The organism is Bacillus sp. EE-W1 (assembly GCF_009760835.1).
In the GTDB taxonomy this organism is placed as follows: domain Bacteria; phylum Bacillota; class Bacilli; order Bacillales; family Bacillaceae_G; genus Bacillus_A; species Bacillus_A wiedmannii.
Window position 1 is genome coordinate 1 of sequence record NZ_WIPE01000076.1, and the last position, 45254, is coordinate 45254.

The 45254-nt window shown below is 36.0% G+C and carries 52 protein-coding genes; 11 read left to right on the forward strand and 41 right to left on the reverse strand.

All coding sequences use genetic code 11. The features are described 5' to 3' along the window. Positions 1-137: 137 nt before the first annotated feature. The 10 genes from GFJ36_RS23145 to GFJ36_RS23190 form a co-directional block, all read right to left on the reverse strand. The gene (locus GFJ36_RS23145) at positions 138-641 is read right to left on the reverse strand and encodes a metallophosphoesterase (protein WP_000645521.1); all 504 of its coding nucleotides are present in this window, start codon (positions 639-641) and stop codon (positions 138-140) included. Positions 642-654: 13 nt separating this feature from the next. Further along, positions 655-1263, reverse strand: coding sequence for an XTP/dITP diphosphatase (locus tag GFJ36_RS23150; protein ID WP_141542736.1), 609 nt, complete (start codon positions 1261-1263; stop codon positions 655-657). Between the two features lie 11 nt (positions 1264-1274). Next, complete coding sequence (rph, locus tag GFJ36_RS23155; protein ID WP_001261765.1) at positions 1275-2012, reverse strand: ribonuclease PH; 738 nt, start codon at positions 2010-2012, stop codon at positions 1275-1277. Between the two features lie 128 nt (positions 2013-2140). Continuing rightward, positions 2141-3190, reverse strand: coding sequence for a spore germination protein GerM (gerM, locus tag GFJ36_RS23160; RefSeq protein WP_097889232.1), 1050 nt, complete (start codon positions 3188-3190; stop codon positions 2141-2143). A 131-nt stretch (positions 3191-3321) separates the two neighbouring features. Then, a complete protein-coding gene (gene racE, locus GFJ36_RS23165; protein ID WP_000774000.1) occupies positions 3322-4131 on the reverse strand; it encodes a glutamate racemase in 810 nt (269 codons plus the stop codon). 290 nt (positions 4132-4421) lie between these two features. Continuing rightward, positions 4422-5084, reverse strand: a complete 663-nt coding sequence (locus GFJ36_RS23170) for a type 1 glutamine amidotransferase domain-containing protein (RefSeq protein ID WP_097889231.1) — start codon at positions 5082-5084, stop codon at positions 4422-4424. A gap of 156 nt (positions 5085-5240) precedes the next feature. Continuing rightward, a complete protein-coding gene (locus GFJ36_RS23175; RefSeq protein WP_097889262.1) occupies positions 5241-5507 on the reverse strand; it encodes a hypothetical protein in 267 nt (88 codons plus the stop codon). A gap of 207 nt (positions 5508-5714) precedes the next feature. Next, a complete protein-coding gene (gene gerE / locus GFJ36_RS23180; RefSeq protein ID WP_000659484.1) occupies positions 5715-5939 on the reverse strand; it encodes a spore germination transcription factor GerE in 225 nt (74 codons plus the stop codon). A gap of 165 nt (positions 5940-6104) precedes the next feature. Then, positions 6105-7400, reverse strand: coding sequence for a purine/pyrimidine permease (locus GFJ36_RS23185; protein WP_097889230.1), 1296 nt, complete (start codon positions 7398-7400; stop codon positions 6105-6107). Between the two features lie 98 nt (positions 7401-7498). Continuing rightward, complete coding sequence (locus GFJ36_RS23190; protein ID WP_097889229.1) at positions 7499-8740, reverse strand: amidohydrolase family protein; 1242 nt, start codon at positions 8738-8740, stop codon at positions 7499-7501. Between the two features lie 333 nt (positions 8741-9073). Between GFJ36_RS23190 and GFJ36_RS23195 the strand changes: the two genes are divergently transcribed. Continuing rightward, entirely contained in the window at positions 9074-9259 is a 186-nt protein-coding gene (locus GFJ36_RS23195) for a PspC domain-containing protein (protein WP_000044335.1), read from the forward strand. Positions 9260-9324: 65 nt separating this feature from the next. Here GFJ36_RS23195 and GFJ36_RS23200 read toward each other — a convergent pair whose 3' ends face one another. Continuing rightward, positions 9325-9897: a helix-turn-helix domain-containing protein gene (locus tag GFJ36_RS23200; protein WP_000658052.1), complete on the reverse strand. Its 573-nt coding sequence runs from the start codon at positions 9895-9897 to the stop codon at positions 9325-9327. 100 nt (positions 9898-9997) lie between these two features. Here GFJ36_RS23200 and GFJ36_RS23205 point away from each other — a divergent pair, with 100 nt between their 5' ends. Then, on the forward strand, positions 9998-10963 hold the full coding sequence (locus GFJ36_RS23205) for a DMT family transporter (protein ID WP_097889228.1): 966 nt from the start codon (positions 9998-10000) through the stop codon (positions 10961-10963). A 142-nt stretch (positions 10964-11105) separates the two neighbouring features. After that, complete coding sequence (locus tag GFJ36_RS23210; protein WP_000913204.1) at positions 11106-11771, forward strand: MIP/aquaporin family protein; 666 nt, start codon at positions 11106-11108, stop codon at positions 11769-11771. Positions 11772-11831: 60 nt separating this feature from the next. Here the strand turns inward: GFJ36_RS23210 and GFJ36_RS23215 are convergent, their stop codons facing one another. From GFJ36_RS23215 to GFJ36_RS23225, 3 genes are all read right to left on the reverse strand, one after another. Beyond that, the gene (locus GFJ36_RS23215) at positions 11832-12263 is read right to left on the reverse strand and encodes an Rrf2 family transcriptional regulator (protein WP_000512998.1); all 432 of its coding nucleotides are present in this window, start codon (positions 12261-12263) and stop codon (positions 11832-11834) included. A gap of 118 nt (positions 12264-12381) precedes the next feature. After that, positions 12382-13605, reverse strand: a complete 1224-nt coding sequence (locus GFJ36_RS23220; RefSeq protein WP_001224961.1) for an ABC transporter permease — start codon at positions 13603-13605, stop codon at positions 12382-12384. A 2-nt stretch (positions 13606-13607) separates the two neighbouring features. After that, positions 13608-14492, reverse strand: coding sequence for an ABC transporter ATP-binding protein (locus tag GFJ36_RS23225; protein ID WP_141542735.1), 885 nt, complete (start codon positions 14490-14492; stop codon positions 13608-13610). 341 nt (positions 14493-14833) lie between these two features. Between GFJ36_RS23225 and GFJ36_RS23230 the strand changes: the two genes are divergently transcribed. Then, positions 14834-15661 (forward strand): 5'-nucleotidase, lipoprotein e(P4) family, encoded by an 828-nt coding sequence (locus tag GFJ36_RS23230; protein ID WP_000782761.1) that lies wholly within the window; start codon positions 14834-14836, stop codon positions 15659-15661. A 24-nt stretch (positions 15662-15685) separates the two neighbouring features. On the opposite strand, the gene motB is transcribed toward GFJ36_RS23230, so the two are convergent. After that, positions 15686-16474 (reverse strand): flagellar motor protein MotB, encoded by a 789-nt coding sequence (gene motB, locus GFJ36_RS23235; protein WP_001256743.1) that lies wholly within the window; start codon positions 16472-16474, stop codon positions 15686-15688. Further along, positions 16464-17258, reverse strand: a complete 795-nt coding sequence (gene motA / locus GFJ36_RS23240) for a flagellar motor stator protein MotA (protein ID WP_060488187.1) — start codon at positions 17256-17258, stop codon at positions 16464-16466. Before motA ends, motB begins: the two co-directional genes overlap by 11 nt. Positions 17259-17523: 265 nt before the next feature. Between motA and GFJ36_RS23245 the strand changes: the two genes are divergently transcribed. After that, complete coding sequence (locus GFJ36_RS23245) at positions 17524-18303, forward strand: M15 family metallopeptidase (protein WP_048541274.1); 780 nt, start codon at positions 17524-17526, stop codon at positions 18301-18303. A 36-nt stretch (positions 18304-18339) separates the two neighbouring features. Here the strand turns inward: GFJ36_RS23245 and GFJ36_RS23250 are convergent, their stop codons facing one another. The 4 genes from GFJ36_RS23250 to sdhC form a co-directional block, all read right to left on the reverse strand. Beyond that, entirely contained in the window at positions 18340-18786 is a 447-nt protein-coding gene (locus GFJ36_RS23250) for an acyl-CoA thioesterase (protein ID WP_000822749.1), read from the reverse strand. A gap of 93 nt (positions 18787-18879) precedes the next feature. Further along, the gene (gene sdhB / locus GFJ36_RS23255; protein ID WP_001291827.1) at positions 18880-19641 is read right to left on the reverse strand and encodes a succinate dehydrogenase iron-sulfur subunit; all 762 of its coding nucleotides are present in this window, start codon (positions 19639-19641) and stop codon (positions 18880-18882) included. Then, a complete protein-coding gene (sdhA, locus tag GFJ36_RS23260) occupies positions 19634-21427 on the reverse strand; it encodes a succinate dehydrogenase flavoprotein subunit (RefSeq protein WP_000676749.1) in 1794 nt (597 codons plus the stop codon). Before sdhA ends, sdhB begins: the two co-directional genes overlap by 8 nt. Positions 21428-21440: 13 nt before the next feature. Then, a complete protein-coding gene (gene sdhC / locus GFJ36_RS23265) occupies positions 21441-22067 on the reverse strand; it encodes a succinate dehydrogenase cytochrome B558 (protein ID WP_000678354.1) in 627 nt (208 codons plus the stop codon). A 299-nt stretch (positions 22068-22366) separates the two neighbouring features. On the opposite strand from sdhC, the gene GFJ36_RS23270 reads away from it, so the two are divergent. Then, the gene (locus GFJ36_RS23270; RefSeq protein ID WP_000042225.1) at positions 22367-22816 is read left to right on the forward strand and encodes a YslB family protein; all 450 of its coding nucleotides are present in this window, start codon (positions 22367-22369) and stop codon (positions 22814-22816) included. 115 nt (positions 22817-22931) lie between these two features. On the opposite strand, the gene uvrC is transcribed toward GFJ36_RS23270, so the two are convergent. The 8 genes from uvrC to GFJ36_RS23310 form a co-directional block, all read right to left on the reverse strand. After that, the gene (gene uvrC / locus GFJ36_RS23275; RefSeq protein ID WP_088064523.1) at positions 22932-24716 is read right to left on the reverse strand and encodes an excinuclease ABC subunit C; all 1785 of its coding nucleotides are present in this window, start codon (positions 24714-24716) and stop codon (positions 22932-22934) included. Positions 24717-24863: 147 nt separating this feature from the next. Next, on the reverse strand, positions 24864-25178 hold the full coding sequence (trxA, locus tag GFJ36_RS23280; RefSeq protein WP_001018943.1) for a thioredoxin: 315 nt from the start codon (positions 25176-25178) through the stop codon (positions 24864-24866). Between the two features lie 210 nt (positions 25179-25388). After that, positions 25389-26366, reverse strand: a complete 978-nt coding sequence (gene etfA / locus GFJ36_RS23285; RefSeq protein ID WP_000101967.1) for an electron transfer flavoprotein subunit alpha — start codon at positions 26364-26366, stop codon at positions 25389-25391. Between the two features lie 36 nt (positions 26367-26402). Continuing rightward, positions 26403-27176 carry an electron transfer flavoprotein subunit beta gene (gene etfB / locus GFJ36_RS23290; protein ID WP_001029035.1) on the reverse strand — a complete coding sequence of 258 codons (774 nt, stop codon included), beginning with the start codon at positions 27174-27176 and terminating at the stop codon, positions 26403-26405. Between the two features lie 78 nt (positions 27177-27254). Further along, the gene (locus GFJ36_RS23295) at positions 27255-28031 is read right to left on the reverse strand and encodes an enoyl-CoA hydratase (protein WP_000911294.1); all 777 of its coding nucleotides are present in this window, start codon (positions 28029-28031) and stop codon (positions 27255-27257) included. Positions 28032-28042: 11 nt separating this feature from the next. Beyond that, positions 28043-28630 (reverse strand): TetR/AcrR family transcriptional regulator, encoded by a 588-nt coding sequence (locus tag GFJ36_RS23300; RefSeq protein ID WP_088064524.1) that lies wholly within the window; start codon positions 28628-28630, stop codon positions 28043-28045. A gap of 106 nt (positions 28631-28736) precedes the next feature. After that, on the reverse strand, positions 28737-30422 hold the full coding sequence (locus GFJ36_RS23305; protein WP_142314805.1) for a long-chain-fatty-acid--CoA ligase: 1686 nt from the start codon (positions 30420-30422) through the stop codon (positions 28737-28739). Between the two features lie 188 nt (positions 30423-30610). Beyond that, entirely contained in the window at positions 30611-31324 is a 714-nt protein-coding gene (locus tag GFJ36_RS23310; RefSeq protein ID WP_157349743.1) for a BclA C-terminal domain-containing protein, read from the reverse strand. A gap of 532 nt (positions 31325-31856) precedes the next feature. Between GFJ36_RS23310 and GFJ36_RS23315 the strand changes: the two genes are divergently transcribed. Together GFJ36_RS23315 and GFJ36_RS23320 are read left to right on the forward strand one after the other, a co-directional pair. Continuing rightward, entirely contained in the window at positions 31857-32360 is a 504-nt protein-coding gene (locus GFJ36_RS23315; protein WP_088064526.1) for a DinB family protein, read from the forward strand. 137 nt (positions 32361-32497) lie between these two features. Then, positions 32498-32830 (forward strand): YfjL-like protein, encoded by a 333-nt coding sequence (locus tag GFJ36_RS23320; RefSeq protein ID WP_097889223.1) that lies wholly within the window; start codon positions 32498-32500, stop codon positions 32828-32830. A gap of 61 nt (positions 32831-32891) precedes the next feature. Here the strand turns inward: GFJ36_RS23320 and GFJ36_RS23325 are convergent, their stop codons facing one another. The 7 genes from GFJ36_RS23325 to GFJ36_RS23350 all read right to left on the reverse strand — a co-directional run bounded on the left by GFJ36_RS23325 (position 32892) and on the right by GFJ36_RS23350 (position 38086). Then, on the reverse strand, positions 32892-33584 hold the full coding sequence (locus tag GFJ36_RS23325) for an ABC transporter permease (RefSeq protein ID WP_088064527.1): 693 nt from the start codon (positions 33582-33584) through the stop codon (positions 32892-32894). 24 nt (positions 33585-33608) lie between these two features. Beyond that, positions 33609-34481, reverse strand: coding sequence for a DUF4097 family beta strand repeat-containing protein (locus GFJ36_RS23330; RefSeq protein ID WP_141542732.1), 873 nt, complete (start codon positions 34479-34481; stop codon positions 33609-33611). 34 nt (positions 34482-34515) lie between these two features. Then, positions 34516-35220 (reverse strand): ABC transporter permease, encoded by a 705-nt coding sequence (locus tag GFJ36_RS23335; protein ID WP_097889222.1) that lies wholly within the window; start codon positions 35218-35220, stop codon positions 34516-34518. Between the two features lie 34 nt (positions 35221-35254). Next, complete coding sequence (locus tag GFJ36_RS29225; RefSeq protein ID WP_176546134.1) at positions 35255-35416, reverse strand: hypothetical protein; 162 nt, start codon at positions 35414-35416, stop codon at positions 35255-35257. Next, positions 35409-36332: an ABC transporter ATP-binding protein gene (locus GFJ36_RS23340; protein ID WP_088064530.1), complete on the reverse strand. Its 924-nt coding sequence runs from the start codon at positions 36330-36332 to the stop codon at positions 35409-35411. Before GFJ36_RS23340 ends, GFJ36_RS29225 begins: the two co-directional genes overlap by 8 nt. Before the next feature lie 124 nt (positions 36333-36456). Continuing rightward, on the reverse strand, positions 36457-37392 hold the full coding sequence (locus tag GFJ36_RS23345) for a sensor histidine kinase (RefSeq protein ID WP_097889221.1): 936 nt from the start codon (positions 37390-37392) through the stop codon (positions 36457-36459). 1 nt (position 37393) lies between these two features. Then, on the reverse strand, positions 37394-38086 hold the full coding sequence (locus tag GFJ36_RS23350) for a response regulator transcription factor (RefSeq protein ID WP_088610296.1): 693 nt from the start codon (positions 38084-38086) through the stop codon (positions 37394-37396). A gap of 169 nt (positions 38087-38255) precedes the next feature. Between GFJ36_RS23350 and GFJ36_RS29230 the strand changes: the two genes are divergently transcribed. Both GFJ36_RS29230 and GFJ36_RS23355 read left to right on the forward strand, forming a co-directional pair. Then, positions 38256-38429 (forward strand): hypothetical protein, encoded by a 174-nt coding sequence (locus GFJ36_RS29230; RefSeq protein ID WP_048544295.1) that lies wholly within the window; start codon positions 38256-38258, stop codon positions 38427-38429. Further along, entirely contained in the window at positions 38430-38624 is a 195-nt protein-coding gene (locus GFJ36_RS23355) for a YwbE family protein (RefSeq protein WP_001014310.1), read from the forward strand. A 39-nt stretch (positions 38625-38663) separates the two neighbouring features. On the opposite strand, the gene GFJ36_RS23360 is transcribed toward GFJ36_RS23355, so the two are convergent. After that, positions 38664-39863, reverse strand: a complete 1200-nt coding sequence (locus GFJ36_RS23360) for a class I SAM-dependent rRNA methyltransferase (RefSeq protein ID WP_157349744.1) — start codon at positions 39861-39863, stop codon at positions 38664-38666. A 295-nt stretch (positions 39864-40158) separates the two neighbouring features. Here GFJ36_RS23360 and isdG point away from each other — a divergent pair, with 295 nt between their 5' ends. Next, a complete protein-coding gene (gene isdG, locus GFJ36_RS23365) occupies positions 40159-40482 on the forward strand; it encodes a heme oxygenase (protein WP_000587825.1) in 324 nt (107 codons plus the stop codon). A gap of 68 nt (positions 40483-40550) precedes the next feature. Here isdG and srtB read toward each other — a convergent pair whose 3' ends face one another. From srtB to GFJ36_RS23390, 5 genes are all read right to left on the reverse strand, one after another. Next, positions 40551-41312 carry a class B sortase gene (gene srtB / locus GFJ36_RS23370; protein WP_088064532.1) on the reverse strand — a complete coding sequence of 254 codons (762 nt, stop codon included), beginning with the start codon at positions 41310-41312 and terminating at the stop codon, positions 40551-40553. Between the two features lie 31 nt (positions 41313-41343). Beyond that, complete coding sequence (locus GFJ36_RS23375; protein ID WP_157349745.1) at positions 41344-42114, reverse strand: ABC transporter ATP-binding protein; 771 nt, start codon at positions 42112-42114, stop codon at positions 41344-41346. Continuing rightward, on the reverse strand, positions 42104-43087 hold the full coding sequence (locus GFJ36_RS23380; protein ID WP_087985361.1) for a FecCD family ABC transporter permease: 984 nt from the start codon (positions 43085-43087) through the stop codon (positions 42104-42106). Before GFJ36_RS23380 ends, GFJ36_RS23375 begins: the two co-directional genes overlap by 11 nt. A gap of 27 nt (positions 43088-43114) precedes the next feature. Next, positions 43115-43990: a heme ABC transporter substrate-binding protein IsdE gene (gene isdE, locus GFJ36_RS23385; protein WP_088064533.1), complete on the reverse strand. Its 876-nt coding sequence runs from the start codon at positions 43988-43990 to the stop codon at positions 43115-43117. A gap of 75 nt (positions 43991-44065) precedes the next feature. After that, positions 44066-45254, reverse strand: a 1189-nt coding sequence (locus GFJ36_RS23390; protein WP_157349746.1) for an NEAT domain-containing protein, incomplete at its 5' end; no start/stop codon positions are given.

Here is a 45254-nt window from a genome sequence, read left to right on the forward strand (position 1 = left end):
TCTTGTTTTACCACTAAACTACACCCGCATATGTTATTTTATTTTTCTTCGTTAGCGCTGTTGCCCTATCGACAATATTTATTATATGTATAACCATACATAAAGTCAACACCTTTTTTAAAAGAGGATAATTTTTCTTATCCTCTTTTAAAAACTGCTTGTTCAACTAGTTGTCCGTCTAATGTTTCAAAACGAACTTCCATTTGATTTTCATCCATTTCTAATAAAGCAAATGTCTTTTCTACACGCTGACGTGGCAATAAAATACTGCCTGGATTAATAAATAAAACGCCATCGATTAATTCTGCACCTAATACGTGAGAGTGTCCGAAGCATGCAACTTGCGCCCCTACCTCTTCCGCATGGTACGCTAATGTTTGTAATGTCATTTTCACGTTATGACGATGTCCGTGCACAACTACGAAACGAATGCCATCTACATCAGTTACAATTTCATCTTGAAAGTTAGCATAATCACAGTTCCCTTTTACAACATGGAAACCTTGCAGCTCTTCATGAGCAGGCGTTAGCTCTGAATCACCGCAATGAATCATGACATCTACTTTTCCTTCATAGTTCTCTTTCAACTGCTGTAATTCCTTCACGGAGCTATGACTATCGCTTACGATTAAAGCTTTCATCAATCTCTCTCCCTTATTCTCCTAAAAACCATTCAGGGATTTTTTCTTCTAGTTTACGAAGAGCACGTCCACGGTGGCTAATGGCATTTTTCTCATCTGAACTTAGTTCCGCCATCGCTCTTTTATATTCTTCCACATAAAAAATCGGATCATATCCAAAGCCGTTTTCCCCGCGGCGCTGCTCTAAAATATACCCTTCGCACGTCCCGTTTACAATGACAGGCTTTTTATCCCCTTCAGGGAAAGCCACTGCTAATGCACAGTAGAAACGAGCTTTACGCTTTTCAAACGCTATTTCATTTAATTCTTGTAACACTTTATCAATATTCGCTTGATCATCTTTCGGCTCTCCAGCAAAACGAGCTGAATACACGCCTGGTTTTCCATTTAAAGCATCTACAATAAGACCTGAATCATCCGCGATTACGATCGCATTCAGCTGTCTACTCAGACTATCCGCTTTTAAGATCGCATTTTCTTCAAATGTTTCACCAGTTTCTTCGACTTCTTCAATATGAGGAAAATCGTGCAATGATTTTACTTCTAAATCAAATCGCTCAAATAACTCAGCAAATTCACGTACTTTCCCTATATTTTTTGTCGCTATAACAACTTGTTTCATACTTTCCACCTCTACTCTATATGAGATACGATGTCACCTAACGCTTCTTTTTGCATGTCGATTAGTTGGAAGATACCTTGTTCCGCAGCATCAAGTAATTCATTTAACTGCGCTCTGCTAAACGTCGCCTCTTCTCCAGTTCCTTGCACTTCAACAAACTGACCTTTTCCAGTCATAATTACGTTCATATCAACGTCTGCTTTAGAATCTTCTGCGTAGTTTAAATCTAAAACAACACCTTGCTCTTCAACAATTCCTACTGACGTTGCTGCTAAATAATCTTTTACTGGAATTTTAGATACTTTTTCTGCTTGTAATAACTTCTCAAACGCTAATACCATTGCTACATATGCACCTGTAATAGAAGCAGTTCTCGTTCCACCATCCGCTTGAATAACATCACAATCAATCCAAACCGTTCTCTCACCAAGTGCTTCTAAGTCAACTACCGCACGTAATGCTCGTCCAATTAAGCGCTGGATTTCCATTGTACGTCCTGTTACTTTCCCTTTACTTGATTCCCTAATTGTACGTTGTTCTGTTGCACGTGGAATCATCGCATATTCAGCTGTTACCCAGCCCTTTCCTTCTCCACGCATAAACGGTGGGACACGCTCTTCAATTGTCGCTGAGCAAATTACCTTTGTATCCCCAACCTCAATTAATACTGATCCCTCTGGATGTTTTAAATAATTCGTATGAATATGTATATGGCGTAATTCTGTTTTCTCTCTACCATCTACTCGCATAAAAATAACCTCCTCATAACTACTTGTTAGTATAGCCAAATTTAAATGTATGATATGTATACAATAAAAGAAGAGGAACCCAAAAAGCAATTCCCCTTTCTTACTTAAGTATATCAAATTATTGAAGATTAAAAACTACCTGTATTCACGTTTTCTGGACGATCGACAGGTTTTATTAACTTTCCGCCCTTTTCATCTATAAGATTCGCTTTACCATTTACTTCAATAGAAACACTTTTCACGCCTTTCTTTTCTGTTAAAGATAAAACTAACGACTTCAATACGTAATTTGAAACCATATTTTTATCTGGGTTTATAAATATATTATCATTAAAGTTTAATGTAAGATTTCCATCTTGTAACTTCGGATTCGTAATCAACTTAACTCCTGGATTAAAATCATTCAGAAGCGATTGATGAATCGGTCCTTTTACAAGTTCATCTACAATTGCTGCATAATCATTTTCTTTTCCTTCTACAACGCGGCGTGTTACTGGTACGTAGTATTGCTGCTTATTATTATTTTGTGCCATAAAATAAAGTGTAACCGGTTTTGTATTTGTTACATCCGCTACTTGTTCATCATCGAAGTTGATACCATTAGCACGGCTCACCCCTTCACCAATCGGTGTACCACCAACAGGCATCTTTGCCAATTTCTCACCATTTATTTGGAACTGCACTTGTTTTATTTCTTTAAATTGCGTCAACGTCCAGGCTATTGACTCAACCATCTGACGCTCTTCCTCTTTTGCATAGTTTTTCATTTCTTTAGAGAAATCAATGACTGCCGTCCCATCTTTTTTCAAATCTAGTGTCATCGATGTATTCGCTGGAATGACTGCACGGAACCCATTCGGTAATAAATTCGTTACCGGTCCATCTTTCACAAGGTACTCTAACGTTTGCTGAATGACCTCATTCGCTTTCGGAGTAGGTATAGCTAACGTTTGCGGTACAACATAGCCATTTTTATCAACAAGGTATAGTTCTCTATTCACCGTTTGTCCTTGCTTATCTTTCTTAGCTACTTCTTTCTTTCCACCCTCTGTATACGTAACTTGTTTTGGCGGATCAATTTGTTCCGTTGCTTTCTCCTGATTTATAAAGCCACACCCTGTTAGTAAAACAGCGCTCACAGTAGCACCAACAACCCATTTAAAAGTGGATTTAGGCATGCCATTCCCCCCTAAAATCTAAGTTTGTACTATTATGTATACGAGCTGTTTCACTTTTTAGAACAAGCTGTGCTTCCTATAAACAAAAAAACTCCTGATTTCTCAGGAGCTCACTTATATGGATTCTACTATTATTCTTTTTCTAAATGAATATGTTTCACATTTTCAATCGGTTGACCGAACCATTTTGATGCAATTTCTTTAAATAGGCCTATTTTTCCTGTCGTTAAGAAGAGATGATCACTTTGTTCCTCTCCCTCATTCAACATTTTACTATGGTATAAAATTGTACTTACTTCGCGCGCTGTTTCATCACCTGAACTAATGAGTTGTACTTTATCTCCCATTACTTTTTTAATAACAGGACCTAAAATTGGATAATGTGTACAACCTAAAATAAGTGTATCAATATCAGTATTTTTCAGCGGTTGCAACGTTTCTCGTACAACTTCATACGCCATTTCACTTTCAAAATTCCCACTCTCTACAAGCTCAACGAAAGGCGGACACGCTAAACTTTCTACCATAACACGGTTATTAATAGACTTTAGCGCTTCTTCGTATGCACCACTTTTCACCGTTCCAATCGTTCCAATAATCCCAACATGATACGTGTTTGTCACTTTTAAAGCTGTACGTGATCCTGGGTGAATAACTCCTACCACTGGAATTGGTAATTGTTTCTGCATCTCTTCTAATACAACCGCGGTTGCTGTATTACACGCAATAACTAACATTTTGATATTTAAATCTAGTAAATGCTCCGTCATTTCCCACGTAAATTGACGCACTTCTTCTCGAGAACGTGGACCATAAGGGCAACGTGCCGTATCCCCTAAATATATAATACGCTCTTTCGGCAACTGACGAATTAATTCCTTCGCTACTGTTAAACCGCCAACTCCTGAATCGATAACACCGATTGCTCTATTCAACTTCATCACCCGTTTTCTCATTCATCATCTTATTTTATCATTATATTTTACACACTTTAAGTTCGCTAACTTAAACTGCTTCTGTATGAAAATTTTCATTTGTACCTGTATAGACTAGGACCTTTTTTATTTTGCTCCTTTTTTTCATAATTTGCAAGACAGAAAAATAACCGACCTTCTATATGAAAGTCGGTTTCTTCTATATAAAATGCGTATTTATCGCTCCATCTTTTTTTGGAAAGAAGACATTCCTATTAATAAGAAGAAATGAGCAGAAATGAAAGCGAGCACTTTTTCTATAATTTATTGACAGCTCTTCTTATAGCTTTCCCTATTTCCATACTAGACTGCGGGTTTTGCCCTGTAATTAAACGCCCATCTACTACTACATGCGGTGTGAAATTTGGAGCAACATAAAACAAAGCTCCTTCTTCTTTCAATTTACTTTCTAATAAAAACGGCACTCGCTTTTCTAAATGCACAGCTTTTTCCTCATCGTTTGTATAACCTGTTATACGCTTACCGGCAACAAAAAACGAGCCATCTTTATTTTTCACACCGACTAAAGAACTTACTCCGTGACAAACAGCCGCTACAATCCGGTTATTGTTGTACATATTCTCAATCAAATTTGCAACATATGGATTACCTGGAAAATCTATAATCGCTCCGTGCCCACCACCAAATAAAACTGCATCATAATCCGAAAAATGAACATTTGAGATCGGCTTCGTATTTTGCAATAAAGAAGCGACATACTTAAATTCACGAGGTATCCCGTTCGGAATAGACACTCTATCAATAGGTACTTTACCGCCCTTTATCGACACAATATCAACATCGAACTTAGCTTTTTTAAATACATTATAAGGAGCTGCGAGCTCTTCCAGCCACAAGCCAGTCGGGTGTCCATTCATATCATGAGCGCTTGTTGAAACTAACAATGTCCTTTTCAACATATCCCCTCCTTACTACCTATTTATGTATGGAATGTTCTTATCATTCATATAGCAAGCGGAAAAAACGATAACAACAAGCTGACCTTTTGTATAAAAGTCAACTTGTTGTTATCGTTTGAATTCTTTCGTACGAAGATTTTCACAACCTTATAACTTTTATCTCCAACGCCACACAATCGTGTTATCCTCCATATGAATAGCAGGTATATCAATCCCTAAATACCGCTGATTATCCTCATCAAAAACAGACCAATTTCCTTCATATAAAAATTCAGGATCTATGCTTTCAAAATCAAATCCACTATCTTCGTCTACCATCTCACGAAAATATTTTTGGAACGGTTTACTATTTTCATATAGACGAATTGTTCCATACATCCATGGCATGTCTCCAAAAACATCTTTAATTTCACCTATCTCCATATCCTTAAAATACAACTTCTTATTTGCACCTTCTTATTTGTGAATGACAAAGATACCTACCCTGAATGCCTCATCATGTTCTAAAGTAGTTATTTTTAACGTTTCTTTCTTAAACATATCTTCCTTCTCAAAGTCTGAAATACCTTTTTAAGTTCAAAATATAAACAGAAAAATAGCCGACTCTTCATATAAAAGTCGGCTTTCTTTTTATAGTTCGAGCTCTCCCATGCGAAGAAGCTCAACAACTGCTTGTGAACGTCCTTTAACTCCTAGCTTTTGCATTGCGTTTGAGATGTGGTTGCGTACTGTTTTTTCACTGATAAAAAGTTCACCTGCAATTTCCTTCGTTGTTTTATCTTGAACCAGTAATTCAAATACTTCTCTCTCTCTCTTTGTGAGTAACGGTTTAGATTGATACGCTTTTTCCTTCAACTGGTATAAACCTCCTTGCTTAAGCCAGAGCCGTGTATGTGTAAGTTGGGTGTTTATTTAGTCAAGATATTGTATGAACGAAATGTGCGGGTGGTGAATGAAAATAGGCTTTATTTCACATGTTATTTTAGACTTTTATACAGTGCAGACACTCTTTGTATCCACTCACTTTTCATTACGCCATATTTGTTCTAGTAATATGCTGACAACTGTACCTACGAACAAACCATTTCCGAATATATATTGCATAACAGACGGCAGTGATTGGAGTGCTCCAGACGGTAAAAACATAACACCGCTTCCAAATAATACAGAAACTCCTAAAACCGTTACATTCCTTTCGCTCATTGGCACTTGTTTTATATTATGAAACCCAATTCCAATTAACTGTACGAACGAAGCCATTAAAACCGCAGATGCGACAGCGGGTGGTAACGATGCTAAGTAACGAATAATATTTGGAAGCAACGACATTACGACTAGTAACAAACATGCTAGTAAGAACGATCGTATATATTTTTGTTTCGTTAAACGTATAAATCCTGCCGTTGCTGGTAACGGCACGACACCTACAGTTGAAAATACAGAAGAAATGATATGCGAAATCCCTCCAACCCACGTACCACCCTTCAACTGTTTTTGTTCAATAGTCCCCTTTTGAATGGTAGCTTGATTAATTGCTATAATAGCTGCCACTGTATTTGAAACTAAAATACATACCATAACGAAACTGGATACAGCCATACCTGTATTCCACTTTGGAAGTCCCCAAGCAAATATTTGCGGAAGTTGCACAAAATGAGTTACTTGAGATGGAATCGTCATTTTTCCTGCAATGAGAAAAAGAATCCACCCACTAATTAATCCTATTAAAACCGCATAACTTTTGACAAAACCTTTTCCGAAGTTAGATAGTATAATAACGAAAAGAAATATGCTAAACGCAATTATCGCTGTAAATCCATCGATTTGAGAAACAGTAGCAGTAATTCCTAGCATTCCTTTTAGAAATACACCGCTTAATTGTAAACATAATAAAAGTAAAAACGTCCCTGTCACAAGCGGCGTGAATAAAAATAAAATACGTCCGATAAAACCAGTGACTCCTAATCCTATTAAAATAACACCGGAAATTATCATTCCTAATTCTAAAATTTGCAACGTACTATGTAATTGATCTTGCCCGGCCGTTGCATAAGCAAGTACGGTAAATACTCCAACCCACGATCCAGCTGGTCCATCCGCAATTGGTAGTCTATGTCCAAGCCACCCTTGTAAAAAAGAAGATATACCAACTACAAAAAACGTACGCTGCATTAAATAAAATATTTCTTCCGTTGTAAGATGAAATAATCCGCCAACGACAATTGGTAGTGCGATTGAATTCGCTAATAAAAATATAAACCATTGCAAAGTTCCCATAATATGATTTTGGTTATGTTGATTGTCCAAATTTTTCATCCTTTCTAGCTTCCCTGTAAGAAATATATTGCAAGCATAACAAAGAAGGGTTCTACACTCACAATTAGAACCCTCCTCAAAACATTTACACGATTCTTTTACACAAGATTATTTAATTCCACCTCATTTAAACTTCCAACAACAATATTCCCTTTATGCACGACTAAACGTTTCTCTGTTTGACGCGCTACCGCTTCAGCAGTACATGTTGCATTCGTCAAAACAAAACTCGCTTCATCTCCTACATTCGGCCATGCTCGCTTCCCTTCATTGTTTAACGTTTCTTTTCCTCCCGTAATAAAGTGAAGGGCTTTTCCTAAAGACCTTTCGTCACTCCACCCAAAACGTTCCGCTAATCGATTTGCCTTTTGCAGCATATCACCTGTGCCAAACGGTGACCAATGATCAGTAATACTATCAGTTCCTAATGAAACTTTCACACCTTTTTTATCTAATAACGGAATTGGGATTACTTGTTTCCCAATTGGCACCGTTGAAGTAATATCAATATTTAAAGCAGCTAGTCTTTCCGCCACTTCTTCAACTTCTTTATCCGTAACACCACCAAGTCCAAGTGCATGACTAATTGTTACGCGACCTTGCCATCCCGCTTCTTCTGTTAAACTTGCCAATCGCTTCATCGTAAACGTCCCAAGATTATTCGCATCATGCAGATGAATATCAACATCCGCATTAAATTCTACTGCGATATCCATAATGGTATGTAATGATTTTTCAATATCATTATCCACTGTAGCTGGATCCACTCCACCGACTAGATGCGCACCCATACGCATCGCATCTTTCACAAGTTGTACAGAATTACTGCGCAATAATCCATGTTGCGGAAAAGCAACAATTCTACCAGAAACCTGATTTTTATATGTTTCCAACGCCGCTAACGTCGCCTCCAAATTACCAAGTCCAATAATCGGATCAACATTACAATGCGTTCTTATATTCGTTGCACCATTTCGAAGCAATAACGCTAACATATTTTCCGCCCTATCTTGAGCAGTTGCTAATTGCTTCGGCAGAATTTTTTCTTCTTCATTAAAACGCGTAAAAATATTCTCTGCTGGCATACAAGCTTTCCAAGGGCCACTATAATATGTCTTATCAATATGAATATGCATCTCTTCGAAAGCTGGCAAAATCAATAAACGATTAGCATCAAGAATTAATACTCCTTCCTCTTGAACAGCCCCTGCTATCATTTTTTTAATTCGTCCATCTTCAATGAGTAAACTACATAACTCTGTTTCTGTTTGGGAAATTCTCCCCTCTTCATATGTATACCCCGATTCAAGCATTACATTAGTCAGCCAATATACTGTCATCTCTATTTCCCCCACCCTTTATTAAAAGTTACCTCTTACTATAATTTTAATATCAACTGAAAATTAAGACAATTAATACGACTGTTCCCTAAAAAAAATGTAATACAACCGCATAGTCTTCTCATAAATTTCCATATAGAATAGAAGTATATAGCTTGCTATAAAGTGAAACTTTGATCAGTGGGGGGTTGTTCATCCCCCCACTGATCATTAGTTAAACCAATCGGGCTTTTACGGGCAGTTAATCCCCACCTAACTTCTTTGCTTTCGCTGAATTTTTAGGTGGAGTTCTTACTACCCGTTAAAGCGGGATAAAAAGGAGTGGATTGGAAGATGTCAAAAAGGTTATGTAAATCCGAAACTGATAAAATGCTATTTGGTATATGTGGTGGTTTAGGGGAATATTTTGATATTAGCTCTACTCTCATTCGCATACTTTGGGTCATTGCTATTTTATGTTTTGGGACGGGGTTTTTAGTTTATTTTATTTGTTTATTACTTATGCCACGTTCGTACTAGTGGCATCCTGCATATACTTAATCGAAATATAAAAAATCACCTATAGAATTCTATAGGTGATTTTTTTATGAAGAATATTTCATCGTTAAATGTAATACTGCTACTTCATCTTCTTCATTTCTATAACTATGTTTTTTATTCGCTTCAAATTGAATAGAGTCAAACTCATTTAATTCGTATACATCGCTTTCTACTTGAATCGATACTTTCCCTTTCATTACTGTTACAAGCTCAATAGCACCTTCATGATGAGCTTCTGGTTCATATATACTATTCGATCTTAAACAAGCACGGTGCATTTCCATCCCCGTTTCTTTCGTATAGCGGAACATCGTTTCTAAATGCCATGCTTGTCCTACATCTACTGCAAATCCTTCTCCGCAGCGCGCCACAGCTACAGGTTCTCCAACAACCATCAATCTCGATAAAGGAATCGATAACCCTTTCGTTATTTTCCAAATGACAGCTAACGTCGGATTCGTTTCGCCTCTTTCAATCTTTCCTAATGTTAATTTACTAACCCCTGTTTTTTGGGCTAATTCTTCTAAACTTAATTTTTGTTCATTTCGAATTTGTCTTAACAGCTGACCTACTTGCTGAATGACTTCTTTCGTTTGCATATCTTCATGTTCTTTCATCTATAAAACCACCTTAAAGTATAAAATAGTTTACTTTTATTATTTTTAAGTATATTATACTATACATAATCATCAAATTCCGAAAGGAGTGCTATACTTCATGCGCGCAATTTTATTAGGCCTTTTATCATCAGCCTTTTTTTCCGCAACCTTTATTATTAATCGAGCGATGAATGTATCTGGAACGAGCTGGGCCTGGACAGCTTCCTTCCGTTTTTTATTTGCTCTCCCTATTTTATTCCTTATCGTTTTATTTCGCAAAAACTTAAGGAGTTTATGGGAAGAATTAAAGAAACATCCATTAGCGTGGATCGGATGGGGTTCCGTTGCTGGTATTGGTTTCTATTCTTTATTAAGTTTCGCAGCTGTCTTTTCTCCAGCTTGGCTCGTTGCCGGAACTTGGCAAGTTACTATATTAGCAGGTTTACTTTTATCACCATTATTCTTCGTTAAAATAGAAACGAAATCAGGCACAAAACGTGTACGCGGAAAAATTCCACTTCGTAGTTTATATGTCGCATTATTTATTTTACTTGGTGTAATTTGTATGCAAGCGACTGCAGCAGGTCATATTACAATGACTCAGTTCATTTCAGGTTTTTTACCTGTCGTAGTAGCAGCCTTCTTATATCCATTCGGCAACCGAAAAATGATGGAACTTGTTGGCGGACGTCTTGATACGTTCCAACGTGTATTAGGAATGGCAATAGGAAGTCTACCTATAACAATTTTACTTGGTATATATGGATTTTCTACTACCGGTATTCCAACATCCAGCCAAATGTTGCAAGGATTTTTGTTAGCCTTATGTTCTGGCGTGATTGCGACGATGACATTTTTCTTTGCTACTGACTTAGCCAAAGATAACCTCTCTCTACTTGGGGCTGTTGAAGCAACGCAAGCTGGAACGCTGGTCTTTACCGTGCTTGGCGAAATTGTTTTCTTGAATGGTTCATTTCCTGGTGGTCTTTCCCTACTAGGAATGATTATTATTATGTTAGGAATGGTTGCAAATAGCGTTTTAAACCGTTCTGCTCCAGTCGTTAAGCAGAAAAAAACTGCATAAAAAAGAGTATAGTTCTCTAACAAAGAACTATACTCTTTTTTATTGTCCCCCTATTTCGCCTTATCAGAATAGTATTTCATTAGCTGTTTATACTAAAACCTATGTTATAATACGTTTCATGCGCAATATTAGGAGGTAAATTATGTTAAAAAAAGCAATCGCTGAATTTATTGGTACATTTGTACTTGTATTATTCGGAACTGGAGTAGCTGTCATTGGCGGCGGAATTGAAGGAATTGGAACATTAGGAATCGCTATGGCTTTCGGTCTATCTATTGTGGCTATGGCATATAGCATCGGAACAATTTCTGGATGTCACATTAACCCAGCAGTATCAGTAGCTATGTTCATCAACAAAAGAATGAACGCTATGGAACTTTGTTATTATGTATTAGCTCAAATTTTAGGTGGTTTATTAGGAACTGCAACGTTAGTAACGATTTTACGCTCTGCTAAAACACCTTTAGATAATTTAGGACAAAATGGTTTTGGAACTCTTGGTTTATCTGGAGCATTTCTAGTTGAATTTATTTTAACTTTCGTATTCATTTTAGTTATCGTTGCTGTAACAGGTAAAAAAGGAAGTTCTTCTCTAGCAGGATTAGTAATTGGTTTCACATTAGTTTTAGTTCACTTATTAGGAATTCCGTTAACTGGAACTTCTGTTAACCCAGCTCGTAGTATCGCACCAGCTCTATTCGCTGGCGGAGAAGCACTTTCTCAACTATGGGTATTCATCGTAGCACCAATTCTTGGTGGTATCGTAGCAGCTATTGTTGGTAAATTCATTTTAAATACTGAAAAATAGAATTTTCAATATTTCTGAATAAAAAAAGGCGAGCCCTCATTATGAGGTTGCTCGCTTTTTTTACTCTTTCATTTTAGACTTTAAGTTTGTAACTAATTGATCTACCGTTACATTTGCAAGTACGTTTTCCATCGCTTCTTGCGCTTGCATTAAAATAATTTCTAATACTGATTGAATATTAGCTCCTACTGGACATTCAATGTTGGGATTTTCATGGAAGGAAAATAGTTGTCCTTCTTCTACAACTTCCACTGCTTTATATACATCAAGTAATGTAATTTCTTCTAAATCACGAGCAAGTGTCGTACCACCTTTACCAGCTTGTACATCAACAAGTCCTGCTCTCTTCAACATTCCTGTAATGCGACGAATCACAACTGGATTTGTATTCACACTACCAGCAATCCATTCAGAGGTACAGCGAGAGTTTCGATCTATCGCAAGTAACGTTAACATATGAACACCTACTGTAAAACGACTACTAATCCCCATCTGCACACCCTCCTTTGTATTCATTCTATTAAAAGACGACTCTTATTATTATATACTATTTTTAATTTATACATAAAGAAAAAGCATGATTCCAATAGGAAATCATACTTTTCTCTCATTATTGACGCTTTATAAACTTCGCTAAATCTTTAAATTTCACTTTATCTGAGTAATTCATTACGCCATTTACGTAAATGCGGCTTGTAACAGCACTTAAAATACCGATTGTCGCTAAAAGCCCCGCCAATGTTATCATAATTTCTAACATACCAGTTTCACCAGCTACAAAGCGTGAGAATGTAACCATCGGGGTAAAGAACGGAACATAAGAGCTTATAACAACGATAGTACTATTTGGGTCACCTAACGATTTAAGACTTATAAAGAATGCTGCAATTATTAAAATTGAAATCGGTAGCATTACACCTTGCAAATCCTCCGTCTTAGAAACAACCGCACCAGCAGCTGCATACATCATCGCATACAGGAAATATCCTGTAACAAAATAAATTAGGAACATACCGATTATTTTTGCATCTAACTTTGTAACATCAATTACGCCAAATAATGAACCATTTTCTAAATCTACCCACCCTAGTAAATAAGGAACTAAATAACCACATGCCAATATGACAAGTTGTAATAACGCCGTTGAAACAACCGCTAAAATTTTTGCATACATCATCGTAAGAGGTTTTACTTTCGGAATCATAACTTCCATAACGCGAGAAGCTTTTTCAGAAGCAATATTCATCGCAATTGTGCTTCCGAACGCAACAATAAACATATATAAAGCGAATATGAAGAAATATGCAATTCCGGCAGAGGCAGAACGATCTTTTATTGCTTCTTGTTTCACAGAAATTTCGGTTTGCAATTGTTGTGCAATTTCTGGTGAAACATTATGTTTAGCAACTGTTACCGCCATATATTTTCCCTTTAAATAACTAGCTATAATTGTAGAATTTGTTTCACTAGCGAACCCATTAAACATATACGTGACTTCTGGAACTCCATTCTTTTCAGTTACACGAAACAAACCGTCTAACTCGCCTTCTTCTACTTGTTTATGCAGTTTATTGAAATCTTCTTTTGAACCAATTGTTAATTTAGCTGATGGTAATAACTTAGTTAACTCTTCTTTTTGTATTTTATATGTAGAACTCTCTGTCACAACTGCAATTTTATCTTTATCCTTATTTTTATCATTACTTGAAGTAAAATGATTGAACGCAAAAATCCCAAAAACAATTAAAAATAAAATCGCGCTCATGATTAATGATTTTTTAGATAAAAATGCTTCCCTGAAATAAAATGAAAATACGTGAGAAAATTTACGCATCGTTATTTCGCCCTCTCTACAAAGATTTCGTTTAACGTCGGCTCTAACATTTTAAATTGTCGTAAGGTAACACCTTGTTCTTGCAACTGTTGTAAAATCTTTAGAGCTTCTGCATCATCTTGTACTTGCACATAAAGAAGGCCTTGTTGTTTTTCATACGATACATGAATAGCTTCTAATCCCTTCGCATTCTCTTCTGTATCTTCAATCGTTAAATTACGGAAACCGTACTCTTTTTTAATATCACTTAACTGACCTTTTACGACTGCTTCGCCTTTTTTCAAAATACATACATGTTGGCAAAAAGCCTCTACTTGTTCCATACGATGACTAGATAAAATAATTGTCTTTCCGCTCTGTACTTGTTCTTCAATAATGCTAGCTAACATTCCAGCATTAACTGGATCCAGTCCACTAAATGGTTCATCTAAAATGAGAAGTTCAGGATTATGAAGAAGAGCAGCAATTAATTGGATTTTTTGCTGATTTCCTTTTGAAAGCTCTCCTGCCGTTTTAGATTTATATTCCGGTATTGCTAATCGCTCTAACCAGTGATCAATAGCAAGATCTACTTCTTTTTTCGACATTCCTTCTAATCTACCAAAATATCGCAACTGGTCTATTACTCTACTTTTTGTATATAAACCTCTTTCTTCTGGTAAATACCCAATCGTTACCCCACTAGTCCCAAATGATTTTCCATCCCATGTAATAAATCCTTCATTAGGCGTTAATAATCCGAGAAGCATTTTGATTGTCGTTGTTTTTCCTGCACCATTTCGTCCAAGTAATCCTAGCACTTCACCTTTTGGTAACGAAATTTGCAAACCGTTCACTGCTTTTGATTCCCCAAATAGTTTCGTTAAGTTTTGAATTTGTAAACTCAAAGTATAAAGCCTCCCCTTTAATATCATTCATACTCTCTCAAAGACTATGTTTATTCAGGATAAAATATAGCACTACACTTCATCCTCTTAGTATGTAACATCTCCTTAATCCATCATTTGTTCTATTTAGTTAAAATTGTAAATAATATCATGTCATTTGTCAATTATAATTGTCATTTAGACAATAAAAGTTGTCAAAATGATTTCCATTATTTTTCTCATCTTTCTAATATAGGACATACTACTATATATACAAAAGACAATATGCAAATGTTCATAAAAAAATTTTTATATTTTAATATATAATATAAGATGATTTTCTAACATCAAGGAGGATACATATGAAGATGAAGAGGGGTATTACCACTTTATTATCTGTAGCGGTTCTATCTACATCGCTTGTAGCATGTTCAGGAACACCAGAGAAAACAGTGGCAAAAGAAGAAAAAGTAAAATTAACAGAACAGCAATTAATGGCTGATTTATGGTATCAAACAGCCGGTGAAACGAAAGCACTTTACTACCAAGGATACAATATCGGTCAATTGAAGCTTGATGCAGCTCTTGCAAAAGGGACAGAGAAAAAACCTGCTATCGTACTTGATTTAGATGAAACGGTTTTAGACAACAGTCCTCATCAAGCAATGAGCGTAAAAACAGGAAAAGGCTATCCGTATAAATGGGATGACTGGATTAATAAGGCTGAAGCTGAAGCCCTTCCAGGCGCAATTGATTTCTTAAAATATACAGAATCTAAAGGTGTAGATATTTATTACATCTCAAATCGTAAAACGAACCAACTAGATGCAACAATTAAAAATCTTGAGCGTGTAGGTGCTCCTCAAGCAACGAAAGAACATATATTACTACAAGATCCGAAAGAAAAAGGAAAAGAAAAACGCCGTGAACTCGTTTCTCAAACACATGATATCGTCTTATTCTTCGGTGATAACTTATCTGATTTCACTGGTTTTGATGGGAAATCTGTAAAAGATCGCAATCAAACAGTTGCAGATTCAAAAGAACAATTTGGTGAGAAATTTATTATTTTCCCGAATCCGATGTATGGCGATTGGGAAGGCGCTTTATATGATTATGATTTCAAAAAATCAGATGCTGAAAAAGATAAAATCCGTCGCGACAACTTAAAATCATTTGATGCAAAATAAAGAGGATGGCATTCGCCATCCTCTTTATTTTCCCTTCTCTGTTAAAGGCAAGATAAACACTTCCACACGCCTATTCTTTGCCTTTCCTTCTTGTGTATCGTTTGGAGCAATTGAACGGTATTCTCCGTAACCAATCGCACTAAATTTTTCTGGTTGTAATTCTTTATTTTGGAGTAATACTTGCATAAAATTAACTGCACGCTGCGTACTTAATTCCCAGTTCGATGCAAACTGCGCATTGGCAATAGGGACATTATCCGTATGACCAGATACTGTAATCTCACGAGGTGACGCTGAAACAAGTAAGCTAGACATCTCTTTTGCAATCCCTAGTGATTCTAACTTCACATCTGCTTTCCCCGAATCAAACAGCACATTCTCTAATATTGTCACCATTAATCCCTTTTCAGTTAATTTAGTTTGAAAAGAAGAGGATAATTGTTTCTCATTAATATATTGATCAATCTTTTTTTGTAATGCTTTCAATTCATCCATTTCTTTTTTTTCTTTTTCTCTAGCTTCTTCTTGTTTTTTTGCTTGTTCTGCCTCAAGGCTACTTGCTGATAATTCCTTTTCATCATTTGGCTTCTGATCACTTAAAAACTCTTTATTTCCTGTTCCACCTGCTAATTCGCTTCGAAATGCTACTGCCATCTGTTTGAACTTCGCAGCATCTATACTACTCATCGCAAATAAAACGATGAACAATGCAAATAACAACGTTAACATATCAGAATAAGGGATTAACCAAGTTTCATCGATATGTTCTTCGTGTTTTTTCTTTTTGCCTCTTCTATTTTTTTTACTCCGCATTTTTTTCTGCTCCTTTTTCTAGCTTTTTACGTTCAGTTGCAGAAAGTGCACCTAAAATGCGGTTCTTCATAATAAACGGATATGTACCCTCTTGTAACATTAATAAACAATCAATAATTAAACGTTTTTTCTCTAATTCAGCTGCAGATTTTTGCTTTAGTTTATTTGCAAATGGATGCCATAATACATAGCCTGAAAAAATACCAAAAATCGTTGCAATAAAAGCACCCGAAATAGCGTGACCTAACTTTTCAATATCAGTTAAATTGCCAAGTGCAGCTACAAGACCAATAACAGCACCTAAAACCCCTAATGTCGGTGCATATGTACCAGCTTGAGAAAAAATTGCCGCTCCTTTTGCATGCCTTTCTTCAATTGCTTCTAATTCAGCTTCTAAAATCTGTTCTAGATCTTCTGCGGATACGCCATCAATCACAAATTTCATACCACGCAAAAGAAATTCATCTTGAATTTTGTCTAATTGTTGCTCTAAAGACAAAATACCGTATTTTCTACTTTCTGATGTCCAATGAACAAATAATTCTAGCAACTGTTCATAACTTAAATCCTTTTTATTTGAACCAAAAAGAACTTTAAATAATTTTGGAACCCTTTTTAGTTGATTCATCGGAAATGCTATACATACTGCAGCAAATGTACCGATAAAAATAATTAATGCTGCGGCAGGATTCAATAAGGCATTTATGTCAGCGCCCTTGACGACCATCCCTACTACTACCGCTACAAATCCTAAAATAAGTCCAATAATTGTTGCAAAATCCATTCCCATTCACTCCTAGTCTATACAAGAAGTTCTTTATTCTCGATAATCGCTACATCTTCTTATGTATATATATTACATAAAAAATTCATTTCATGAAAGATAAGAAATGAATTAAATGAAAAAATACTACAATTTCACACATTTTCTGACATTTTCTTTGCATTTCTATTACGTTACGACTCTTATATTTCTTTTTCAGTAAACTAGACTTATAATAAAAAACGATACATATTTTATTAAGAAAGGACTGTGATTACAAGGTATCATGAAAAAGATAATCATTATTTCTGCCACTACTATTGTAATCGGTATCACTTCTTTCGCTTACTTTAGTTCTAAATCACCACTACAAAATGAGGCGAAAGCTGTCGAAAGTCAACAGCATAGTAATCACCAAAAAGAAGAGATTCCTGCTTTTCCAAAAGCTGATCATACTGCAAAGAAGCTAGAAAATGATTTTTCCGTTGTAACAAATCCAGAGTCTAATCTTGTCTTAGTTAATAAACATCGAAAACTACCAGACGGATACATACCTGAAGACTTAACAAGACCAAACGTACCATTTACTAGTCCAAAAGATAAAGAAAAAACATTGCTGCGTAAAGATGCTGCAGATGCGCTTGAAAATATGTTTGAAGCGGCAAAGAAAGAAGGACTTGAACTTACAGCTGTATCTGGTTATCGTTCATACAAACGCCAAAAATCATTACATGATACATACGTTAGACGTCAAGGAAAAGCTGAAGCTGATTCAGTAAGTGCCATTCCTGGTACGAGTGAACATCAAACTGGTTTAGCAATGGATATTAGTTCAAAATCTGCTAAATTCCAATTAGAACCTATTTTTGGAGAGACAGCCGAAGGAAAATGGGTTGCAAAACATGCCCATGAATTTGGCTTTGTAATTCGTTATTTAGAAGATAAAACAGAAACAACAGAATATTCATATGAACCGTGGCATTTGCGCTACGTTGGTAATCCATACGCTACATACATATATAAACATCATCTAACATTAGAAGAAGCAATGAAAGACAAAAAATAAGAGAGCAAATTGCTCTCTTATTTTTCTTTCACTCTATCATTGTAGTAATTTTTTCTTCCATTCTTCAGGCCACGGTTCGCCTTTTCCCGTTTTTTTCGATGCTTGAACCATCATTCCACGGCCGACTAAACATGCTTCTCCTTCTGCATTCTTCACCATGTAATGCAAATCTAAAGAAGAATTCCCAACCGATCCCGCTTTTACATACACCTTCAACTGTTCATCAAAATATATTTGCTTAATAAAATTACATTGTAAATCTGCAACAACGATCATCGTTTCTGAAGATTCATGCGTCCATTCTTGCATAAATCCAAGTTCTTTAAACAATGCGATACGTGCTTCTTCAAAATAGGTAAAGGCAACGACATTATTTACATGCCCAAACATATCTACTTCACCAAAACGAACTTTTACAGGATTGTAAAATGAAAAACCACTTTCCCATCGCTCAAAGTCTTCAATATAAGAAATCCTCTTCATTGTTTCCTCTCCTTTTCGCCTTCAAAATAAACAGAATAAACAGAAAAATAAAGTTATAAATATTGCCTCTTCAACATGAAGAGGCAATATTTATTAATAGTTATTGTCGCTACCAAAGAAATCTTTAAACGATTGAATTGTTGTATCACGGTTTAATGCCGCAATTGAAGTTGTTAATGGAATACCCTTCGGACATGATTGCACACAGTTTTGAGAGTTACCACAGTTTGCAAGTCCTCCATCTCCCATAATTGCACGTAAGCGATCTGCTTTATGCATTTCACCCGTTGGATGTGAGTTGAATAAACGAGCTTGTGATAACGGTGCTGGTCCAATAAAGTCAGATTTACTATTTACGTTTGGACATGATTCTAAGCAAACACCACATGTCATACATTTTGAAAGCTCATAAGCCCATTGACGTTTCTTCTCAGGCATTCTTGGTCCTGGTCCTAAGTCATACGTACCATCAATTGGAATCCAAGCTTTAACGCGTTTTAGAGCGTTAAACATGCGACTACGGTCAACTTGTAAGTCACGTACAACTGGGAATGTCTTCATCGGCTTTAAGCGAATTGGTTGTTCTAACTGATCAATAAGAGCTGTACATGATTGACGTGGTTTTCCGTTAATCACCATCGAACATGCGCCACATACTTCCTCTAAACAGTTCATATCCCATGCAATCGGAGTCGTTTGGTTTCCTTTTGAATCAACAGGATTACGACGAATTTCCATCAGTGCCGAAATAATGTTCATATTTGGACGATATGGAATTTCAAACTCTTGGTCAAACGCTTGAGCGTCTGGTCCATCTTGTCTCGTAATGATGAGGCGGATTGTTTTCTCAGACATGTTGCTTATCCCCCTTCTCTTCACCCTTAGCAGCTACATCATGTTTTGAGGAATAGTCACGTTTACGTGGTTTAATTAATGAAACATCCACTTCTTCGTAATGGAATGCTGGTGCATTTCCTTCTCCTTCAAATTTCGCCATCGTAGTTTTTAAGAAGTTTGCATCATCACGATTTGGGAATTCAGGTTTGTAATGCGCCCCGCGGCTCTCATTACGGTTATATGCGCCAATTGTAATAACACGTGCTAACTCAAACATATTTGCAAGTTGGCGTGTAAATGAAGCACCTTGGTTACTCCATCTCGCTGTATCGTTAATGTTAATGCGTTTGTAACGCGCCATTAACTCTTCAATTTTCGCATCAGTTTCTAGTAGCTTTTTATTTTCACGAACTACTGTAACGTTATCTGTCATCCATTCTCCAAGCTCTTTATGAAGAACATATGCATTTTCGTTACCATCAAGCGTTAAAATATTGTTAAATTTCTCTGTTTCGATTAATTCATTTTGCTCATATACAGTAGATGAAACAGCATCAGACGATTTAGAAAGACCTTTCATATACTCAATCGCGTTCGGTCCTGCTACCATACCACCGTAAATTGCTGATAATAGTGAGTTCGCACCTAGACGGTTACCACCGTGCATAGAATAATCACACTCACCTGCTGCAAATAAACCTGGAATACTTGTCATCTGCTTATAATCAACCCATAGTCCGCCCATTGAATAGTGAACTGCTGGGAAGATTTTCATTGGTAGTTTACGAGGATCATCACCTGTAAACTTCTCATAGATTTCAATAATTCCACCAAGTTTAATATCTAGTTCTTTCGGATCTTTATGAGAAAGATCTAAGTACACCATGTTTTCACCGTTAATACCTAGTTTTTGCTCTACGCAAACGTCAAAGATTTCACGCGTTGCAATATCACGAGGTACAAGGTTTCCGTAAGCCGGATATTTTTCTTCTAGGAAGTACCATGGTTTACCATCTTTATATGTCCAAACACGGCCACCTTCACCACGTGCCGATTCACTCATAAGACGTAATTTATCGTCTCCAGGAATTGCCGTTGGATGAATTTGAATGAACTCGCCGTTTGCATAATATGCGCCTTGTTGATATACAGCAGAAGCTGCTGTACCTGTATTAATAATAGAGTTAGTTGATTTCCCAAAGATGATACCAGGGCCCCCTGTTGCCATAATCACAGCATCAGCTTGGAAACTTTTAATCTCCATTGTTTGTAAGTCTTGTGCAACGATTCCTCGGCACACACCTTCGTCATCAACAACAGCTCGTAAGAAATCCCAACCTTCATATTTCGTTACAAGTCCTGCTACTTCGTGACGACGTACTTGCTCATCTAATGCGTATAGTAATTGCTGTCCAGTTGTTGCACCAGCAAATGCTGTACGGTGATGTTGTGTTCCACCAAAACGACGGAAATCAAGAAGTCCTTCTTCCGTACGGTTGAACATAACACCCATACGGTCCATTAAATGAATGATACCAGGTGCTGCTTCACACATTGCTTTAACTGGCGGTTGGTTCGCTAAGAAGTCCCCACCATAAATTGTATCGTCAAAGTGGATCCATGGAGAATCCCCTTCACCTTTCGTATTTACGGCACCGTTAATTCCACCTTGGGCACATACAGAATGTGAACGTTTTACTGGTACTAAAGAAAATAGTTCAACATTTACTCCTGCTTCCGCCGCTTTAATCGTTGCCATTAAGCCGGCCAAGCCACCGCCGACTACTATAAGTTTCCCTTTCATGCTCTCCCACTCCTTACTGGTTTGCTAGCTGTGGATCGATGAACGCTAATAATGCACTCACACCTACATAAGATAGACCTAAGAAAATAGCTAATGTTACATAAGTAGAGATTCTTTGTGAACGTGGAGATACTGTAATTCCCCAGCTTATGCAGAATGTCCATAGTCCATTTGCAAAGTGGAAAATTGTTGAAACAACACCAACTAAGTAGAATGCAAACATAGCTGGATTGTTTAAAATATCTGCCATCATATCATAGTTTACCTCTTTACCTAGCATTGCTTGAATACGAGTTTCCCAGACGTGCCAAGAAATAAAAATCAGTGTAACGATACCTGAAATTCTTTGGAAGACGAACATCCAGTTACGGAAATAACCGTAAGAAACCGCATTGTTCTTAGCTGTAAATGCAATATATAAGCCATATATAGCATGGTACAGTATCGGTAAAAAGATGATGAAAATCTCTAGCGCATACCGGAATGGAAGGAGCTCCATAAAGCCTGCAGCTTTGTTAAAAGCCTCTGCTCCTCTTGTTGCAAAGTTGTTTACAATTAGATGTTGCGTCAAAAAGACACCAACCGGGATGACCCCCATTAATGAGTGCCACTTACGAAACGTATACTCGCGGCCTTTCATGTCCCCATTACCCCCTTGAATGTTTGACTGCTGTTTTCAGATTAATTTACAACAATAATGTTTTTTCACTATTGGCATAAGAAAAACTGAAAAAATTATTCGAAATATTTCAGCATAATTTGATAACAAGTTCATTTTACCCCTATTTTTGTCGAAGCGTCAAGAAAACGTATACATAATTTGCATATAATTTGCCAATTCTTTTTCCCTTCTTATATATTCAGATTTTCCCAAAGAAAAATCTGTTTTTATAAATGAGAAATGTTATATAATAATCCCTATAGAAAGAGGGGAATATTGTGAGTAAAAATACAATCGATACAACATCTTTAGAAGATGTTTCATTGAACGCCTTCGCTTATGAATTGCTACGTGAAGAATTACTACCTGATTTAATCGGTAACGATTTAGATGGTATTTTATACTGGTCTGGTAGAAACCTTGCAAGAAAATATCCACTAGAAACAATTGAAGAAGTCATTCAGTTCTTTGAAAAAGCTGGCTGGGGCACTTTAAGCATTATTGAACATAAGCGTCGTGAAATGCAGTTCCAACTTAAAGGCACACTCATCGCTGAACGTCAAAAACAAAACAGACATTCTTCTTATCAATTAGAAGCTGGATTCATCGCTGAACAAATTCAAAAGCAACGAAACGTAGTTGCAGAGTCCTATGAAGAAAAGAAAAAACGTTCAGACTCTATTACATTTCTTGTGAAATGGGATATAAAAGATCTCATTGAAGTGTAGCATTACCTACAGTCAACTAGACATATAAGTTTAGTTGACTTTTTTTGTATTTTCATTCAGTTAGGTTTATTTTAAATCTTCAGAAATTATACCAAAAAATAGAAGACGTTGTAAACTACAACGTCTTCTTATCCGCTAAATAAGTATAAATCGTCTCTGCGACATTTTTCGGCATACCCGCTTCGACAAATTCCGTTACAGAAGCTTCTTTCATCTTTTTTAGCGACCCAAAATGTTTCAACAATATCTTTTTCCGTTTATCTCCAATTCCAGGAATATCATCCAGTGCTGATTGAATGACAGATTTCCCGTGTAATTGACGATGGAATGTAATCGCAAATCGATGCACTTCATCTTGAATGCGCTGCAATAAATAAAATTCTTGACTATTTCGCTCAAGCATCACAGGTTCAGGTGGATCTCCAATAATTAAATGGGAAGTTTTATGTTTGTCATCTTTTACAAGCCCTGCCATCGGAATATATAAACCGAGTTCGTTTTCTAGAACATCACTTACAGCTGCCAGATGCCCTTTTCCACCATCAATAATGATTAAATCTGGTAAAGGCAAACTCTCTTTCAGCGCCCTTGTATAACGGCGTCTCACAACTTCTCTCATAGACTCATAATCATCTGGTCCTTGAACCGTTTTAATTTTATATTTCCTATATTCTTTTTTAGCTGGTTTCCCATCGATAAAAGCAATCATTGCAGAAACAGGATTTGTCCCTTGAATATTTGAGTTATCAAACGCCTCAATACGATAAGGTGTTTCAATCCCGAGCTGCTTCCCTAAATGATCTACCGCCTTAATCGTTCGCTCTTCATCACGTTCAATTAAGTAGAATTTCTCTTCAAGAGCAATCTTCGCATTTTTATTTGCTAATTCTACAAGATCTTTTTTCTTACCACGTTTCGGCTGTGTCGCTTCAACTTCTAAAAAGCGCTCTACTAAATCTGAGTCTATACTTCCTGGAACGACAATTTCCTTCGGCTTAAAATGACTGCTGTTCTCATAAAATTGACCGATAAACGTTAAAAATCCCTCTTCTGGTTCATCGTAGATTGGAAACATAGAAACATCACGTTCAATTAGCTTTCCTTTTCGAACGAAGAAAACTTGAACACACATCCATCCTTTATCAACTGCATACCCAAACACATCACGATCCACTAAGTCACTCATAATCATCTTTTGTTTTTCCATAATCGCATCGATATGAGCAATTTGATCCCGCAACTCTTTTGCACGTTCAAATTCTAGTTTCTCTGAAGCTTCATACATCTTTGTTTCTAATTCTGAACGAACTTCTTTATGCCCACCATTTAGAAACTTAATAATTTCATCTACAATTTCTTTGTTTTGTTCTTCCGTCACTTCTTTCACACAAGGCGCTAAACATTGACCCATATGATAATATAAACAAACTTTATCTGGCATATTTGAGCACTTACGAAGCGGATACATACGATCTAGCAGCTTTTTCGTTTCATGAGCTGATTGTGCATTCGGATAAGGACCAAAATACTTTCCCTTATCCTTTTTTACATTTCGCGTAATAAGTAATCGCGGCTGTTTCTCAGCTGTAATTTTAATAAAAGGATATGTTTTATCATCTTTTAATTGAATATTATATTTTGGATCATGTTTTTTTATTAAGTTTAACTCTAAAATGAGAGCCTCTAGATTTGAGGAGGTTACAATATATTCAAAATCTACAATTTCTCCTACAAGCCGCAGTGTTTTTCCATCATGCGAACCAGTAAAGTACGAGCGCACACGATTTTTAAGCACTTTTGCCTTTCCGACATATATAACCGTTCCTTGCTTATCTTTCATTAAATAACAACCAGGTTGATCTGGTAAAATAGCCAATTTTTCTTTTAAATGTTCGTGCACTCGTTACCCTCCATTTCTACATGCTTAGCATCTTTATTTTCACATGAAAACATACTATGCCAAAACACCCAACATACGTTCCTTTATTGTAACGGAAAGGTGTAAAAAAGGAAAATAAAAAAGGCTACCAAATGGTAGCCCTTTATTTTAGAAGTGTTTAGAAACTAATTCTACTAACGCTTCTTTCGGTTTGTAACCTAACGCTTGATCAACTACTTTACCGTCTTTTAATACGAAAAGAGCTGGAATGCTCATTACTTCGAATTGACGAGCAGTTTCTTGGTTTTCATCCACGTCTACTTTTACTACTTTTACTTTTTCGCCTAGTTCTGCATCAATTTCCTCTAATACAGGAGCGATCATTTTACAAGGTCCACACCAAGGTGCCCAGAAATCTAATAATACAACACCTTCGCTAGTTTCAGCTGCGAAGCTTTGGTCATTTGCATTTACAATTGCCATTTTATTTCCTCCTTCAAGTATATTCTACCAAGAGTATATCATTAACTTATATACGTGGCGAATAATATGTATCGTTATGTATTGTAACAAAAAAGTGTTCCTTTATACTATATAAAAATACGGATTAAATACTAAAAAGATGAGAGACAGGGGATCTCTCACCTTTTCTATATATAGGGGTACTTCACTTGGAACTCAAGGGTACTCAAATCATGAATGTACTTTTAACTTTTTAAACTCTTCTGTTAAAAGAGGTAAGACTTCAAATAGATCGCCAACAATACCATAGTCAGCTACTTTAAAGATACTTGCTTCTGGGTCTTTATTAATCGCAACGATTATTTTTGAGTTAGACATACCAGCTAAATGCTGAATCGCACCAGAAATACCGCATGCAATGTATAAGTCTGGCGTAACAACTTTACCAGTTTGACCAATTTGTAATGAGTAATCGCAATACTCAGCGTCACAAGCACCACGAGATGCTCCAACAGCGCCGCCTAATACGTCAGCTAACTCTTTTAATGGCTTGAATCCTTCTTCACTCTTCACACCGCGTCCACCAGCGATAATAACTTTCGCTTCAGAAAGGTCAACACCTTCTGCCGTCTTACGGACGACATCTTGAATAATTGTACGTAAATCTTTCACATCTACTGTAATAGAAGACACGTCACCACTGCGAGACTCATCTTTTTCAAGCGTCGCAATGTTATTTGGACGCACTGTCGCAAATAAGATACCGTCTGTTACAATCTTCTTCTCAAACGCTTTACCAGAGTAAATCGGACGAGTAAAGATAACATTTCCACCTTCAACATCTAAAGCAGTTACGTCAGAAACTAGACCAGCTTCAAGCTTCGCTGCTAATTTTGGTGATAAATCTTTACCCAGTGCTGTATGTCCAAATACAATACCTTCTGGCTTTTCTTCAGCATATACAGCTGAAAATGCTTGTGCATAACCATCAGATGTATATGATTTTAATTTATCATTTTCAACTGTCACAACGCGATCTGCACCGTAATGAATCAATTCATTTGCAAAAGAGGCAACGCTGTCTCCAACTAGAAGACCTACTACTTCACCGCCTTCTGCAATTGTTTTTGCTGCTGCTACCGCTTCAAACGAAACGTTACGTAGCGATCCATCACGAACTTCACCCATTACTAATACTTTACGAGCCATAGATTTTCCCTCCTGCATATATAATTTCGTATTTTATTAGATTACTTTCGCTTCTGTATGGAGCAACGATACAAGTTCTTTTACTTGATCTTGCAGCTCGCCTTGTAACACTTTTCCTGCATCTTTCTTAGGAGGCAAATAGATTTCAATTGTTTTTGTCTTTGCTTCCACATCATCTTCTTCTAAATCTAAATCATCTAATTCTACTTCTTCTAGTGGCTTTTTCTTCGCTTTCATAATACCTGGAAGCGATGGATAACGAGGTTCATTTAAACCTTGTTGTGCTGTTACTAAAACTGGTAATGAAGTTTCAATCACTTCCGTATCACCTTCAACATCACGCTCAATCTTCACGTTTGTACCGTCAATTTCAAGTTTTGTAATTGTCGTTACGTACGGAATATTTAACGCTTCTGCTACGCGTGGACCAACTTGTCCAGATGCACCATCAATTGCAACGTTCCCGCCTAAAATTAAATCTACATCTTTATCTTTTAAATATTCAGCAAGTACTTTTGCTGTCGTGAACTGGTCACCATTTTCCACATCATCTTCAATATTAATTAATACAGCTTTATCGCAGCCCATCGCTAATGCCGTACGAAGTTCTTTCTCACTATCTTCGCCACCGACTGTTACAACAGTAACTTCGCCACCTTGTGCGTCTCTTACTTGAATTGCTTCTTCAATCGCATATTCGTCGTAAGGGTTGATGATGAATTCCGCTTCGCCATCGTAAATTGCACCGTTTTTAATTACGATTTTTTCTTCTGTATCAAATGTTCGTTTCATGAGTACGTAGATGTTCATTCCATTTACCCCCTTGTTTTTCAGAAAGATTCTATCAATTTTAATTTTCTGTTAATTTATATTAAAAAAATAATTGAACTACCTGCCACTAAATGAAGGCTTACGTTTTTCTAAAAACGCTGCTACACCTTCTCTTCCATCTTCACCCGTAAATACTTCACCAAAGATTTGAGCTTCGCGTTGTACACCTTCATAATAATGAGACGATTTCGTCGTTTGCAATAACTCTAGTACAGCACGAGTCGTCGCTGGGCTTTTTCCAGCAATCTGTTTTGCAACTTTAAGCGTATCATCTAAAAATGTTTCTTCAGCAAAAACTCCGTTAACAAGTCCCCATTTTAATGCTTCTGCACCAGTAATCGGTGTACTTGTTAACATCATTTCACAAGCTTTCGCTTTCCCAACATAACGTGGTAATCGCTGTGTACCTGCAAATCCAGGAATTAATCCAAGTGTTAATTCAGGTAAACCAAGTTTTGCACTTTCAGTTGCAAAGCGCATGTGGCAAGACATAGCAAACTCAAGGCCGCCGCCAAGTGCCGCTCCATGAATTGCCGCGATAACTGGTTTTGAACATTTTTCAACACGCTCAAACGTAACTTGTCCAAGCTGCGCTAATTCTGTCGCTTGCTTCGCTTCAGTAACAGATGTAAATTCTTTAATATCTGCTCCCGCCGAGAAGAAGCGCCCTTCACCGTGAATAACAACAACACGAATGTTATCATCCTTCTCCACTTGATCAATTAATTCAGTAACGTCATGCATAACTTGTGAAGACATCGCGTTTGCCGGCGCATGATTTAACGTCGCCACCGCGATATGATCTTCAACTCTTACAGATAGGAATTTCAACATGATCCCTCCCATTATTGACGATAACCACAAGCTGCAATAAGTAGCCCATGTACCGTTTTTGAAAGTGCGACCAGATCATACTTATGATCGCTCATTACCCAATTGGTCACAACTTCATCTACTGTTCCAAAGATCATTTGTCTTGCCACGCGAACATTTAAATCCGCTTGGAATTCACCTTGCCTTATACCTGTCTCTAAAATCTCATCCATAACTTGTAAGTAGCCTTTTAATACTTCATTTATTTTTAGGCGTAAGTCTTGATTGGACTGTCTTAGCTCTAATTGCGTAACGATAGCAAGAGGATCATTTTGTGATAACAGCAAGAAGTGCGTTTCTACCAACATGAATAACTTCGATACAGCGCTTTCAATTCCTGCTGTTTTTTGACGAATTGTTTCGACAAAATCTCCCATCTTCTCTTGGAATAAGGATATTAATATATCTTCTTTATTTTTAAAATATAAATAAATCGTGCCATCAGCTACCCCAGCTTGCTTTGCTATTTTAGAAACTTGCGCTTGGTGGTACCCATTCTCCGCAATCACAATGACTGCCGCATCAATAATTTGATTGTATTTCGGTCTATTTTTCTTCACTTTACTGTCCCCTTCAAGAAGATGACTGAATGAATAGTCATTCATATTCTTATAATACTGACTATTTAGAAAAGTGTCAATCCTATTTTTTCAAAAAGAAAGGGCCTTAGCCCGTTTGCTCATCCTCATTTTTTCTTTTCTCTTCATCTATTAGGACACGGCGTAAAATTTTTCCGACTGTCGTTTTCGGCAGTTCATCTCTAAACTCATATACTTTCGGCACTTTATAAGCCGCTAAATATTTACGCGCAAACTGGTTTAATTCTTCCTCAGAACACTCCGCACCTTCTTTTAACACAACAAATGCTTTAACTGTCTCTCCCCGGTACGGATCGGGAACTCCAATCGTCACTACTTCTTGCACTTTTTCATGCTCATATAATACTTCTTCTACTTCGCGAGGATACACATTAAATCCACTCGCAACAATCATATCTTTCTTACGGTCTTTCACATAGAAAAATCCATCTTCATCCATGTAACCAACATCCCCTGTATGAAGCCACCCGTCTTGTAATACAGCTGCTGTTTCTTCTGGCTTATTCCAATACCCTTTCATAATTTGAGGACCCTTTACAACAATTTCACCAATTTCACCCGGAGGTAAAGCCTCTCCAGTTTCAAGTGACATAATGTTTGCCTCTGTATCTGGCCACGGCACACCAATACTTCCTGGCACGCGTTTTTCCCACAAAAAATTTCCATGTGTAACTGGCGACGACTCCGTTAATCCATAACCTTCTACCAATTTCCCACCTGTAACTCTCTCAAACTCTTCCTGTACTTCTACAGGAAGCGGGGCAGATCCACTAATACAAGCTTGAATAGAAGAAATATCATATTCTTTTAAGAGGGGACTATTTAATAGAGCAATATAAATGGTCGGTGCCCCTGGAAATAGTGTGACTTTATGTTTTTTTATCGCTTCAAAAACCATTTTCATATCAAACTTCGGAATCAGCACCATTTTATATCCTTGCATAATACTTAAATTCATTACAGCTGTCATCCCATACACATGAAAGAACGGAAGGACACCAAGAATTACTTCTTCCCCTTCTTTACAATTATATAGCCAATGAGCTCCCATTAAAGTGTTCGAAACAAGGTTTTTATGCGTCAACATAACGCCTTTCGGAAATCCAGTTGTTCCTCCTGTGTACTGTAAAAGGGCTAGATCATTTTCAGGATCACAAGGAACTTCAACATTAACATTACTTTCTCTTTCTACTGATTTCCATAGATGAATCGTTTCGCTTTCCGACACATTCACAACAAGATTTGCCTGCTTTTTTTGTACAAATGGATAAAGTAAATTTTTAGGGAAGGGTAAAAAGTCCGCAATCCGAGTTACGATAATATGTTCAATTTTTGTAGCAGATTGAATATTCGTTACTCTTGGAAACACTAAATCGAGACAAAGAATTACTTTTGCTCCCGAGTCATGAAGCTGGTATTCTAATTCTCTTTCTGTATATAGTGGATTTGTTTGTACTACGATACCTCCCGCAAGTAATGTACCATAATAACCAATTACAGATTGCGGACAGTTCGGTAACATAATAGCAACTCGATCACCCTTTTCCACACCGAGTTTTTGAAGATAATTTGCAAACCTCTTCACCTTATCGTGGAAGTCTGAAAATGTAATATCCTTCCCTAAAAAGTGAAGCGCTTTCTTTTCTGGATAGCGTGAAGCCACCTGTTCCACATATCCATGAAGCGGCTGAATATCATAAGAAATCGTACTTGGAATTTCTCCTGGATAACTTTTCAACCATGGTTTTTCCACCTTCATTCCCCCTCCAAATACATAAAAATAAATGAATGTTCATTCATGATGGTTGGTTTCATTATATTATAGTCGCCATAACGTTACAATCATAATATTCTGACTTTTATATAACTATGCTTCACTCCATTAACTTCTTATTATATGTATAAACTCTCCTAATCTTAAAAGAATAAGAGAGTTATTATTTAGCTTAACCTTATTATCGTTAACACAGCTCCTGGTGTAGTTGTTGATAACGTTGCAACAGCTACCAAACCAAATAGTTGCAAACTAATGGCACTTCCAGCCGCAAGAGTCGTAATAATTGTTGCACTAAATGATGTAGTTGCTAACGCAGGAGAATTGATCGTTCCAGCAAGAGGTGCACCATTAATTGTAATCCGCGAACTGACTAATAATGAAGCCGTTATATTAATCGTATATGAAATATAATAATTCCCCGCATTTGCAGCCGTAAATACTGTATTCCCCCCAGAAACAGTAATACCTGGACCAATATTTTGATTATTCGGAAGCGGGACATTCGTTCCACCAAGAAGTACCGATATCGCTGTTCCCGACGTATTATTTGCAAAAGCGTATGTTGCCGTTATACTTGTGCCAGTTGCCCCCGTGTCTCCTGTTGGACCTGTTACTCCTGTCGCTCCTGTTACTCCTGTTGGACCTGTTGCTCCTGTTGGGCCTGTTATTCCCGTTGCTCCTGTTGGACCTGTTACTCCTGTTACTCCCGTCGCTCCTGTTACTCCCGTCGCTCCTGTTGGACCTGTTACTCCTGTCGGACCTGTTGGGCCCAGCTTAGGAACTGTCCCATCACAACTAAAACAGCAAGAATCAACATGTACACCATTTTGATTATTACACTCACAATACCCATTTATATTATTGCGCCATGAAGACATGTTGACCACTTCCTTCACATTCAATCTTTTAAGTACAATCGCCGAGTTAAAAAACATCTATTTAAATAACAAAGAAATACTTTACCTAGTCGGGATAAACACAGATTTATTCCATACATTCTAGTAATTATTACATGCGATTTGCTCTCCTTTTGCTTGTACTTTCGCCTTCTTGCTCAAATGAAGTTCTTTTTTTCATTCTGCATATACATATAAACTTCAATCCAATTGGTGTATTCATCGGCGGACTACTTGCAGTTGAAATTTTCCTTTTTTTCATGGAAATTAGGATTTAGCTCAATAGCCCTTGCTTTAATAGAAATCGGCATTTCAGCTCTCAGCTCAACAATTATTCAACTCTTTATCGTTAACACAAATTTGAACGTTGCTGTACTTGGAGCGCCTTATTTCTTATAGTTGATGAGGAAGAAGAGTGGGAAGAAGCCTCCTTTTTTATTCGTTCTTATAAGATCAAAAGGAAACTATCTTTTTTTCACGAATGTAACCTATGAACATAACGAGGAGGGATAACATGTATCAAACTATTGAAGGCTTCTTGCAATCATGGACATACGAGGCTGAGTCTACTCAGAAGATGCTCGATGCATTAACAGATGAATCTTTGTCAAAAGAAATTGCACCTGGGCACTGGACGTTAGGCAGAGTTGCTTGGCATATCGTGACGGCAATTCCAGTTATATTATCTGGTACGGGACTTAAATTTGAAGGAGAAACAAAAGATTATCCTGTTCCACCTTCAGCTAAAACAATTTCAGATGGGTATCGTAAAGTGAACGCAGCTTTTGTTGATGCACTTCAAGGCGAATGGACTGATAAAGACTTAGCTACTATTAATGACTTCTTTGGTCGTCCTATGCCGAATTCTATATTTTTAATGACACTCATTAATCATCAAAATCACCACCGCGGACAAATGACTGTTTTAATGCGCCAAGCTGGCTTAACCGTCCCTGGCGTATATGGTCCTGCAAAAGAAGAATGGGCCGCGGCTGGAATGGAAGCTCCTAAAATGTAACAATAAAAAAAGACAAGTTGTTTACACATCTTGTCTTTTTCTGTAACTTGTTTCATGTGAAACTATTTTTGCTAAATGGTTGTTTTATGGAAAAAATACGTTAAAATGAATACATATTATGAGGAGGGGCAACCAAATTGAATACAAAAAATAAAAAAATAGCTATGGGAACTATTTTACTAACTTCTATTATCGGAGTTATCAGTGTGTCTCTTTATTGTACAAGTTATGGTACCCCTTGGGGAAAACAAACAGCAGTTACGGAATCAAAAGAATATATTACAAAATACTTTAATCTAGATGCGGAAGTCAAAAATACTTCTTACGATGCTAAAATGAATAGCTATGCAATCTCCTTTGAAACAAGTAAAGACGGAGAGTTTACTACCGAATATAAAAGTCCTAATAACTTTAATATTTCTCCAGGAGTACAAGCATATTTAAGCAAACACTCCAAATTTACAGAGTAGTAACAAAGCATACATATACAAAAAAAGAGTTGCTGTAACGTCAACTCTTTTTTTATTCTTGTCATACAGTTATATCTTCCTTCTCTATATTTTTAATTCCGTAACATGCAATCACAACTCCAATTGCTGCCAATGCTAGTTGAAGAGGAAGGAAAGTTGCTACAGAAAACGTAGTGCTATTCATTGCAATTGATACAACGATAAGGGATGAAACAATTGTAGTTGGCACTGAACGTTTACGCATTCCGAAATATAGTGGGATTAAACTTATTCCCGCAGTTGCAACGGCTAAAGGAACAAGGTTTATCCCTTCTTGCATCAATTGATCTACTGTGAATGAATTAGGAAGAATTGAAAAATAGCTATCTACCCCAAAGAACATTCCTACTACTAAAATATTAGATAAAATAACTGTTATAAATGTTAATGTTGCTGTAATAACCAACTTACTAACCATCATTTTCTTTCGGTTAATTGGATAAGAAAACATAAGTAGTATTGTTTTGTTTTTATATTCACTAATTATTAACCTTGCGATTAACACACTACCAAAAATAATAAATGTTGCTCTTACTAATGTACTAGCCATTAACAAAACCATCTGTGGATCTCTTATTTCTGGATCTCCTTCTATTTGAGAAACGATGCTCGTAAAGATCAGTAATGCCAGTATAGCGATATTTGCAATAATCGCTCCCCTCACATACCATCCAATCTTAAATTTCTTCAGTTCTAGCTTCATAAGACGTAGCATAATAGTCCTCCTTTCATTTACATTTTAATCGATATAAATTACCCCTGTTTTACTTAAAATCTCCACTTTGTTTTTTGCATCACCAATCGTTCCTGCTTTTATCTTTTCTGTATTTTTATCTTTCTTAAGTCCTTTTAAATCTATCATTACGTCAGACGAATTACTTTTAGCCGTAAGTTTCAATGAAGCTGGAACACCTTTATATCTTACGCCAATATCTCCTGACTTTGTTTCTACAAATAATGATTTTCCTTCTTTCATATCTTTCAGTAATACTTCACCGGATGTTGAAGTGATGTTCATATTTTCGTTTTTTATATTTCTCACATAATTATCGCCAGTAGTAGAAGTTATATTTACTTCTTGTAATGAACTATCTTTTAACATTAAATCTCCGCTTTCGGATGTAAATTCACCCTTCTCTGCCGATAGTCCTACAACCATTCCATCTCCAGACTCACTTTTTGTCACAATATTTTTCACTTCTATATCCCTTATTTTCACATCACCCGATTTATTATTTAATACAATTTTATCTATTTCTTTCTTCGGAACAACTATAGATATACTATTTTTCTTCCTAAACGTAAAACCATTAAAGAATCTGGTCGCCTTTTGTTTTTGCTTAACTATAACTTTATTCCCTTCATGTTCTATTTCGACAGGATCTATCTCTTCATCCACTTGTTTACCTTGAGCCAAAATCACTATTTTGTTAGCATCTGTACCTTTAAATTCAATATCCCAGTCTTCATTGTTCACTTCTATTTCTTTTATATGATTTATCTCAAAAGACTTTTCTTTCTTAAAATCTTTCCCCTGAAATACCTTAAAGCCAAAAACCACACTAGCAATTGTCAAAAATAATATTGCAATTACTATTATTTTTTTCACCATTCATACCCCAGTTCGTTTTTGTTTTAGGCTTGCTTCACGCCACATCGATCTTGTCGATTTTACGAAACGATAGATAACTAATGAAAATCCCTAATAAACAGAGCACTATTGGGATAGCTATAAAATCAAACATACTTACTTGATTGCTTTCAGCCCCAACGTTACCACTAATCAGCATACCAATTATTACAGCCGAAGTAATTGTTGTCGGTGTTGATTTCTTTCTCATCCCAAAAAATAAAGAAATTAAACTTATACCAGATATCATAAATGCACTTATAATAGTAGCTGGAACGATAGCTATTATTTCACCTATCGTAGCTGGCGTTTCAATCAGTCCCATCATTGGACTCACAAAATATACGAGCAAACTAATAATAAAAGTAGCAATAATCGTGCTCACAAAACAAAAACAAAAAACAATTGTTAATTTCGCTCTCATTAACATTTTCCTTTGCAGTGGGTACATAAATGATAGTTGTATCGTTTTGTTCTTATACTCATCAATTACTAAACGTGATAAAATGACCGAACTAAAAATAATGAATGTTATCCTAATAAAAATATTTGCTAAAGCCATGTTCTGTGTGAAGTCAGAGAAGAGCACGTCTCCCTCAGCTTTCATTCCCCATGCCATAAGGCTTACTGCAGCGAAAATTGCTATAATACAAATTGCTACACTTTTAAAGTAACTAGATAATCGATGCTTTTTCCACTCAAGCTTCATTAATCTAAGCATACAAACCACTCCTCCATCCTTTATATAACTATCTCTACGCTGCTAACATTCTAATTCCAGCCGTAACTACGCTTACTATTCCTATCACTAGTACAATTAACAACCATTTCCGCTCTGGTTTTCTATAATATAAAATCCCACTTATGAACATTACAATCAATCCACTTACTAGATTCACTAACAATCCATTAAGCATGAATGCCCTCTCCATCCATTACATTTAAGAAATATTCTTCTAAGGAACTATGTTTCTTATTAATACTTTCAATTTCTACATCGTTCATAATAAGTGCTTTTGAAATGGCTTGCTGTGTCGCCGCCAATTCATACACACGAATCATATTTCCACTCATTATTTTGTAATTTTTTATACCGAGTTTATCTTCTAAAATATAAGCTGCACGCTTCACATCAAGAACAGTAATTTCAATGTACTCTGTTTGTTTTCCGTTAATACTCTTCATTGAAACTTCTTTTATTAGTTTTCCATTTTGAATTACACCAATTGTATCCGCCATTTGTTCCATCTCGCCTAAAATATGACTAGAGACTAATAACGTAATACCATATTCTTTGCAGAGCATTTTAAATAAGTCTCGTAATTCTTTAATACCAATTGGATCTAAGCCGTTAATAGGTTCATCTAAAATGAGTAATTCTGGCTTTGTCATGATTGCCCTTGCAATACCAAGTCGTTGCTTCATACCTAATGAAAAATCTTTTACTTTTTTATCATCTATACCGTGCAATTTCACTAAATTTAAAGCATGATCAATTGCGTTCTTGTCGTAATACCCCATATATTCACAATGTAATTCTAAGTTTTCCTTCGCCGTTAATTTATCATAAAAGATTGGATATTCGATAATTGTCCCCATGCGCTTTAACAATTCATAAGATGTATCCGTTAACTTCTCACCAAAAATTTCAATATCACCGCTCGTCGGTTTTATTAAATTTGTAATCATTTTCATAATCGTTGTTTTACCTGCACCATTCGGTCCTAAGAAACCGTATATCTCTCCTTTTTTCACATGCATGTTGACGCTAGAAATAACTTCTTTCCCTTTAAACACTTTCGTTAACTGATTCGTTTTTAATATATATGTCATGTCACTGTCTCCTTTCGCACTACCTTATACTTCTATAATAGACAACGGAAATCTCTTTTTTCTTACCCGTTCCTTACAAATTCCTTACGCTGAAAAAAGCTTGTAGAATCTACTTCTCTACAAGCTAAAACAGCATCTTTTTTAATACAACTGTAAAAATCGTTTTTTTATATGGCTTACTAGAAAGGTTAATTTTTCCATCCATCGCTTCCACAAGCCGTTTCGTAATCGTTAACCCTAAACCGCTCCCTTGGTACAATCTATTTCTTGAATCTTCAAGTGTGTACATACGCTCAAACACTTTATCAATATGAGATTCATCAATTCCTTTCCCTGTATCCCATACATCTATATACACACTCGTTTCATCATCTCTTAACCTCACACCAAGTGTCTTTCCATCGTCTCCATATGTAATTGCATTTGATATTAAATTATTCAATACTCTACCTAATACTTCTACATTTCCAAGTGCATATATATTTCTTTCTGGTATATCAATATGAACTTGAAACCCTTTCGCCGTCACTAAATCATAAAAAGATAAAATCTTCTCACGACAAACTTCATTCATATTTACTTTTGTCATCTCGATTGCCTTGTCACCAGATTCTAATTTTGCTAAATCAAAAAACTTATGAATCAATTCCATTACTTCTAGTGTTTTTACATGCACCTTTTCAAGTAATATTTGCTGTTCTTCTTTACTCATCGCTTTATCCTTATTTAACATTTCTGTATATCCAAGAATAACTGTTAGTGGCGTCTTTAAATCATGTGAAATATTTGAAAGCATTTTTCTCATCGAAATTTCTACTTTTGCATGATCTGCATTCGTTTTCTGTTTTGCAGCTAGTAATTGATTAATTGCCACTAATAATTTTTGTAATTGTAGATTATCTGTCATAACGAGTAACTTCTCGCCTGTTTGTTCATTTACAATACTTTCTAGCTTTTCATATGTGTATCGTAAATTTTTGCTACTGTTTTTTCTCATTTTATACTGTATGTAAATGACACATAACAATGTAAAAATAATACCTATTAACAAATTGACCATATTACATCACTTCCAACTTATAGCCGATGCCCCATAACGTTTTAATATACTCTGGATTAGATGGATCACTTTCAATTTTCTCGCGCAATCTTCTCATATGAACATTTATAACATTATCATCACCGTAATACTCTTCGTTCCAAACTAACGTATATATTTGCGCTTTCGTAAATACACGATTTTGATTCTTTACGAATAGCTTTAAAATCTCAAATTCTTTTAAAGTAAGTTTGAGCGGCTTTCCGTTTTTTTCAACCGTAAAATTAATTGGATTAATTGCTAAATCACCAATTTGAATCATCTTTTCTGTTGTTTCTGTAGCTGAATATTTCGTAGACCTCCGAATACCCGCTTTTACACGTGCAGCCAATTCAATCATAGAAAACGGCTTACAAATGTAATCATCTGCTCCAAGTCCTAATCCAACAGCTTTATCAACATCTGTATCTTTTGCCGACATCATTAAAATCGGAACGGCACTTTTTTCCCGAATGATTCGCACAACCTCTAAGCCATCTAGCTTTGGCATCATAATGTCGAGGATAACTAAATCAAAGGATGATTTAAAAAATGCTTGCACCCCTTCTTCTCCGTCAGACGCGATTGTAACTTGAAAACCTTCCTTTATTAAATACTTTTCCACCATCTCTTGAATTGAAATATCATCTTCAACTAATAAAATATGATGTGACATATGTCTATCCCCTTTTTTACAAACATTAACATTTCAATTGTATCGTAACGAATGAATACTGGAAAGAATTATATGAATTTTCAAACCAACTTCCCTTCCTTCCTTAACAATGATATGATAAAATTCACTACTATTGTTCATAATTAACTTTATATAAAGGAGACTTATCATGTCAGAAAACAAAAAAGTAAGCTTAGCTGATTTAATGCGTGAACAACTTGCAAAGAAAAAGCAAGGAAATGGAAATGGTGCAAATAATACAAATCAAAGCCAAGCAACGAAAAAATTACAAAACCAACAAACGAAGAAAACAAACAACCAACGTAGACGTACAGGTGTATAAATGAACGGACAAAAACGTTCTAATATCGCACCCGGTCTTGAAGTTGATATTGTATTAAAACAAGATCAACGCACCGGTAAATTAACACGTGGAATTGTAAAAGATATTTTAACAAACTCCCCTTCCCACCCTCATGGCATTAAAGTACGATTGCAGGACGGGCAAGTCGGTAGAGTACAAAATATCGTTCAATAAGAAAAGGAGCTCAAATAAACTCGAGCTCCTTTTTCTTTATTACCCTTTAATTTTCTCAATGAAAACTACTTTTAAATAGTCTCCTTCTTTGAATTGATCAATGGTACGAAAATCTTCTGGTAAAGAATGTTCTTCTAATATTTTATATTTGCCATTCATTTCTTTAAATGCCGTATCGATAAATCCTTTAAACTTTTTCATATCAAATGCGCTACAGTTTGTAGAAGCAACGATAATCCCGTTATTTTCTGTAATCGCAATTGTTTCTTTTAGTAAGTTTTTATAATCTTTCGCTGCACTAAATGTATATTTTTTTGAGCGTGCAAAACTTGGAGGATCAAGTACGACCATATCAAATTTCATCTTTTTCTTAGCTGCATATTTGAAGTAAAGAAATACATCTTCTACAATAATATCTTGCGCTTCATAATCAACTTCATTTACACTAAACTGCTCAATCGTTTTACTTAAACTACGATTTGCAAGGTCGACACTCGTCGTTTTACTCGCTCCGCCAAGCGCTGCAAATACAGAGAAAGCACCTGTATAAGAGAACATATTTAATACTGTTCTCCCCTTTGCATATTTATCACGAATTTGTTTTCGAACGTTACGCTGATCTAAAAATACACCAACCATCGCTCCGTCATTTAAATAAACAGCAAAGTTCACACCGTTCTCTTTTACGATAAGCGGGAACTCACCGCGTACTCCTGCTACGAAATCATCGCCTTCAATGTATTTCCCTTTCGTATCAAAACGCTTTTTCTCATAAATACCTTTAAAGTTTGCTACTTTTTGAAGAGCTGCTATAATCTCATCTCTGAAAGTATAAATCCCTTCACTATACCAACTTACTACATAATAGCCGTCATAATAATCAATAATTAAGCCTCCAAGACCATCACCTTCACCATTTAGGGCACGGAGTGCTGTCGTATCACTTGATTTGTAAAATTGCTTTCGTTTATGTAAGGCAGATTTTATTTTACTTTCAAAGAAAGATTGATTAATTTGTTCACTCTCTTTTCTCGTTAAAATCCAGCCGTATCCTTTATTTTGTTTTCCATAATAACCTTTTCCGACAAAATTGTTCTTCTCATCTACTACTTTAATGATTGTTCCTTCTTCCTGAACATCATTTAAATTTTGAATCGCATCTTTTAAAATAAGCGGATATCCACTTTTAATTTCTTTTATAAATTTCGGTTTTATTTTTACAGTTACTTCTGATCGCATATAATAACTTCCTTTCCATTTGCATGCTTTCTCTATAGGAAGCATTTAAAAAACGAGCCTGAAAAAACAGCCTCGTTTCACTATACCATATTATTGCTTTGCTAGTACAACTCGCTCATTCCCTCACTTAACCGCCACATATTTACTACATTTTGAAATGGAAATCTTACTGTCCAAAATAATCAAAAAACTTATTTATTTCACATTTACCATTGACATTGATAATGATTTTCATTATCATTTAATGTATATGAGTTCTCGAAAATAAAGGCTACATTTATAGGAGGAATAAAACATGATTATTGTTACAAATACAGCTAAAATTACAAAGGGAAATGGACATAAATTAATTGAGCGTTTTAATAAAGTAGGTCAAGTCGAAACGATGCCAGGCTTTTTAGGATTAGAAGTTCTTTTAACGCAAAATACAGTTGATTATGATGAAGTAACAATTAGCACACGCTGGAATGCAAAAGAAGATTTCCAAGGTTGGACGAAGAGCTCAGCATTTAAAGATGCTCATTCACATCAAGGTGGGATGCCAGAATATATTCTTGATAATAAAATCACTTACTACAATGTTGAAGTTGTACGTATGCCAATGGCTGCAGCACAGTAAACATATTTCTTTTTTAAAGTATAGAATATGAGAAGCGTTACCACTTCTCATATTCTATACTTTTTTTACTATCTCTTTACTAGTTTCGCATGCACGACTAACCTTCCTGCTTCCGGATCAAGTGCATAGTCACACGTCGAAAGTGTTACGATTTGATCACTCGCTGTCAATTTTGTATCCGTTTTGTACAGCGATTTTTCTTGAATTTTCTCCAAAAACGATGTGTATTCCGTATCATTGCTAAAATCCGTTTCAATGTAATAAAAATCAGTTGTTGTTGTATACACCGAGAACACTTCAAGATCATATCCTTCAAATAATGTATCGTAATATAATTTACGATGCGACATGAAGAACTCTTCATCTAACATTTTCTTTAAACTTCCAAACATAGAACCATCTTTCATACGGTGACCATATAAAATAGTATTTCGATTTTGAGATTTCACATCATTACGATAGTCCATAAAAATGCTGCCTGCTCTCATATCTTCACCTTTATAATTACGAAATAAATAGTAATCATTGTCTTTCGCCTGAACGATTGGATAATTAATTTGTGTATCATCCATCGTAATCCATCCAACTATTTCTTGGTTAATTTGCTGCAGAGCTTTGAACTGTTTACGTACTTCCCCGTCTTGTGATTGCTCTTCCATCGGACTCTTTTCATAAATGTTTTGTGCTTCGGCCATTACTTTACGATTTTCATAGTAATCCATGAAAATATCACCTAATTCATATACTGAATAGAAAAAGGTACCTAAAAAAACAACTGTAAGTATTCGTTGAAAAAAAGAATTCTTCTTCCGTTCTTTTTTACTACTCAAATCATCACCTCAAAACGGATTGTTCGCATATTTAAATACCCGTTGGGACCATATACAACCCTGTATCTTCATCTTGCTTTACAACGACATCTACACCGTATATCGTCTTTATCATACTTTCTGTCACAACATCATTCGGCTTACCTTTCGTAACAATTTCGCCGTCTTTCATAACAATAATATGATCACTATAGCGAATCGCCTGATTGATATCATGTAATACCATAACGATCGTCAATCCATGTACTTCATTTAACTCTTTTACTAGCTCTAATATTTCAAGTTGATAATAAATATCTAAATATGTTGTCGGTTCATCTAAAAAGAGCATTGGTGTTTTCTGAGCTAACGTCATGGCAATCCAAACACGTTGTCTTTCTCCACCAGATAAGGCGTGAATCTCTTTATCACGTTTACTTAGCAAATTCGTACATGCTAAAGCCCTTTCGATTGCTTCTCTATCTTCATCAGTTTGCGAGGAAAAAATATTTTTATGAGGCATACGACCATAACTTGTTAATTTCTCTACCGTCATGTCTGCCGGTGCTTCATTTTGTTGATGGACAACGGCTAACTTTCTAGCAAACTCTTTCGGTTTATATTGACTAATCGCCTTCCCATCGAGTATTATCTCTCCGCTACGAGGGTCGTGATTTCTTGACATCACACCAAGTAATGTCGATTTCCCGCAACCGTTTGGACCAATAATTGTTGTAATTTTACCAATTTCTATTTCACTACTAACCGACTTTAATCGATCCGTTACATTATCATACGAAAAGGTTACATTTTTAATTTCCATGAACTTTATCACTCTTTCTAAGCAAGAATATTAAGAATGGGCCACCAATCACTGCCATAATCGTCGCTGCTGGAATTTCGTTAGGTGGCACAATTAACCTTCCAATCGTATCCGCCGTCAAAATTAATAACGCTCCTGCAAGAGCAGAAAATGGAATTAATACTTTATGATCCGAACCGACTAGTTGTCTTGAAATGTGCGGAACGAGTAATCCTACGAAAGCAATAACACCTGCAATTGCTGTTGATACTGCTGCTAAAAGTACTGCAATAGCAGAAATAATAAGACGAACTCTCGTCACGTGCAAACCTAAGTTTTTCGCAGTCTTATCTTGTAGCGATAATAAGTTACACCAAGCTCCTACAAACAGAGCAAGAATAAGACCAATCGTTCCATATGTAACCATTATTTCTACATCGTCCCACGTCTTCATCGTTATGTTAGAAGTCGTCGTTTGCTTAATACTCTTAATGAAGTATCCGCAAATCGTAATGAACGATTCATTTAATCCAGTGAACATTGCATTAATAGCTATACCAACTAAAATAATGCGAAGCGGACTTAACCCTGACTTCCATGAAAATGCATAAACGAGATAACATGCAAACGCACCACCTAAAAAGGCGAATACTGGTGTCCAGAAAAAGAATTGCGGGAATAGCGTAATAATAACAAGTGTCATAAAACTTGCTCCAGAAGATATCCCGATTACCCCAGCATCAGCAAGTGGATTTTTCATAACAGCTTGAAAAAGCACACCTGAAACGGCCAGAGCTGCTCCAGTAAATAGTGCAATAATAATACGTGGGAAACGTAAATCTTTAATCACTTCAACATCTTCATTTCCCCCTGTAAATATCCCTTGCACAAGCTCAACAATACCTATTTCTAAACTCCCTTTCATCGCTGACAATGATGTCATAACAATAAGCAATGCAGTAACAATGAGGAAACTCCAAGTTTTTTTATTCATTCCACTCTTCCTTTATATTAAAATGCATCACGGATACATCATTTTTTTCAATTCATCTAACGCTTCCATTGCTGCTAAATTACCTGTCGTCCCAAATAAGCGCTCTTCTAAATCGTAAACACGGTTATTTTTAACGGCAACGAAATGTTTCCAAATATCATTTGTTTTAAATTCTTTATCAAACATTTTCACAACTTCATCAGGCATACCATGAGCTGCTCGTAAAATAATATCTGGATCAGCTTTTTTTAAATACTCTGTATTAGAAGCTAAATACTCTACTTGTTCACCTTGCGCAATATTTTTGCCACCTAGTTGTTTCACTAGATCTCCAATATAAGAATGCTCTGTTGCTACTAAATAACTCCCTGGTACACCTAATAAAATAAGCACTGTCGGTTCTTTCTTTCCCTTTACTGCTTTTTTAATCTCTGCAACCTTGTTATCTAACTTCGTTACAACTGCTTCAGCCTGCTTTTCACGTCCATATTGCTTACCTAAATCGCTAATGGAATTTTGCATATTTTTCAAGCTTGTTAAATCTAAAAAATTTGCTTTCGTGCCCACACCATCAAAAACTGGCTTTAATTCATATTCAAGTGTTGTCACGGATAATACTTCTGACGGCTTTAATGACTTTACCTTTTCCATATCAGGACTCATCGGATTCCCGACTTCAGGTAAACCTTTATATCTCTTTGGTAAATCTTTCGTACTTGTTGGAATACCAATTAAATCTACTTCTAACGCATCCATAATTTCAGTAACAGCAACTGTCGTTGCAACAATTCTCTCTTTACTCTCACTCTTTACCTGTTTTGCTGCTTCTTTTTTGGGCGCCGAGCATCCAGCTATACTCACTAATAGAATGATAGCCATTAGTACACTAGCAATTTTCTTCACTCTCAATCACCACTCCTTTCCAAACAATATGAAACAAGTCTTGATGCATGCGAACATGCATCAAGACTCCAAAAATTACAATCTTCCTGCTCTATATTTACGAACTAGTAAAGCAAGTGACCCAAGCAATAGCACCATGTATAAACCTAGTTGTGCTGTATCTGCCGTTTTTGAGTTTTTCTCTTTTTTTGAATCATTTTTTTGATCTTCTTTTTTCTTCTTATCATCTGCATTTCGGTTAAAATCAGGATTATCTACTTTTTTTACATTATCTACTTTCGGTGTAATCACTGGATTGTTCGGATTATTTTTTGGATCCTCTTTAATCGTGCCTAACACACCAATATTATTTGTATCAAATTGAATTTGGACATCGTAGAAATGATGGTAGTTCATTTCGTTGATATCAACTTTTACTTTTGCATTTAATTTTGCAAATAAATCACTTACTTCAAATTGCACTACTCTCCTATTTGCATTTTTATCTTCGCTTACTACTTTCGCATCAGCAAAAAGACTGTTATTTTCCGTTTGGAATTTTGTAATCCATGCACTATTTTTCAACGTCATCTCAATGTACTTTTTACCATCTTTAACGATTAATTTTGCTGGGTGTACAGTATAGTCATGCATCTTTGAAAGCTCATTTGTTTTATCTTTTAACACTTTAAATGGAATATCATATTGACCATCCACTAAATTTCTTGGATCAACTATTACTTTTGGCTTACTATTTCCGCCTTGGTTGTTGTTTCCACCTTGGTTATCGTTTCCGCCTTGGTTATCGTTTCCGCCTTGGTTGTCGTTTTCGCCTTGGTTACCTAAAACTTTAATACTATCTTGATCAAATACAAATTGAACATCGTAGAAATGGTGATAATTCATCGCATCAATATCTACTTTTACTTTTGCGTTTAATTTTTTAGATAAATCATCTACTTCTAACTCTACTACTTTTGTATTTTGCTCTTTATTCTCACTTAATACTTTTGCATTAACAAAAGAACTATTCTTCTCAAACTCAAACTTTGTAATCCATGCACTATTCGTTAATGTAAACGATACATACTTCTTACCATCTTTCACTTTTAGTACAGCTGGACTCTTTGTATATGTGTTCATCATTGAAATTTCTTCTGTTTGATCTTTTAGAACTTTGAAGCCAATGCTGTATTCACCATCTTTAAGGGCTTTTGGATCAATGGTTGCGTTGTTACCTTGGTTGTTGTTTCCACCTTGGTTATTGTTTCCGCCTTGGTTATTG

Bases quoted from the DNA above. Each gene is read 5' to 3' on its own strand.
- GFJ36_RS23145 (WP_000645521.1), bottom strand. From the start codon at position 641: ATGAAAGCTTTAATCGTAAGCGATAGTCATAGCTCCGTGAAGGAATTA.
- GFJ36_RS23150 (WP_141542736.1), bottom strand. From the start codon at position 1,263: ATGAAACAAGTTGTTATAGCGACAAAAAATATAGGGAAAGTACGTGAA.
- rph (WP_001261765.1), bottom strand. From the start codon at position 2,012: ATGCGAGTAGATGGTAGAGAGAAAACAGAATTACGCCATATACATATT.
- gerM (WP_097889232.1), bottom strand. From the start codon at position 3,190: ATGCCTAAATCCACTTTTAAATGGGTTGTTGGTGCTACTGTGAGCGCT.
- racE (WP_000774000.1), bottom strand. From the start codon at position 4,131: ATGAAGTTGAATAGAGCAATCGGTGTTATCGATTCAGGAGTTGGCGGT.
- GFJ36_RS23170 (WP_097889231.1), bottom strand. From the start codon at position 5,084: ATGTTGAAAAGGACATTGTTAGTTTCAACAAGCGCTCATGATATGAAT.
- GFJ36_RS23175 (WP_097889262.1), bottom strand. From the start codon at position 5,507: ATGGAGATAGGTGAAATTAAAGATGTTTTTGGAGACATGCCATGGATG.
- GFJ36_RS23185 (WP_097889230.1), bottom strand. From the start codon at position 7,400: ATGAAAAATTTGGACAATCAACATAACCAAAATCATATTATGGGAACT.
- GFJ36_RS23190 (WP_097889229.1), bottom strand. From the start codon at position 8,740: ATGACAGTATATTGGCTGACTAATGTAATGCTTGAATCGGGGTATACA.
- GFJ36_RS23195 (WP_000044335.1), top strand. From the start codon at position 9,074: ATGTCAAAAAGGTTATGTAAATCCGAAACTGATAAAATGCTATTTGGT.
- GFJ36_RS23200 (WP_000658052.1), bottom strand. From the start codon at position 9,897: ATGAAAGAACATGAAGATATGCAAACGAAAGAAGTCATTCAGCAAGTA.
- GFJ36_RS23205 (WP_097889228.1), top strand. From the start codon at position 9,998: ATGCGCGCAATTTTATTAGGCCTTTTATCATCAGCCTTTTTTTCCGCA.
- GFJ36_RS23210 (WP_000913204.1), top strand. From the start codon at position 11,106: ATGTTAAAAAAAGCAATCGCTGAATTTATTGGTACATTTGTACTTGTA.
- GFJ36_RS23215 (WP_000512998.1), bottom strand. From the start codon at position 12,263: ATGGGGATTAGTAGTCGTTTTACAGTAGGTGTTCATATGTTAACGTTA.
- GFJ36_RS23220 (WP_001224961.1), bottom strand. From the start codon at position 13,605: ATGCGTAAATTTTCTCACGTATTTTCATTTTATTTCAGGGAAGCATTT.
- GFJ36_RS23230 (WP_000782761.1), top strand. From the start codon at position 14,834: ATGAAGATGAAGAGGGGTATTACCACTTTATTATCTGTAGCGGTTCTA.
- motB (WP_001256743.1), bottom strand. From the start codon at position 16,474: ATGCGGAGTAAAAAAAATAGAAGAGGCAAAAAGAAAAAACACGAAGAA.
- motA (WP_060488187.1), bottom strand. From the start codon at position 17,258: ATGGATTTTGCAACAATTATTGGACTTATTTTAGGATTTGTAGCGGTA.
- GFJ36_RS23245 (WP_048541274.1), top strand. From the start codon at position 17,524: ATGAAAAAGATAATCATTATTTCTGCCACTACTATTGTAATCGGTATC.
- GFJ36_RS23250 (WP_000822749.1), bottom strand. From the start codon at position 18,786: ATGAAGAGGATTTCTTATATTGAAGACTTTGAGCGATGGGAAAGTGGT.
- sdhB (WP_001291827.1), bottom strand. From the start codon at position 19,641: ATGTCTGAGAAAACAATCCGCCTCATCATTACGAGACAAGATGGACCA.
- sdhA (WP_000676749.1), bottom strand. From the start codon at position 21,427: ATGAAAGGGAAACTTATAGTAGTCGGCGGTGGCTTGGCCGGCTTAATG.
- sdhC (WP_000678354.1), bottom strand. From the start codon at position 22,067: ATGAAAGGCCGCGAGTATACGTTTCGTAAGTGGCACTCATTAATGGGG.
- trxA (WP_001018943.1), bottom strand. From the start codon at position 25,178: ATGGCAATTGTAAATGCAAATGACCAAAGCTTCGCAGCTGAAACTAGC.
- etfA (WP_000101967.1), bottom strand. From the start codon at position 26,366: ATGGCTCGTAAAGTATTAGTAATGGGTGAAGTTCGTGATGGATCGCTA.
- etfB (WP_001029035.1), bottom strand. From the start codon at position 27,176: ATGAACATCTACGTACTCATGAAACGAACATTTGATACAGAAGAAAAA.
- GFJ36_RS23295 (WP_000911294.1), bottom strand. From the start codon at position 28,031: ATGTTGAAATTCCTATCTGTAAGAGTTGAAGATCATATCGCGGTGGCG.
- GFJ36_RS23310 (WP_157349743.1), bottom strand. From the start codon at position 31,324: ATGTCTTCATGGCGCAATAATATAAATGGGTATTGTGAGTGTAATAAT.
- GFJ36_RS23315 (WP_088064526.1), top strand. From the start codon at position 31,857: ATGTATCAAACTATTGAAGGCTTCTTGCAATCATGGACATACGAGGCT.
- GFJ36_RS23325 (WP_088064527.1), bottom strand. From the start codon at position 33,584: ATGCTACGTCTTATGAAGCTAGAACTGAAGAAATTTAAGATTGGATGG.
- GFJ36_RS23330 (WP_141542732.1), bottom strand. From the start codon at position 34,481: ATGGTGAAAAAAATAATAGTAATTGCAATATTATTTTTGACAATTGCT.
- GFJ36_RS23335 (WP_097889222.1), bottom strand. From the start codon at position 35,220: ATGCTTAGATTAATGAAGCTTGAGTGGAAAAAGCATCGATTATCTAGT.
- GFJ36_RS29225 (WP_176546134.1), bottom strand. From the start codon at position 35,416: ATGCTTAATGGATTGTTAGTGAATCTAGTAAGTGGATTGATTGTAATG.
- GFJ36_RS23340 (WP_088064530.1), bottom strand. From the start codon at position 36,332: ATGACATATATATTAAAAACGAATCAGTTAACGAAAGTGTTTAAAGGG.
- GFJ36_RS23345 (WP_097889221.1), bottom strand. From the start codon at position 37,392: ATGGTCAATTTGTTAATAGGTATTATTTTTACATTGTTATGTGTCATT.
- GFJ36_RS23350 (WP_088610296.1), bottom strand. From the start codon at position 38,086: ATGTCACATCATATTTTATTAGTTGAAGATGATATTTCAATTCAAGAG.
- GFJ36_RS29230 (WP_048544295.1), top strand. From the start codon at position 38,256: ATGTCAGAAAACAAAAAAGTAAGCTTAGCTGATTTAATGCGTGAACAA.
- GFJ36_RS23355 (WP_001014310.1), top strand. From the start codon at position 38,430: ATGAACGGACAAAAACGTTCTAATATCGCACCCGGTCTTGAAGTTGAT.
- GFJ36_RS23360 (WP_157349744.1), bottom strand. From the start codon at position 39,863: ATGCGATCAGAAGTAACTGTAAAAATAAAACCGAAATTTATAAAAGAA.
- isdG (WP_000587825.1), top strand. From the start codon at position 40,159: ATGATTATTGTTACAAATACAGCTAAAATTACAAAGGGAAATGGACAT.
- GFJ36_RS23375 (WP_157349745.1), bottom strand. From the start codon at position 42,114: ATGGAAATTAAAAATGTAACCTTTTCGTATGATAATGTAACGGATCGA.
- GFJ36_RS23380 (WP_087985361.1), bottom strand. From the start codon at position 43,087: ATGAATAAAAAAACTTGGAGTTTCCTCATTGTTACTGCATTGCTTATT.